Consider the following 57021-nt stretch of genomic DNA (forward strand, 5'->3'; position numbering starts at 1 on the left):
CGGCGGTTCTCGCAGCGCCATCGGTCTCGTCCGTTCATGCGGCGACCTATGGCGGCGCCTCGGCGGCCGAAGCGTTGACGGTAGCGCCGGCCTCGGAGCCTTCGGTCGCTCCCGACGGTGCGCTGCCAGCCACCGGCCCCATTCCCGATGACAAGCCGCCTGTCCAATGAGCGCGGTCATGGCACTCTTTCAAAGGCAAGGCTCTTCGTATAGAAGCGGTCAAATCGATTGAATTTCAGAGGGAGGTCTCCTTTTATGGCCAGTGGCAAATGCCTTGCGTTGATTGCGCACGACCAGAAGAAGGATGACATGGCGGAATTCGCCCGCCGCAACCGCGAGACGCTGGCGGCGAACTGGACGATCGTTGCCACGGGAACGACCGGCGGACGCGTTCTGGACGCCGCACCCAACCTCGACGTCACGCGGCTGAAGAGTGGGCCGCTCGGCGGTGACCAGCAGATTGGCGCGCTGATTGCCACAGGCGAGGTGGATGCCCTGATCTTCTTCGTCGACCCTTTGACGCCGATGCCGCACGATGTGGACGTCAAGGCGCTGATGCGGCTGGCAATCGTCTATGATATTCCAATGGCGCTCAACGAAGCGACTGCGGACAAGCTTATCGGAAATCTTCACGCCTAACCGGCGCCGAAGGCGCATTTACGGAACCTGCCATGCACCAGCTCGATACCAGCGAAGCCTCCTTGCCCTATCCGATTCTGATCGGCGATATCGGCGGCACCAACGCCCGCTTCGCGATCATCGCGGACGCTACCGCTGAACAGATCAATTTTCCGAACGTCCGCACGGCCGATTTCGAGACCATCGACGACGCGATCCGTGCCGCCATTCTCGAAAAGAGTGCCATCACCCCGCGCTCGGCGATCCTGGCGGTCGCCGGACCGATCAGCGACGACGAAATCCCGCTGACAAATTGCGATTGGGTCGTCCGTCCGAAAACCATGATCGAAGGGCTAGGCCTGGAAGACGTTCTCGTCGTCAACGATTTCGAGGCGCAGGCGCTGGCAGTCTCCGACCTTTCCACCGAAAATCGGGAGCGTCTCGGTAGCGCGTCCGGCGACATGGTTGCTTCCCGCGTCGTCCTTGGTCCCGGCACCGGTCTTGGCGTCGGGGGCCTCATCCATGCGCGCAATGTCTGGATCCCAGTTCCGGGAGAGGGCGGACATGTCGATCTCGGGCCGCGCACCCAGCGGGATCTCGAGATTTTTCCGCATGTCGAAACCATCGAGGGCCGGATTTCGGCGGAGCAGATCCTCTGTGGACGCGGTATCGTCAATCTCTACCGTGCGATCTGTGCCGCCGACAGTGTCGAGCCGACCTACGCGGATCCGGCTGATATCACCTCGCACGCGCTTGCCGGAACCGACGCGGTCGCCGTCGAAACGATCGCGCTGTTTTCGACCTATCTCGGTCGCGTCGCCGGCGATATGGCGATGATTTTCATGGCTCGCGGCGGCGTCTTCCTGTCCGGCGGCATCTCGCAGAAGATTTTGCCGGCGCTGAGAAAGTCGGAGTTCCGGGCTGCTTTCGAGGACAAGGCACCCCATTCCGCCTTGCTCGCAACCATCCCGACCTACGTCGTCACGCATCCGCTCGCGGCACTGGCTGGCCTATCCTCCTACGCGCGCAAACCGGAAAGTTTCGGCGTTTCGACCGACGGGCGTCGCTGGCGACGATAGCCGACCCTAGCCAAACGGGCGTCAACTCTTTATAGAGCCGCTCGAACGCGAGCCGACGTTTCGGCTCGCATCGTCCGAGACAGGAAGCTTTTTTGACTTCATCCGACACCCAGCAGCGACCTGTTGACAGCGGCACGGTCACCGCCGTTCTGAAGCGCATCATTGCCGAGAATGGGCGCGAACACATCTGGGGTTATGCCGCGGCCATCGGTTGCCTCGTCATCGTGGCGCTATCGACGGCCTTCACCGCCTGGATCATGCGAGCGATCATCGACGAAGCCTTCGCCAATCGGCGTGCCGATGTCGTCTGGATCATCTGTCTTGCAATTTTCATCGCGTTCGTCATGCGTGGCTTTGCAAGCTATGGCCAGGCGGTGGCATTGTCCAAGATCGGCAACAATATCGTCGCCCGCTATCAGAGCCGTCTCTACGTGCATCTGATGACATTGTCGGTCGGCTATTTCAACGAAGCGCGTTCGGCGCGCATCGCGGCGCAGGTCAGCCAGAACGTCGGCGGCATCCGGGATGTTCTGAACCTGACGATCACGTCGACCGCGCGCGACCTGCTGACCTTCGTGGCGCTGATCGGCGTCATGATCTATCAGGATCCGTTGCTCAGCCTGGCTGTGCTGATCCTCGCCCCGCCCTTGCTGCTGGCGCTGCGCTATCTGTCCAAGCGCCTGCGCCAGGCGACAAAGGAGGCCATCCACCTCAACAGCCATGTGCTGGGTGCGATGCAGGAGACCATCCAGGGCATCTCCATCGTCAAGGCTTTCACAATGGAGAAGCAGCTCGAGCAGAAGATCAACAAGATCATCGTCGCCGCCGAGGAACGCGGAAACAAGATCGCTAAACTGTCGGAGCGCAATGCGCCGATGACCGAAACCTTCGCGGGCTTTGCGGTCGCAAGCGTGCTGGCCTACGCGGCATATCGGTCGATCTATTTCAACGCGCCCCCGGGCGCCTTCTTCTCGTTTGTGACCGCACTGCTTCTTGCATACGATCCGGCGCGGCGCCTTGCCAAGTTGCAGGTTCAGTTGGAGCGTGCGGCCGTCAACGCCCGGATGATCTACGAGCTTCTCGACATGGAGCCGCGCCAGCGCGATTTACCGGACGCCAAGCCGCTCGTGGTGACCAAGGCCCGTATCGAGTTTCGCAACGTCGCTTTCGCCTACGGCAACGATGCTGTTCTCAACGGTGTGAATTTCGTGGTCGAGGGTGGCAGGACAACCGCTCTCGTTGGTCCTTCCGGCGCCGGAAAGTCCACGATCATCAATCTCATTCCCCGCTTCTACGACCCGTCGTCCGGCGATATTCTGATCGACGGCCAGGATATAGCCCACGTCACGAAGCTGTCGCTACGCGAACAACTGGCCTACGTCTCTCAGCAGCCCTACCTCTTCGAGGGCTCCATCCGCGACAACATCCGCTATGGCCGGCCCGAAGCGACGGATGCCGAGGTTGAGGATGCCGCCCGCCTGGCCTATGCACATGATTTTATCCTTGCCCAGCCCCAGGGCTACGGCACCCCCGTCGGCGAAAACGGCGTGACGCTCTCCGGCGGTCAGCGCCAGCGTCTGTCGATCGCGCGCGCACTTGTGCGCAATGCGCCGATCCTGCTGCTCGACGAAGCCACCTCGGCTCTTGACACGGAATCGGAAGCGGCCGTTCAGAAGGCACTGGATGAAGCGATGACCGGCCGCACCGTCGTCGTCATCGCCCACCGGCTGTCGACCGTGGTCCGCGCCGACAAGATCGTCGTCATGCAGCAGGGCCGCGTGGTCGAGGAGGGCAGTCACGAGACGCTTGCGAAGCGCAGCGACGGACTTTACGCTCGCCTCAACAATCTTCAGAGGCCCGCGGCCTCGGATTCATACTGATCGAAGGGGCGATAGCCGGACATGAACGATGCTGCGATGAAGCTGGTGGTGGTTGGGGCAGCAGGTCGCATGGGCCAGACGCTCATTCGGCTCCTCCATGCCATCGAGGGCGTCACGCTGCATGCGGCGGTAGCGCGCCCCGGCTCGCCCTTTATCGGCAAGGATGTCGGCGAGATCGCAGGCCTTGGCCCGAACGGCGTCATCATCAGCGACGACCCGCTGGCAGCCTTCCTGCATGCCGATGGAGTGCTCGATTTTACCACGCCGGCAACGACCAACGAGTTTGCCGTGCTCGCAGCGCAGGCGCGCATTGTCCACGTCATCGGCACCACAGGCTGTTTGCCTGAGGACGAGGCAAAGATCGCGGCTGCGGCCCGCCACGCCCGCATCGTCAAATCAGGCAATATGGGCCTCGGCGTCAATCTCCTCAGCGTTCTTGTCGAGCAGGCAGCCAGCGTGCTCGATCCCGCCGGCTGGGACATCGAAGTTCTCGAAATGCACCACAAGCGCAAGGTCGATGCCCCCTCCGGCACCGCGTTGTTGCTGGGCGAGGCAGCCGCCAAGGGTCGCGGTGTCGATCTTGCCAGCCATTCGGTCCGCGTTCGCGACGGCCACACAGGTCCCCGCGAAGCCGGCAGCATAGGTTTTGCCACGCTGCGCGGCGGCTCCGTCATCGGTGAGCACTCTGTCATCTTCGCCGGCGAAGGCGAGTTGGTCACCATGTCGCACAGCGCCGGCGATCGTTCCATCTTTGCGCGCGGCGCCATCAAGGCGGCACTCTGGGCCCGCGACAAGAAGCCGGGTCTTTATTCCATGCTCGACGTACTCGGGCTTTCCCAAAACTGATCTTTTTCGGAGGCATTTTTCATGAGCGGCACCCTCGTCCTCGTTCGCCACGGCCAGAGCGACTGGAACCTGAAGAACCTTTTCACCGGCTGGAAAGACCCTGAGCTGACCGAGCTCGGCGTTCAGGAAGCCAATACGGGCGGCAAGGCGCTGGCCGACTACGGAATCAAGTTCGACATCGCCTTCACCTCAGACCTGAAGCGCGCCCAGGACACACTGACGATCATTCTCGGCAATGTCGGACAGCCCGGTCTCGAAACGATCCGCGACCAGGCGCTGAACGAGCGCGACTACGGCGATCTCTCCGGCCTCAACAAGGATGACGCGCGCGCCAAGTGGGGCGAGGAGCAGGTCCACATCTGGCGCCGATCCTATGACGTCCCGCCTCCCGGCGGCGAAAGCCTGCGCGACACCGGCGCCCGCGTCTGGCCATACTACCTGACGGAAATCCTTCCGCGCGTCCTGCGCGGCGAAAAGGTCCTCGTCGCCGCACACGGCAATTCGCTCCGCTCGCTGGTGATGGTGCTCGACCGCCTGACCAAGGAACAGATCCTTGGCGTCAACCTCGCGACCGGCGTTCCGATGGTCTACAAGCTGAGCGCCGACTCGACCGTCGCTTCCAAGGAAGTGCTCGGCGACATGTCCGGCGCGCATTGAGACGACAGCAGATAGAATCGAAAGGCGCAGCCCTCACACGGCCGCGCCCTTTGCTGGCCCGGAATCGATTGAAATAGGTAGGACGTGGTGCCACCTTTTGCGCAACGATCGAGCGTGTGTTCAAAACGGCGTGGTTCGCCAGGGCAGCCGGGAAGGCACGCGTTCCCATGTGGATTTATGTCGGGCTATCCGGCAGGTCTCACTCGGACAGGTCGACGACCTGGGCGGCGGCGAATTTATGAAGCGCCTAAATGACAATATCCTTTAAGGCGGTCCATTCGTCGGTTGAAGCCCTTTTCAAAGTCGGCGCCATGAACAAGGCAACCTTGTGCAGCTTCGATGAAGCATGTCTGAGCGCGTCGGAATTCCTGCCAAGGGATATATCAAGGCGCTGCGCGAGCGAAATCATGTGAGCCAGCCTGTCTTCGCCTGTTACCTTAACACCGGCCAGTCGACGGTGCAGAAATGGGAGAGCGGCGCCAAGCGTCCGAGTGGACTGGCACTGAAGCTGCTGGCCGTCGTTGAAAAGCATGGGGCTCGACGTCCTGGCATAGTACAGCGGCCAATCCCCCAGCCTCCATTCCAGCCGATCTCAGTTCTCGATCGTGAACTGCACCCGGTCCGCCGAGAAACGGCTGATCGAATACTGTACCGGCACGCCGTCCAGATCCGTGTTCATCGCCTTGGTGATCAGAACGATTGCGCCTGGTGTTAGCTCGAGCGCTGCGATATCGCCGGCATCGGCATGGGTGGCAGTGATCTCCGTCGTCGCGCGAACGTAGTCGGAAAGGCCGAGTTCGGCGAAGGCCTGCGTGATCGATTCCGTCTTTTCGTAGGCCGCAGGCATGCCGCCAAAGCGTTCGGCGGGAAACCATGTCGTGGCGCATGAGACCGGGCGGCCATCGGCCTTGCGCACGGTTTCCATGCGAATAACAGGAGCTTCCGGCCGCAGCTTTAGCCAGCGCGCGATCTCGGCATCCGCTCTCTCCTCGCCATAGGCCAGCAGCAGCCCCCTCATCTCGCGCGCCTGCTCGCCGATCCCTGTCGTAAACCGTGTCCGCTTGGTGATCGGGAAGTTCAGCCGTTCCTTGCGCTCGATCAGCGTGCCGCGGCCCTGCACGGCGCGCACGATCCCCTCCTGGGCAAGGGCGGCAAGAGCGCTGCGCACCGTATGGCGGTTGACGCCGAACTGCAGCGCCAGGACCGTCTCCGGCGGCACCATGCCGGTCTCGTCATAGGCCCCGGCGCCGATCGCCTGCCGGATGCGATCTGCGATCTGGCGCCACAGCGCCACGCCTGTCTGTCTTTGTACCTGCCCTGCCATTTTATCCCTCGGATGTCACACGCTTGTCACGTCGGCCATTTAAGCGTAACCATATCTTGTATAGTTGTCTATATCAATAGACATTTAAAGGATGTGTTGATGAGCTTAGCGGAAAAGAACCAAACGGCAGGGCAGGCTGAAAGTGGACACAAACGAACCGCCGACCTGCTGGCGCGTGCCGGACGAAAGGAGCTGGAAGCGGCCTGGGCGGCGCTGGCTGAAAAGCCTGCCAGCCAGCCGGTGCGCGGCCCCGAAACAGGCCTTGTCATGGTCCGCGGCCGCATGGGCGGCGGCGGCGCACCGTTCAATCTCGGTGAAGTCACGGTGACGCGCGCGACCGTTCGCCTCGCCTCCGGCACGGTCGGCCACGGCCAGGCGCTCGGCACGGATCGCGAAAAGGCCAGGCTCTCGGCAATCTTCGATGCGCTCTGGCAGGAAGCCGAAACGCAGTCCTTCGTCGAGCAGACCTTGCTCACGCCGATCGCCGCTCGCATCGCCGGGGCCGACCGCCTCAACGCGGACGAGACCGCGGCAACGCGCGTCGATTTCTTCACAATGGTTCGCGGAGACGACTGATGAGCCTCAAGACCGAAGCCTTGACCGGCGGCTTTGGGGAGCCGGTGTTCCACGCCCAGAGCGTTTTCAAGCTGATGATGGATGCCATGGCCCGCCCGGGTACCGTCCAGACCGTCTCCCCGGACGCCGCTCCGCCAATCCCTCTCGGCATTGCCGCCGGCGCGATCGCTCTGACGCTTTGCGATCACGACACGCCGGTCTGGCTGTCTGCAGGTCTTGTGAAGTCGGCTGTCCCGCAATGGTTGGGCTTCCACACTGGTGCCCCGGTCACATCGGAAAAGGCGGAAGCGCGTTTTGCGGTTGTCGAAAGCGGCGCCTCGCTCTCCTCGTTTGGCCTGTTTGCGGCAGGCACCCAGGAGTATCCCGATCGCTCCACGACGCTGATCATCCAACTTGCCGATCTGGAAGGTGGCCGCAGGCTTGCGCTGATGGGTCCGGGCATCAAGAGCGTCACCGACGTGGCGCCCCTCGGCCTTCCGGATTCCTTCCTGCGCCTCTGGACGGAAAACCTCGCGCTCTTCCCGCGCGGCATCGACATCGTCTTGACCTCGGGCAGCCGGTTCCTCTGCCTGCCGCGCACCACCAAAATCACCGCAACGGAGATGTGACCCATGTATGTTGCTGTTAAAGGGGGCGAGGCCGCGATTGCCAACGCCCACCGACTGTTGGCCGACCGCCGCCGAGGCGATCGCTCGCTGCCCGCCATCGGCATCGACCAGATCGTCGCGCAGCTCGCGCTCGCCGTCGACCGCGTAATGGCGGAAGCCTCGCTCTACGATCGCACGCTGGCGGCTCTTGCCGTACGACAGTCGCGTGGCGATATGATCGAAGCGATCTTCCTGCTGCGCGCCTACCGCACGACGCTGCCGCGCTTCGGCTACGCCCTGCCGATCGATACATCAGCGATGAAGATCGAGCGCCGCGTCTCGGCCACCTACAAGGACTTGCCCGGCGGCCAGCTGCTCGGCCCGACCTTCGACTATAGCCACCGCCTGCTCGATCCATCGCTTTTGACCGACCAAGCGGTCGACGAGCCGGCGCTGCGCGACGCCGAAAGCGGCCGTGTCATGCGGGTTTCCGAGATCCTCGCCGAGGAATGCCTGATCGAGGGCGACGGCGAAATGCCGGAGGATCACGAGATCGGCGACCTGACGCGCGAGCCGATGGAGTTCCCGATGACCCGCGACCTGCGCCTGCAGGCGCTTGCCCGCGGCGACGAAGGTTTCCTGCTGGCGCTCGGCTATTCCACCCAGCGCGGCTACGGTCGCAACCACCCCTTCACCGGCGAAATCCGCATCGGCGAGGTCGAGGTGGAGTTCGATGTTCCCGAACTCGGCTTTGCCGTCTCGCTCGGCACCGTCCAGGTCACGGAATGCCAGATGGTCAACCAGTTCAAGGGCTCGTCCAAGGCGCCGCCGCAGTTCACCCGCGGCTACGGCCTGGTCTTCGGCCAGAGCGAACGCAAGGCGATGTCCATGTCGCTGGTCGATCGTGCCCTTCGCGCCGGAGAGCTCGGCGAAGACATCACAGCACCTGCGCAGGACGAGGAATTCGTCGTCTCGCACGCCGACAACGTCCAGTCGACTGGTTTCGTGGAGCATCTGAAGCTGCCGCACTACGTCGACTTCCAGGCCGAACTCGATCTCGTCCGCCGCATGCGCAACGAATTCGAAGCCGCCCGCAGTGGCAGTGACGAGAGCATAAAGGAGGCAGCCGAATGACTGATCTCGCCACCTACAACTTCGCCTATCTGGACGAACAGACCAAGCGGATGATTCGGCGCGCCATCCTGAAGGCGATCGCCATCCCCGGCTATCAGGTTCCCTTCGCATCGCGCGAAATGCCGATGCCCTATGGCTGGGGTACCGGCGGCGTGCAGGTCACCGCCTCGATCATCGGCCCGGACGATATCTTGAAGGTCATCGACCAGGGCGCCGACGACACCACCAATGCCGTCTCGATCCGCGCCTTCTTCCAGAAGGTCGCCAACGTCGCGGTTACCACGCATACTATGGAGGCGACGATTATCCAGACGCGCCACCGCATCCCGGAGGCAAAGCTCGGGCCCAATCAGGTGCTCGTCTACCAGGTGCCGATCCCCGAGCCGCTGCGCTTCCTCGAGCCCCGCGAGACCGAAACCCGCAAGATGCACGCGCTGGAAGAATACGGCCTCATGCATGTGAAGCTCTACGAGGATATCGCCCACAACGGCCGCATCTCCAAGACCTACGCCTACCCCGTCAAGGTTGCCGGCCGCTATGTCATGGACCCGTCGCCGACGCCAAAGTTCGACAATCCGAAGATGCACATGTCGGATTCCCTCCAGCTCTTCGGTGCCGGCCGCGAAAAGCGCATCTATGCGGTCCCACCGTATACCGAGGTCGTCAGCCTCGATTTCGAGGACTACCCCTTCGAGATCCAGCGTTTCGGCAAGCCCTGCGCGCTCTGCGGCGCCGAAGAGGTTTATCTCGACGAGGTCATCCTCGACGACAGGGGTGGCCGCATGTTCGTTTGCTCCGACACCGACCATTGCGAAGATCGCCGCGCCGATGGGCACGCTGGCGACATGTTGGCACCCACCAAGGAGGCGGCGGAATGATGCCCGCTCGTTGCAAAAAAACCTCTCCAACCCCTCCCCAAAGAGGGGAGGGGATTAACCCGCCGCGCCTGGGTGCGAGCTCGCCACGAGTTCTCTTCCCCCTTGTGGTGGGGTCCGCAGGACGGTGCGAGACCGTCGGCTCGCCCCTGCGAGCCGGCAGGCGAGAGCGGGTTTTCAGCTACAGATCGAAATGGAAGGCACAGCCATGACCGACACGCCGCTTCTCAAAGTCAACGACGTCTCGAAGTTCTACGGCAATCGCATCGGTTGCCGGAACGTCGCTTTCGAACTCTGGCCGGGTGAAGTGCTTGCCATCGTCGGCGAATCCGGCTCGGGAAAGACCACGCTCCTCAACTGCATCTCGACCCGGATGATGCCGACCACCGGCAGCGTCGAGTATCATATGCGCGACGGTGCATATCGCGATCTCTATCGCATGAGCGAAGCGGAACGCCGTTTCCTCATGCGCACCGACTGGGGGTTCGTGCATCAGAATCCGGCTGATGGTCTGCGCATGACGGTGTCGGCCGGCGCCAATGTCGGCGAGCGACTGATGGCGATCGGCGACCGGCACTACGGCAATATCCGCTCGACCGCGGTCGACTGGCTGGAACGCGTGGAAATCGACGCGGACCGCATCGACGACCAGCCGCGGGCTTTCTCCGGCGGAATGCGCCAGCGCCTGCAGATCGCCCGAAATCTGGTGACCGGCCCGCGCCTGGTGTTCATGGACGAGCCGACCGGAGGTCTCGATGTGTCGGTTCAGGCACGCCTGCTCGATCTCGTCCGCGGTCTTGTCAACGATCTCGGCCTTGCCGCGATCGTGGTCACCCACGACCTTGCGGTCGCCCGCCTGCTATCGCATCGCATGATGGTGATGAAGGACGGCTACGTTATCGAACAGGGGCTGACCGACCGGGTGCTGGACGACCCGCGCGAACCCTATACACAGCTTCTCGTCTCCTCGATCCTACAGGTCTGATCGCTAAACCTGTTCGGAAGCCGGCTATTCTGCTTGGAACCCGGTCCGCGAAAACTAAGGAAAAGAAATCATGGCAACGCCTCTCGTTGTTTCCGAAGTCGCCAAGAGCTTCACCATGCACCTGCGCGACGGCATCAAGCTGCCCGTCGTATCAGACGTCTCCTTCTCGGTCGCGTCAGGCGAATGCGTCGTCCTCGGCGGCCCTTCGGGCATCGGCAAAAGCTCGCTCCTGAAGATGATATACGGCAATTATGCCGTCGACACCGGCCAGATCCTCGTCAAGCATCAGGAACGCGTCATCGATCTTGCGACGGCCGATCCGCGCACGGTGATCGACGTCCGCCGCCGGACGCTCGGCTATGTCAGCCAGTTTCTGCGCACTGTCCCGCGCGTTGCGGCGATCGATGTCGTCGCCGAGCCGCTCGTCGCGCGCGGTGCAGAGGCCGAGGTGGCGCGGGAAAGGGCCGCGGAACTGCTCGCCAAGCTGAATCTGCCCGAAGCGCTATGGCAACTGCCGCCGGCCACCTTCTCCGGTGGAGAGCAGCAGCGCGTCAACATCGCCCGCGGCTTCATCACCGAGCACACGATCCTGCTCCTCGACGAACCGACCGCTTCCCTTGACGCGAAGAACCGTGCGGTCGTCGTCGGCATGATCGAGGAAAAAAAGAAGGTGGGGGTCGCCCTTCTAGGCATCTTCCACGACGAGGAGGTCCGCGAAGCGGTTGCCGATCGCATCCTCGACGTCCAGGCATTCTCGCCGCGCAAGGCGATCGCCGCATGACCCGACAGCTTGGTGAAAAGCCATACATCCACGAAACGGCCACCGTGAAAAACGCCAGCTTCGGCCGCTTCGTGGAGGTATCGGAACGCTGCCGCATCGACGAGGTCGCGTTCGGCGACTATTCCTATGTCATGCAGGACGGCGCCATCTGGTGCGCGACGATCGGCAAGTTCGTCAACATCGCAGCCTCCGTCCGCATCAACGCCACCAATCATCCGACCTGGCGTGCGACGCTTCACCACTTCACCTATCGCGCCGCCGACTACTGGCCGGACGCCGACATGGAAACGGATTTCTTCGCATGGCGGCGTTCGAACCGTGTCGTCATCGGGCATGATGTCTGGATCGGCCATGGCGTAACGATCCTGCCCGGCGTCACTATCGGCAACGGCGCCGTCATCGGTGCAGGCGCGGTCGTTTCCAAGGATGTCGCCCCTTATTCGATCGTGGGTGGCGTCCCGGCCAAGCTCATCCGCGAGCGATTTCCCAAGGAAATCGGCGAGCGCATGGACAGGCTCGCCTGGTGGGACTGGGATCACGACCGCCTGCGGGTTGCACTGCAGGATTTCCGGAACATGAGCGCTGGGGATTTCCTGGCGCGGTATGAGGGATGAATGAGGAGCCCCCTGAGCATGCTCAGGGCTCTTGTCTGGCACGCAACTGGGCATCGTCGATGTCTCGGAGCACCAGGTAATTTGCGGAAAAAACGGACGCTTTGAAAGCGCGAGAGCCGCAGCGTTCAAATGGTGGTCAACCGGGCGCCCTACGAGATGGCAATGATCTCGAGCTCATGACCGCCCATTTCGACGGCATCCCCGAGGGCTTTGCCAATCAGTAGCCTTGCCACCGGCGATACGAAGGAAATCGAGCCGGCTTTGGGATCGGCTTCGTCCTCCCCCACGATACGATAGGTCTGCACGCGCCCATCGTCACGGCTGAAGGTCACCGTGCTCCCAAAGGCAACTGTGTCGATTGACGTGGGATCCGGGACAAGCTGCGCCGTACGAACCCTTGCCGCAAAGTAGCGAGTATCGCGCAGGGGGGTAGCCGCCCGCCGCCGCCGTTCATTCACGTCCTCGATGGCGCTTGTGGCACCGTAGGCATCGCGAGCGTGTCGGAGCTGCAACTCAAGGGTCTTCAATCCCGATTCCGTAACAAGATTCGGATGAGGCGAAATCGCGCGGTCGGGCATCAGTGTTTCCGAAGCCGTTTCGGAACTCTCTTCCTTGGTGAAGGCAACGCTCAATCTCGAACTCCGTTTCTGAGGCGCATGGGTGCAGACGGTTGTCACGGCCACATCATACGTCAAGACGAGACGAACCGCCAATCTTGCGATCGGATCGACAGCCGCCATGTTCTGGCTCTGACAAGCGACCCTAGAGCAATTCCAGCAAACCTGCGTAGCGGTTTTGTGTCCGGAATTGCGTGAAGACAAAGGATAGAGCGTTTTCGCGGTTCGAAGAAATGCGGAAATGCTTGTCTTATGACTTTTGCTGCCGAACAGGCGAAGAATGAACCGCTGCGAGAGGGTTGCCGCCCTCCCTCAGCGGCGAGGGTCGGATCGTTGAAAAGCAGACCGCTTGACGGGTCGAGCTAGAGTCGGATCGCCCTCGTCTTTCTCTTTGGTCCTGACGGATACCCGGAGTTCGGCTTCGGATGACAAGCAGAGGACAAGCGAAAGATGACGAAGGATACCATTCCGGATGAGCGACGGCGCGATCCGTCGCTTCACCAACGACACTGTCGGCCACAGAGCTTTCATGGGTTGGCTCGGTCAAATCGAGACCGCCCATGACGTGCGTGTCGTCTACGAACCGACAGGCCCCTATCACCGGGCCTTCGAGCGCCGGCTGGACGTGGCGGGCGCAGCACTCGTCAAGGTCAATCCGCGCCAGGCACGGCGCTTTGCGGAAGCCACGGGCAAACTGGCCAAGACCGACCGGATGGACGCCGCGATGCTGGCGCGCATGGGAGCCCTCCTCGAACTCGAAGCACGGCCGGTACGAAGCCTTCTCAACGATCTCAAGGATTTGCACATGGCCCGCGAAGCGCTGGTCAAGAACCGGACTGCGGCCAGAAACAGGGTAAAGAACCTGACCTTGGCCGTGCTCAAGCGACACAACACCGAGCAGCTCAGGCAGATCGAGCGTCAGATGATCGCGATCGAAAAGGCGATCATGCTGCTCATCAAGCACAATCCCGATCTCGCAGGACGCTTCGACATCCTTGTCTCGATCCCGGTCGTGTCTGCAGTCACCGCCTTCGCGCTCCTGATCGACATGCCGGAACTCGGCACGCTCGATCAAGGGCAGGCAGCCTCGCTCGCGGCCGGGCCAATGTCCGGCAGGCCCTATACATGCCCGCACTCGTCGCCATGCAATTCAATCCCGATCTCAAGGCAAAATACGACCAGCTAAAAGCCGCCGGAAAGCCACCCAAGTTGCCATCACAGCAATCATGCGAAAACTTATTGTCCTGGCAAATACGCTGCTCAGGCAGGGCAGAAAATGGGTGCCATCCCTTACTTGACCAACACGGATACTCTAGTCTGCCACAGACTCGTCCAGAATATTCTGCGCCAGTTCGCTGATCGCGACCTCTGCTTCCTCAAGTGTCCAGCCAACTGCTTCGGCGCGTTTTGCGAGAGCGGAGATGACAGGCGAGAGCTTGCCGCCTGCAGCATCGACGATCTGGCTGGAAGGCACGCTGCGCGCGATTTCGCTAAAGGCGCCTTCAAGCGCTTCCTGGCAACCGATATCACGGTCTTTGTATGGAGCGTCGCTCAGAGGTCGGTTCAAGATTTGCATGTTGGCGTTCCGGCATGGTGATTGAGATGTGTCACAATCCCAATATCTTAAATTCCAAGGTTCCGCTAACCCGCAGATGATGTCATTGTCCGCCGCGAACCGGCAAGCAAGCCCTAAATGCTCTGCTGCCGATGTCCCAGGCGATGGCACGACGGAGATGAGACAGTGAACGAAACGCCGCACCCAACGGTGAGACTTTGACCGCAGACGCCGAAACGGCATTTCTTGAATCGCTGGGATGGTCGGCGTTCTTTTCCGATCAGTTGGAACCGGCCGAACTGGGTCTGGTGGCGCGGCGCATTGCCGAGGTTCATCGCAGCCGTCTCAGTGTCGCCTCGTTGAGCGGTCTGGTCAGGCTCGGCATTTCGCATCAGGTCAATACCGGCGACTTTGCCGTCGGTGACTGGGTACTGGCTGACCCGCACGATCATTCGCTCGTTCGGCGGCTGGAGCGCAGGACATTGCTGCAGCGTCGAACCGAGGGCAGACATGACCGGCAGCTCGGCGCCGCCAATGTCGATACCCTGTTGATTGTCACCTCCTGCAACGCCGATTTCAATGTTGCCCGCCTGGAGCGCTACATCGCGCTCGCCAATCAGGCCGAGACGACCCCGGTGATCGTGCTCACCAAGGCGGACACGGTGCCCGATGCGGAGACCTACGAAGAGCAGGCAAAGGCGTTGCAGCGCGATCTTCCGGTGATCGTGCTGAACGCCAAGACGCAGGATGCGGTAGCCGCTCTCGCCCCCTGGTGCCAGTTCGGGCAGACCATCGCACTGATCGGCTCCTCCGGCGTGGGCAAGTCGACGCTGGTTAACACGCTGGCCGGATTGTCGGGTGAGAGCTCGCAGGAAACCGGCGGAATTCGCGAGCGCGATGCCAAGGGCCGCCACACCACAACGGCGCGCTCCCTCCACGCCATGGCCGGCGGCGGGTGGATCATCGACACCCCCGGAATGCGCACGCTGCATGTGAGCGATGTGGCCGAAGGCATCGACCTTGTGTTCTCCGAGATCACCGAGCTGGCACCGCTCTGCCGCTTTCGCGATTGCACCCATGACCACGAACCCGGTTGCGCCGTCCAGGCTGCCGTCGATGCAGGCACCCTGCCGGCCGAACGCCTGGCCCGCTGGCGGACACTTCTTGCGGAAAATCGCAAGAATACGCCGCAGCTGACCGGACCGCGCGGCAACAAGATCTTTCAGAAGAAGCGCTGACAGGCGAGCGGCCGTAAAGCGCGAGCCGGGAGGACGGGACGAATGCGGCACGGCTGGAGACGGTTAGCGCCAGCGGCCATCGCAAGGCGTCATTTTGCCGAGTTGCCTACCCCGCACCGGCGCCGGCGCGACGCTCGTTCAGTTACTCCGGGCATGCCGTTGAAACAAAACCACGAATTTCACGTACCGTCTGTTGCCCCTGCGTGCCAAGGGCCACGCGGGTTTGATGGCTGGCTAAACGAGCCGTCACATATGCATCCGGCGAAATCCCATTGTGACAGTCGTTACACAAAACTGACATTCGCCATTCACAAAGCCGGACTAATGCACTCCCTCATATCGCGTTTGGAATATGAGGAAGAGCATGATGTTCGAACTGAAGAATGTCACCCGCCGTTTCGGAAAGAAGACAGCTGTTGATGCTGTGACGCTCGACATTCCTCAGGGCCAGATGGTCGGCATCATCGGTCGCTCCGGCGCCGGCAAGTCGACGCTTCTGCGCATGATCAACCGCCTGCAGGAGCCGAGTTCCGGCTCGATCCATTTCGCCGGTTTCGAAGTATCCGGGCTGCGCGGCCAGGCGTTGCGCAACTGGCAGCGCGATTGCGCCATGATCTTCCAGCAGTTCAACCTCGTGCCGCGTCTGGACGTCCTGACAAACGTCATGCTCGGTCGTCTGAACCATCGCTCCACCACGATGAGCCTTCTTGGCATCTTCACTCGCGAAGAGCGCATTCATGCCATCGCGGCGCTGGAGCGCCTGGGCATCGAGCAGACCGCGCTGCAGATGGCCGGGACCCTCTCCGGCGGCCAACAGCAGCGCGTGGCGATCGCCCGCGCCTTGATGCAGAACCCGAAGATGCTGCTCGCCGATGAGCCGATCGCCTCGCTCGATCCGCTGAATGCCAAAATCGTCATGGACGCCCTGCGCGACATCAACGAACGCGAAGGCATCACCGTCATCACCAACCTGCATACGCTCGACACGGCTCGCAACTATTGCGAACGCATCGTCGGCATGGCTGCCGGCCGCGTGGTGTTCGACGGCAAACCGTCCGAACTGACGGCGGATGCAGTCAAGCAGATCTACGGCACCGACAAGGACGGCGCCGGTATCGACGAGACAATGACCTCGACCACGATCAACATTCCCGCGGCCGCCGCCGTGCAAAAATCCGCCGGCCTGCAACCGCTGGCGCTGGCCGGCCTCTGAGGAGGGGCGGCCTCGATCGCAAGCCCGCGTTATGGGCACAGTTCTTCGTAAAACAGAGATCGCCGGGGACACCGGTCAATCAGGAGAGAACCATGTTGAAGAAAGCACTTTTTGCCGCGACGGCGCTGTTTGCGCTGGCGGGCGCATCGCATGCTGCAGACCTCAAGGAATTCCGCATCGGCATCCTCGGTGGCGAAAACGAAAACGACCGCCTGCGCAATTACGCCTGCCTCGCCGATCACCTGAAGCAGGAGTTCGGCTTCGAGAAGGTTTCGCTCTTCCCGGCCGCCGATTATGACGGCGTTATCCAGGGTCTCCTCGGCGGCACGCTCGACTTTGCAGAACTCGGCGCTTCCGGCTACGCAGCGATCGCGATCAAGAACGAGAAGGCTGTAACGCCGATCCTGACGACGGTCCAGAAGGACGGCTCGACCGGCTACTACTCGATCGGTCTGGCTCTCAAGTCGTCCGGGATCAAGAATATTAAGGACGCCAAGGGCAAGAAGCTCGGCTACGCCGACCCGGATTCCACCTCGGGCTACCTCATTCCGCTGACGCAGATTCCGAAGGACACGGGCATGCCGAACGATCAGTATTTCGCGGCCACGCAGTTCAACGGCGGCCACGAGAACAACCTCCTCGCCGCCTATGACGGCAAGGTCGATATTGCTGTCGACGATAGTTCGGGCATCGGCGATTTCAAGGACGGCTACACCTCCGGCACATTCCGCAAGGGCGTCGACAAGGGCACGATCGATCCGAACAAGCTTGTCGAAGTCTGGCGCTCGCCGCTAATCCCGAACGGCCCGCTCGTCGTTCGCAACGAAATCGGTGCCGACTGGCAGGCAAAGCTCTCGGACTTCTTCATGAAGCTTCCGGAGAAGGACGCCAAATGCTTCGCGGCCATCGAGGGAGGTGACTACCACGGCTACACCATTGTCAAGCCGGACTTTTACAACGCCATCATCGACGCTCGCAAGGCTGCGATCGGCGGCTGATCAATCCCGATAGCTGGAGGGCGGCCGACAACGGCCGCCCTTTTTCCTGCGAACAATGCGGACACCGTTCATGACTTTTGCCGATCCCAACGCCCACGCGCCGGCCACGCAGCAGAGCGCCCGTGAAATTGGCAATGCCTGGAGCCGGATGGTGGCCCGCCGCCGTCTCTATACCAGCCTTGGTCTCGTGATCCTGTTTGCCGCCTTCGTCGCGTCGGTCCGCTTTGCCGACGAAAGCAATGCCGGCCACTTCTTCGACCGCCTGCCGCATCTCTTCGACTTCTTGAGCTGGCTCATTCCCAAGGATTGGAACGACGTCTGGCGCGCCTTGTTCGACATCGACACCCCGACGCACCGGACCGGCGAAGAATTCAATTTTGCGCAGGGACGGGTACCCGTCTGGGGCGGCTTCTATATTCCTGAATATTTCGAGCTGATGATAATCACGATCAATGTCGCGCTCGTCTCGACCATCGTCGGCTTCATCTTCGCCGTACCGCTGAGTTTCCTCGTCGCCCGCAACCTTGCACCGTCCAATCCGTTGCGCATTGTCGCCAAGCGCGTCACCGAATTCCTGCGCGCCTTCCCCGAGATCGTCATTGCCGGCCTGTTTTCGGCGATCCTGTCGATCGGCCCGGTCGCCGCCATCATCGCCGTCAGCCTTCACACCATCGGCGCACTCGGCAAACTGTTCTACGAGGTTGTCGAGAACATCGACATGAAGCCCGACGAGGGCATGAAGGCGGTCGGCGCCAGCTGGTCGGAGCGTGTGCGTTTCGCGGCCATGCCGCAGGTCATGCCGAACCTCGTGTCCTATGCGCTGCTGCGTCTCGAGATCAACGTCCGTGCCTCCACCATCATCGGTGCGGTTGGCGGCGGCGGTATTGGCGAGGAGCTGAAACTCTCCATCTCGCGCGGCTTCGGCGCCAAGACGGTGGCGCTGGTGCTCCTGCTCTTCATCACCATCGTTGCCGTCGACCAGTTTTCCGCATGGCTGCGCCGCCGCCTCGTCGGCGAGCACGCCTTCCTTTTGCAGCATTGAGGTTCGCCATGACGGTGATCGACGCCAACCGGATGCACGAGATCGAAGCGCGCTATCCCGAATATTTCAAACGTTCCTTCCGCCAGCGCTTCGGCGGCCTGATGGCGGTGATCGCGACGCTTGTCTATGCGCTTTACGCGACATGGTTCTTCGACCTGCCGAAGCTCCTTGCCGAAGCCCATTGGGAACGCGTCGGCCTCTATCTCGGCCAGTGGGTAAGCTACGATGTGCAGCCGGAATTCCGCATCGACGACAACGGCATCACGGTCAAGTATCCGCGCTTCTCGCCGCTCGGCGACAATCCGCACCCGGATTGGGTCGTCAACAATGCGGATGGCAGCGTCAGCGTTTCGATCAGAGGTGCAGGCCGCACCGTCACCGTTTCCAAGACGGAAACAACGGTCACCGCCCACGGCATCAGTGTGCCGGTAGAGGTGTCGAGCGGTGCACCGAAGGTCATCGGCCCGGTGCCGAGCTGGATGACCGTCTACGACGACAACGTCCTGGCCGACCTGGGCTTTGCCGGCGACGTCAGCATCTCCTTCGATCGCGTCAAGGTGCGAAAGCGCTTCCTCGGCTGGGCGAATTTCGTCTTCGACACCCAGTCGCCTTTCTTCGACAAGCCGGTGGGCGAAGTGATCAGTCTGATCGTCTCCGGCCCGGAACTGAAACCCGGCCAGTCCAACCTGTCGCTTGCCTTCGACAACGTCTGGAACAACAGCGCCTGGCAGCACGGCGACGTCTGGACCAAGCTGTTCCAGACGATCGTCATGGCCTTCCTCGGCACGTTGCTCGGCGCGCTCGTGGCTTTCCCGCTGGCATTCTTTGCCGCCCGCAACGTCACGCGGAACCGGCTGGTCAATCAGGTCCTGAAACGGCTATTCGATTTCCTGCGCTCGGTCGATATGCTGATCTGGGCGCTGTTCCTGACACGCGCCTTCGGTCCCGGCCCGCTCGCCGGCAGCGGCGCGATCTTCCTCACGGAGACGGGAACGCTCGGCAAGCTTTACTCAGAGGGACTGGAGAACGTCGACAACAAGCCGCGCGAGGGCGTCAAGTCGACCGGCGCCTCGACGGTGCTCAACCATCGCTACGGCATTATCCCGCAGATTGTTCCCGTCTTCGTCAGCCAGACGCTCTATCAGTGGGAATCGAACGTCCGCGGCGCGACCATCATCGGCGCGGTCGGCGCCGGCGGCATTGGCCTCAAGCTCTGGGAAGCAATGCGGACAAACGCCAACTGGGAAAACGTCGCCTATATGGTCCTGTTGATCCTGATGGTTGTCTTCCTGTTCGACATGGCGTCGAATGCCCTGCGTCACCGGCTGATGGGAACGAAGGAGCGCTGAAAAAGCTCGGCATCGCCCCCAACCATCATCATTCTGTCACGGAAATCTTTTAGCCGGAAGCCAGCTTGCGGTGGGCGGTCAAATCACTGAAGACTGCCTTCCGCATTCCAAACGATTTCCAGGATATTGGCCTTGCGCTACGCACTCTATTTCACGCCGCCGAAGGACGATCCTTTGAATGGAACGGCCGCGGCCTGGCTCGGTCGCGACGCCTTCACCGGAGAAACTTATCCGGCTCCCGACCATCGCGAACTGCCGGCCGCCGAGCAGTTCGAACTGACCGCCGATCCGCGTCGCTATGCCTTCCATGCGACGATCAAGGCGCCTTTCGCCCTCGCCGCCTCAGTTGCCGAGAAAGACCTGGTTGATGTCGTCGAGGATTTCGCCGCCCGCACGCCGGTCTTCGAAATTCCGCAGCTCGTCTTGGGGCAGCTGGGCCGGTTCTTCGCGCTCGTGCCCGGTTCGCTGCATCCGCCGCTTCAGGATTTCGCAGCCAAGGTGGTAAAGTCCTTCGAACCGTTCCGCGCCACCCTGTCCGATGCCGACATCGCGCGCCGGAACCCGGAGAAGCTGAGCGAAAGCCAAAGAGCCAATTTGTTGCGTTGGGGCTACCCTTATGTGATGGATGACTTCGGCTTCCACATGACGCTGACCGGCCAGGTGCCGGAGGAGCGCGCGGGCGTGATGAAGACCATTCTGGAGGAGCGTTTTTACGCATTCACCAACCGACCGCTGTCGATCTCCGGCCTGGCGGTATTTGTGGAAGAGGCGCGCGGCGCGCCCTTCAAAGTTCATTCCTGGTGGCCGCTTGCCGACGCCAAAAGCTGAAAGACCTGATCCGATGACCAAAGAAACAGTCTTCTCCAACGCCCGCATCGTTCTCGAGGATGAAATTGTGGAAGGATCGGTGCTCGTCCGCGACGGCAAGATCGCCGACATCTCGACCGGCAACACCGCGGTCGGCGAGGATTTAGAAGGCGATTACCTGATCCCGGGTCTGGTTGAGCTGCACACCGACCACCTGGAAGGCCACTATTCGCCGCGCCCTGGCCTTCGCTGGCACAAGACGGCGGCGATCCAAGCCCACGACGCGCAGATCGTCACCTCCGGAATTACCACCGTCTTCGACTGCCTGCGTATGGGCGCCGACGAGGACGGAGGCTTCGAGCATGGAGAGATGCGCGAGATGGCCGATGCGATCCAGAAGGCCGAGCAGGAAGGCCGCCTGCGCGCCGAGCACCTGATCCACCTGCGCTGCGAAGTCTCCGCCGACAACGTTCTGGAGCATTTCGCCGATTTCGAAAACGATCCCTATGTCCGTCTCGTCTCGCTGATGGACCATGCGCCAGGCCAGCGCCAGTTCCAGACCATGGACCAGTACATCTTCTACTACCAGAAGAAGCGCGGCCTCTCCGACGAGGTCTTCGCCCGTTTCATCGAAAAGCGTTTGGGCGAATCCGAACGCAATTCCACCCCGCACCGGACCGCCATCGCCAAGGTCTGCGCCGAACGTGGCATCACCGTCGCAAGCCACGACGACGCAACGATGGCGCATGTCGACGAGGCGATCGAGAATGGTGTGCGCCTGGCGGAGTTCCCGACCAGCTTCGATGCCGCCAAGGCATCGCACGAGCATGGCATGAGCGTTCTGATGGGCGCGCCGAACATCGTGCGCGGCAAGTCGCATTCCGGCAACATCGCTGCCCGCGATCTTGCCGAGCGCGGCGTGCTGGATGTGCTGTCGTCCGACTATGTGCCGCTCAGCCTGCTCTATGCGCCTTTCATCCTCTCGGACGACGTCGAGAGCATCTCGCTGCCGAAGGCAATCGCCATGGTCACCTCGACGCCGGCCCGCACCGTCAGCCTCGACGACCGCGGACGCATTGCGACGGGCCTGCGCGCCGATCTGGTTCGCGTCTACCGCGATCACGGCGTCCCGGTTACCCGCTCCGTCTGGCGCGAAGGGCGCCGCGTCGCATGATCCCTTCGCACGAACCTCATGTCGTTCCAGGCACCGAACGGGGCATCATGGTCGTCGTTGTCGGCCCGAGCGGCGCTGGCAAGGACACACTGATGGCGCTTGCCGCCCGGCATTTCCATGGCCGGCCTGACGTACACTTCGTCCGCCGCGTCATCACCCGTGATGGCGATGCCGGCGGCGAGCATCATCTCGCCGTCTCGAACCAGGGCTTCGCATCCATGGAACAGGCTGGAAGCTTCTCCGTCTGGTGGGAAGCGCATGGTTTGAAATACGGCATTCCGGCCGAGGTTTCGGTCTCGCTCGCCCACGGCAACCTGGTCGTCGCCAACGGCTCCCGGTCTGCGCTGCACAGGTTCCAGGCGGTGTTTCCGCGCCTCAAGGTCGTCAACGTCACGGCGCGTGCCGAGGTGCTTGCGACACGTCTCGAGGCCCGAGGTCGCGAAACCCACGAGGACATCATGGCACGCCTCGCCCGCGGCCCGCTCACCGTCCGCGGCGACTACGACGTCGTCGACCTCGACAACAGCGATTCTTTGGAAGAGGGCGAGCGCCGCATGCTCGAGGTGCTGACGGGTTTCCTGGCCGAAGTCGGCTAAGGTAAGTGGGCTTCCTGTCGCCGGCGGCCTATCCTGTTTCGTGCGCAATCTTATTGCGCGCGAAGAAATTTTAGCAATATTTTCAACGTGTTGTTTAAATGATCCTTCCCCATTCATCCCCGCAGCCGACCTTGCGTCTCTGCTGGCGTCATTGGACAGGGAACGGGGATGGCGAACCGACTGACAAAACGGGACGAAAGTCCGGCGTCCGCTGATGGTTGCGCGAAGGTGGATCGAAGGCCGTCCGGTCGACGCCGGAAGGGAAAGGCCGAGAGACGCTCCTGTCAGCCGGGAAGCTCCGGAAGCTCTTGATGCGATCGGGCAGGCGGTACAACCTGACATTCCAAATCCACCAACATCACCGCCCTGCCACAGCCGGTGCATACCGTCGCGGAGATTTCTCCGGCGCGGGCGCCTTGGTGTTGTCGGGGCCGACGGTCTCGTGAGGCAGCGGTCAACTCCACGCAGAAGGGAGTGGTGGCTCGATAGAGCCTCCCAGGAGGGACTTGCATTTCTTTCACTATAAAGCCGTAGTTGCGTGTTTTCTCTCTTGCCAGCGGGCGCATGTTGAAGCAGTTTGCTGATAGAAGGCCGTGCATCTTGAGATATCGTCCGCGCTTAGCATGTATTTCCCTGAAAATCGGAAGGAGATAGCTATGAGAAGTGAGATTATAGTCGGAGTGGCACTACTTTGTTCCGCGCTTGTTGCGCCTGAAGCTATGGCCCAGGCGAAATATGGTTCCGAGGCTGGCTGGGATATTCTGATCAAGGATGACATGGGTCCCGGATGTCTGATCACCAAAGCAAATGCAGATGGCACACAGATTCAGATGGGCATCGATGCAACGGGCAAGCTGCGCGGCTACATGGCGCTCTATACAAAGGCTGACGCCAACGTCGCCGCGGGCGAGAAACTTCCGGTTCTGTTTGATGTCGACGGCGAGCAGTTCAAAGGTGAAGCCAAGGGCCAGGTGATGGACGGCTATCGGGGAGCGTTCGTGTGGGTCAACAACGCTGACTTTATCTACGGCCTCGCCAAAAAGAAGGCAGTGACAATCACGCCCCAGGGAGGCACTCCTGTCGTCGTAAAGCTGACTGGCACTGATGCCGCCTTCAAGGCGCTAAGAGCCTGCCAGAACGCACGGTAATGCTGGTCGATTTGCCTTGTGAGCCTTGGGCTGGCAAGACAAACGGGCCACTGGTGGGAGCCGTACACGACAGACCTTGAAAAGTCCTTGACAGGGGTCGTATGCGGGGGCGCGCTTCAATGCGCCGCTGAGCGCAATCAATGTGTCATTTGTCACTTCTCCCCGGGAGGAGAAGTGACAGGTGGTCGTGTTGGGCGCAATGCCCAGCTGACGGACGTTGCTTGAAGGCGAGGCCTTGCCACGAATATCGTCGCACGGATGGCGGGGCCGTCCAGGTCAATCGCCGTCGCTTCGTCCGGACACGATCTCGCGCTTGCCGACATGGTTGGCCGGGCCGACGAGGCCTTCCTTCTCCATCCGCTCGACAAGTGAGGCAGCGCGGTTGTAGCCGATGCCGAGCCGGCGTTGGATGTAGGAGGTCGAGCACTTTTTGTCGCGCAGGACCACCTTGACCGCCTTGTCGTAAAGCTCGTTGCCGTCTTCCGATGCCATGTCGCCCTTGTCGAAGACTGCGCTGTCCTCCTCCTCGGTGTCGTCCTCTTCGTCAGCCGTGACCGTATCGAGATATTCCGGGCGCCCCTGCGTCTTCAGATGCGCGACCACCTTCTCGACTTCCGCGTCCGAAACGAACGGGCCGTGGACGCGGGAGATACGCCCGCCGCCCTGCATGTGCAGCATGTCGCCCTGGCCGAGCAGCTGCTCTGCGCCCTGCTCGCCAAGGATGGTGCGGCTGTCGATCTTTGAGGTAACCTGGAAGGAGATGCGGGTGGGGAAGTTTGCCTTGATCGTGCCGGTGATGACATCGACCGAAGGGCGCTGCGTCGCCATGATCAGGTGGATGCCGGCGGCGCGCGCCATCTGCGCCAGCCGCTGGATCGCGCCTTCGATCTCCTTGCCGGCGACCATCATCAGGTCGGCCATCTCATCGACGATGACGACGATGTAAGGCATCGGCGTCAGATCGAGCTCTTGCTGTTCTTCGACCGGTGCGCCGGTGCTTCTGTCGAAGCCGGTCTGCACCATGATGTGGATGGTCTCGCTCTTTTCGCGGGCCTGCGCCACGCGGCCGTTATAGCCGTCGATGTTGCGCACGCCGAGGCGCGACATCTTGCGATATCGCTCTTCCATCTCGCGCACCGCCCACTTCAGCGCCATCACGGCCTTTTTCGGGTCGGTGACGACAGGGGTCAAGAGGTGCGGAATGCCGTCGTAGACCGAGAGTTCCAGCATTTTCGGATCGACCATGATCAGGCGGCACTGTTCCGGCGACATACGGTAGAGCAGAGACAGGATCATTGTGTTGATGGCGACCGACTTGCCGGATCCGGTAGTGCCGGCGACCAGCAGATGCGGCATCTTCGCGAGTTCGGCGATGACAGGTTCGCCGCCGATCGTCTTGCCGAGGCCGAGCGCCAGCTTGAAGCCGCTCTTCTCGAAATCCTGGCTCTCGATCATCTCGCGAAAATAGACGGTCTCGCGCAAGACGTTCGGCAATTCGATGCCGATGACATTGCGGCCGGGAACGACCGCGACGCGGGCCGAAAGCGCTGACATCGAGCGAGCGATGTCGTCGGCAAGGCCGATGACCCGCGAGGACTTCACGCCAGGTGCAGGTTCGAATTCATAGAGGGTGACGACAGGGCCGGGTCGGACATGGATAATCTCGCCCTTGATGCCGAAATCCTCGAGCACGCTTTCCAGAAGCCCGGCATTCTGTTCCAGCGCCTCCTGCGACATGATCTCGCCGATCCGTTCCGGGGGCTCCTGCAGCAGAGAGTTGGAAGGGAATTCGTAGCCCGATGCATCGACCTTGGAAGGCACTATCCTCTGCGTGGTCATCCGTGGGGACGGCGCCAGTGGGGCAATAGGAGGCTGGGCGCGAACGGGCATCGGCGCGATCGGCTGGGCCTTCGGCTCTGCGGCAACGGGTCGGGGTGCTTGCACCGCGGACAGTGTCTGCCGGCCCGGTTTGCGGACGGAAGAAACCCCGATGGCTGCAGGTGCTGCCGCTACGGCAACGGTGACGGGCAGAGAGGCCACAACAGGTGGGGCGACAACCGGCTGCTTGCCCGGGCGCCATTCCATGATGCGGAAGCGGCTGACGATCGACTCCGGGCTCACTTCGGCGTTGGGCAGGACGGCCTGCGGCCGCTGGATCGGCCCGGCTTCCTCTGTTTCCTCGAAGGACATCACTTCCCAGAAGGCGAAATCCGAGATCGATGCCAGCTGCGACGAGGCGCGGAAATGTGTTTCCGCGGCCTCTTCAGGCGCTGCAATGGCAACGGCCGCCGGCTGCACTGCAACAGGCTCGGGCTGGTAGACGTCGAATGGTACGTTAACGACGACGGGCGTCCGCGGCTGCATCAATGCCTGCCGTGACGCATTGGCTTGCGGTGACGTCGCCACTTGCTGCGGTGCCACATTGACCGCCTGCGACTCCACCACCTGCTCGGGCTGCATCACCCGCTGCTGAGTCGGTTCGTTCTGCACCTTGCGTGGGTTGATCTGGCTCTCTGGCGTCCGCGTGAAGCGAACGTTGGGCGCCAGCGAAAAATTGTTCTGCCAGATCGGTGGGATTGGCTTTTCGCCTGCATGGTCCTGCAGCTGTTCACCGTCGACCTCGGTGGAAAGATCCCCGGCATCCGTCAGATTGGTTCTAGGAAAGCGCATACGACAGCTACTCACTCATGATTAGCAACTAATACCCGCTTCCGGCTTAGGAAATGAAGGTTAATAAGTTCCTTCCATGCGTGCCGTCGCGGCATGAGGAGAAAGCCAAAACGCTAGCCTGTTCAATGGCTTGAATGATATGGAAAATTTTAGTGAATTTTAGACGAAGGGCTCAGTGCGCTTCGTCCCAGTTCATCGCCGAACGGGCGTCCACCTTCAGCGGCACACGCATTTCCAGCGACGGCATCGTGGCGTTTTCCATGACGGAAACGATGATCGGCATAGCCTGATCGACGTCGCCGTCCTCGACCTCGAAGATCAATTCGTCGTGCACCTGCAACAGCATGCGAACGCGGTCGCCGAGACCGGCTTCTGCAAGCGCTGGCTCCATCTTGATCATCGCCCGACGGATGACGTCGGCCGCCGAGCCCTGGATCGGTGCGTTGATGGCGGCGCGTTCGTTGAAGGCGCGCACCGACGGGTTGGAGGAGCGGATCTCCGGGTAGTTGATTCGCCGTCCGAAGATGGTCTCGACATACCCCTTGTCGCGCGCCATCTGCTTGCGGCTGTCCATGTAGTCGCGAATGCCGGGGAAGCGCTCGAAATACCTCTTGATGTAGTCGCCCGCCTCTGAGCGCTCGATCGACAGCTGGTTGGCGAGGCCAAAGGCGGAAATGCCGTAGATGATGCCGAAATTGATCGCCTTGGCGCGGCGGCGCACATCCGACGGCATGCCCTCGACGGGAACGCCGAACATTTCGGACGCCGTCATCGCATGGATATCGATGCCCTCGGCGAATGCCTGCGTCAGCTGCGGGATCTCCGCGACATGGGCAAGCACGCGCAGCTCGATCTGGCTATAGTCGGCCGAGATCAGCTTGTGGCCGGGCGTGGAGATGAAAGCCGTACGGATCTTGCGGCCCTCTGCCGTGCGCACCGGGATGTTCTGCAGGTTCGGCTCGGACGACGAGAGACGCCCGGTCGTGGTCGATGCCAGCGAGTAGGAGGTGTGCACCCGCTTCGTCTGCGGGTGAACGTAGCCCGGCAGCGCGTCGGTATAGGTCGATTTCAGCTTCGTCAGCTGGCGCCAGTCGACGATCTTGCGCGGCAGCTCGTAGCCGGCTGCGGCAAGGTCTTCCAGCACGCTTGCCGAGGTGGACCACTGGCCGGTCTTCGTCTTGCTGCCGCCGGTCAGTCCCATCTTGCCGAAAAGGATGTCGCCCAGCTGCTTCGGCGAGCCGATCGTGAAGCGCTCGCCGGCCAGCTTGTAGATCTCGTCTTCCAGCGCTGCCGCACCCTGCGCCAATTCTCCGGAAAGCCGTGAGAGGATCTGGCGGTCGACCGTGATGCCGCGCGCCTCCATGTGCGCCAGAACGGGCAACAGCGGCCGTTCCAGCCGTTCGTAGATCGTGGTCAGCTTCTCGGCGGCCAGCCGCGGCTTCAGCACCATCCAAAGGCGCAGGGTAATCTCCGCGTCCTCGGCCGCATAATGCGTCGCGCGGTCGATATCGACCAGATCGAAGGTGATGTTGGACTTGCCGCTGCCGGCGACATCCTTGTACGCGATCGGCTTGTGGCCGAGGAATTTCTCCGACAGCGGATCCATCCCGTGTGTGCCCGTGCCGGCGTCGAGTACGTAGGAGATCAGCATGGTGTCGTCGAAGTTCTTCGTTTCGACGCCGAAGCGCTTCATCAGAAGGTAGTCGTATTTCAGATTCTGCGCGATCTTCAGGACGGCCTCGTCCTCCAGCAGCGCCTTCAGTCGCGGCAGGGCGTCGCGCATCGGGATCTGGTTTTCGGCCATGCCGCCGCCCAGCAGGTCGCCGACGCCGGTCTTGTGGGCTAGCGGAACGTAGGCCGCGCGGATGTTCGTGCCGGTCGGGTTCTGGCCGTTGTCGGCAATGGCAAACGAGACGCCGACAAGTTCCGCCTGCATAGCGTCGAGCGAGGTGGTCTCCGTGTCGAATGCGACGATCCCGGTGTCGCGGGCGGCCGCGATCCATGCATCGAGGGTTGCGACATCGCGAACGGTCACATAGCGCGAGTGGTCGAAGGGCAGGGTGGCGAACGCCTCGGCGCGCGCCTTGGCAAGGTTGCCGGGCAGGAAGGTTCCTTCGGCACCGTTGCTCTTGCCGTTCGCCTTTGCAGGCACCGGCACGGACGCTCCTTCGATATCGGGAATGCCGCCGGCCACGGGCTCGGGCTCTGCCGCATCGAGATCGGGACCGCGGGCGTTTGCGCCCCATTCGACCGGAACATCGACCGCGTCGATGGCACCCGCGTCGCATTCGCAGGCTTCGGCAACACGACGCGTCAGAGAGGTGAATTGCATCGCCTTCAGGAAGCCAATCAGCTTCGGGCCGTTCTGCGGCTCGAGGACGAGATTCTCGACGGCGAGCTCGATCGGCACGTCGGTGCGCAGGCGCACGAGTTCGCGTGAAAGGCGCGCCTTGTCGGCATTCTCGATAATCGTCTGGCGGCGTTTCTCCTGCTTGATCTCGGTCGCGCGTTCAAGCAGCGTATCGAGGTCGCCGTATTCGGCAAGCAGCTGTGCCGCGGTCTTGGGACCGATGCCGGGGATGCCCGGCACGTTGTCCACCGAGTCGCCGGTCATTGCCTGCAGGTCGATCATCTTTTCCGGCGGTACGCCCCATTTTTCGATGACGTCGGGAATGCCGATCTGCTTGTCCTTCATGCTGTCGTACATGTGGACGTTTGGACTCACCAGCTGCATCAGGTCCTTGTCGGAGGACACGATCGTCACATCAGCGCCGAGTGCTTCGGCCTGGCGGGCATAGGTGGCGATGATGTCGTCTGCCTCGAAGCCTTCGGTCTCGATGCACGGCAGATTGAAGGCGCGCGTCGCCCGGCGGATCAACCCGAACTGCGGAATGAGCTCTTCCGGCGGCGCTGATCTATTGGCCTTGTAGGCGTCGTACAGATCCTTGCGGAAGGTCTTCGAGGAGTAGTCGAAGATGACAGCGAGATGCGTCGGCGTCACCCCTACCGACGTATCGCGGGCATCGGTCAGCAGCTTCCACAGCATGTTGCAGAAGCCGGATACGGCGCCGACGGGCAACCCGTCGGATTTGCGCGTCAGAGGTGGAAGTGCGTGGAAGGCTCGAAAGATGAAACCGGAGCCGTCGACAAGGAAAAGATGATCGCCTTTTTTCATGGCGCATGGATAGCGCGGCGCCATTGCAAGGTCCAATATAAAGTTCCAGGTGAAAAGATTACGCCTCACCAAACTGTTACTAAAATGTAATAGTCAAATACTAAATCTCCCTTGAAAAGCCACATTCGGGATCACAAATGATAACCACCGACGCTGATCTTTGATCGCGTCGAGGGTCTGATAGCCGGCTCGTCCCCCGCCGCGTTAGACTTGGACAAAGGCCTAATCCCCTCTCCGGGCCTTTGTCCCCATTTTCAAGCCGCCATAGCCAACCTCCAGGCTATGGCGGCTTTGCTTTTCTGCTCTATCTCTAGCTGTATGAATGACGATGAACATTTTTTGATGCATCGCATGCGATTTGTTGCGTTGCTCGCGGCCGCGTTTTGCGCCTAACTCGGAAAAATGGGATCTGATCGAATGGACTCGGGAGCCTATCTTGCCAGCCAACTGGCCAAGGGCTTTGCTCGCTCACTGCAGCAGCGCGCGGCGAGGCTTGGTTTCTCACCCGGACAATTTCCGATTCTCCTCGAACTCTGGGCCGAGGACGGGCTGACGCAGAAGCAGTTGCTGGCGCGCGTCGACATCGAACAGGCAACGATGGCCAATACGCTTGCGCGCATGGAACGTGACGGTCTCATCGATCGTCGTCCCCACCCGTCCGACAAGCGCGCCCAGCTGGTTTTTCTCACCGGCAAAGCGAAGGGCATGCAAGACGATGCGATCGAAGCGGCGCGCGAGGCCGACCTGGCACTTTTCGAGGGCTTCAAGACCTTCGAGCGCGAGTTGACGCTCGAGTACATTCGCCGCCTTCTGGAGAATGCCAAGAAGCTTTAGTGTTGTCTGCATCGCCGTAGATGCAAATGGCCCAGGAGCTTTTCCCATCCCGCGCCGCCGACAAGCTGTCGCGGCACTTCGGCTCCCTCCCGCAAGCCTTTCGCCGATCGCGCCTCAGTCTCGTTTTTGACCTCGAAAGCGATGAGCCTTTGGTCTATCGTCCGGCCGAATTTCGAAAGGAGTCGGAAATGACGGAAATAGCGCCGGTGCTTGCGCGAGCGGACCAGAATTTGACATCGAGCCTCGACAAACTGTTCGAGCTTCTCCGGATCAAGTCGATTTCGACCGATCCCGCCTATAAGGCCGAGTGCCGCAAGGCGGCGGAATGGCTGGTCGCCCATCTCGAGACGTTGGGTTTCGACGCGTCGGTGCGTGATACGCCCGGCCATCCCATGGTGGTCGCGCATCATGCAGGGTCTGCAGCAGACGCGCCGCATGCACTTTTTTACGGACATTACGACGTTCAGCCGGTTGATCCGATCGAGCTGTGGGAAAACGACCCGTTCGAGCCGTCGATCAAGGATGTCGGCAACGGCCGCAAGGTGCTCACCGGCCGCGGGACGGCCGACGACAAGGGCCAGCTGATGACCTTCCTGGAGGCCTGCCGCGCCTACAAGGATGTGAAAGGTGCGCTCCCCTGCCGAATCACCATCCTCTTCGAAGGCGAGGAGGAATCCGGTTCGCCGTCGCTGAAGCCGTTCCTGGAGGCCAATGCGGAAGAACTGAAGGCGGACTACGCGCTGGTTTGCGATACCGGCATGTGGGATCGCGATACGCCTGCGATTGCCGCCGCTCTTCGCGGACTGGTGGGTGAAGAGGTGGTCATCACGGCTGCCGATCGCGACCTGCATTCCGGCCTGTTCGGCGGCGCTGCCGCAAATCCGATCCATATCCTGACGGCGGCGCTCGCCGGCCTGCATGACGAAACCGGCCGCATCACCCTGCAAGGTTTCTACGAAGGGGTCGAAGAAACCCCTTCGAACGTCAAGGCGTCATGGGAAGCGCTCGGCAAGACTGCCGAGACCTTTCTGGGCGAGGTCGGCCTCTCGATCCCCTCGGGCGAGAAGGGACGATCCGTGCTGGAGCTGACCTGGGCGCGCCCGACGGCTGAGGTCAACGGCATCTGGGGCGGCTATACCGGCGAAGGATTCAAGACGGTGATCGCGGCCAAGGCGTCGGCAAAGGTCTCCTTCCGATTGGTGGGGACGCAGGACCCCGATGCGGTTCGCGAGAGCTTCCGCACCTATATCAGGTCGAAGATTCCGGCCGATTGCTCCGTCGAGTTTCATCCGCACGGCGGCTCGCCGGCCATCCATCTCTCCTACGATTCGCCGGTGCTGACAAAAGCCAAGACCGCGCTTTCCGACGAATGGCCGAAGCCCGCGGTCGTGATCGGCATGGGTGGCTCCATCCCGATCGTCGGCGATTTCCAGAAGATGCTTGGCATGGAATCACTGCTCGTCGGCTTCGGCCTCAGCGACGACCGCATCCATTCGCCCAATGAAAAGTACGAGCTCGCGTCCTACCACAAGGGTATCCGCTCCTGGATCCGCGTCCTGGACGCACTGGCCGCTTGAGACAAAAAAGGCGCGCCGGTCTTCACCGGTGCGCCATGAAAACAAAAAGGCCGGGGTAAATCCGGCCTTTCGTCATTCGCTTCGCATCGATGCCAGTACATCCGTGGTCAAGGAGGAAGCGAATACTGCAGCTAGACTGACCCCGAAAGGTTAACGAATCGTTAACGCCCAGTCCGGATCTAGTTGTCGAAATCGGCAAACGCCAAGCGCGCACAGCATTTCGTCAGCTGCAATCTATGGACAGTATGTCGGTACGCCGGGGTCCGCGTTCAAGGCCCGGCGGAAAATTTCTCCATTCAAGCTGGGTTCATCGAATCATCCCTATAAGTCATTGAAAGACAAAGGCGAATGGTGGCCGTCGAAACGATTGACGGCAGGCGCTCATCTTTGTCCTAGCGGGCGGCCCGGACGTTTCGATGCGGCGCCTATGCCGCATCGGCAGGGAGTGAAAGAGTGAATACCAGATTGATGAAAATCGCCGCCGCAGCCGCACTTTTGCTGGCTCCGGCCATTGCCGAATCGGCGGACGGCTTTGCGACAGCCAACGTCAACATGCGGGCCGGGCCGAGCACCCAATATCCGGCCGTCACCGTCATTCCCGCGGGCGAATCGGTTGAGATCCACGGCTGCCTTGCGGATGTGCCATGGTGCGACGTCGAGTTCTACAGCGGACGCGGCTGGGTAGCCGGACGCTACGTGCAGGCTCTTTACCAGGAACGTCGCGTCTATGTCGGGCCGGAATACTATCGTCCGCTGGGGATTCCGACCGTTGTCTTCAGCATCGGCAACTATTGGGACCGCTACTATCGCAACCGCGATTTCTACCGCGAGCGCGATCACTGGCGCCGCAATCCCGTCGCTGACCGCCCGGCCGTCGTGCGGCCTGATCGAGGTGCGGATTTCGATCGCCCCGGGCGTCCGCGCCCTGGCTTCAACCGCGGTCCCGGTCCTCAGCCGGACTTCGGGCGGGGCCCGGATCTCCGGCCGGATAACAACCGAAATCCTGACTGGCGTCCGGATTTCGACGGCCAGCCGGATCGTCGTCCAACCTTCGACCGCGGCCCGGATCGTCGGCCCGACAATCGTCCGCCTCAGTTCAATCGGGATCAGAACCTGCGCGATCAGGATCGTGAAAACGCCCAGCGGCCGCCGCGGCAGGATGACGGCGCCAATCAAGGTCGTCGCGACGACCATCGCAGGCCGCCCGCGTGCCAGCCCGGGGATCCCTCATGCGATCAAAACAGGCAATAGGACAACCGGGGCGGTCGCAAGATCGCCCCTTCTTATTTCGCGCCTCTTCTTTCTCGCGACACAGAAAAGCCCGGCGCTCTGGGGAGACGCCGGGCCTAATTTCGATCGGCTCGTTTGAGGGGAGACGGCCAATCAATGACGAAACTTCGATGCTTCGCTCCACCTACAATTCATTCGCGCGCTGATGGTTCCCGCTCACCAGGCAGAAACAGATTTTTCTCGTCCGGCCATCAGGTCACGCATCTCCGCGACCGGGCCGTACAGCATCTTGAGGCGGCTCTCTTCCATCTTGGTCAGGCGATATCGGCGCGCAAACTCTTGAACGCTCCAGATTTCGCGTGGCCTGAATTCGTCGGTGTTTGCAGAATCAATGGTCATGGGTGCCTACATATTGCGCGTGTTGCGCTAATCTTAGGCGCAAGTCGGCTGGCTATATGTCAGATTTGTGACGGCCGCAACGAATGGCAGCCATGCTAAAATAGCGCGGCTCGATGCGGTCAACGAAAAGGCCCGGACTGCCGGGCCTCGTTGGTGTTTGTGGACGCCTGTGTTCAATGGCGGCGGTCAATAACGGTTATAGCCGTCTCGCATCCATGGGGGAGGGCGGCGACCCCATGATCGGTCGTCGTCCCAGCCGCGGCGTGGCGGCGGGCGGCTACCCCATCCGTAGGAGCGCTCGTAACGCCAGCCATAGCGCGGCGGCGGTGGCTGCCTCCAATTCGGGCGGCAATTGCCCCACGGTGTCAGGTGATAACCGCGCCCGCAGGCATAATCGACGAGCACGGCTTTCTTGGTAGCGCCGCTTTCGATTGGCGCGACCGGCATTGCCTCTGCGATGGAAACGCCAAATCCAGTCATTGCAATCGCCAAGGCGATCGTTGTCATGCGCATCTCTGCACCTCTGTTCTGCAAGTCCCTTGCTTCGCGATTAGAGGGCTCGGCAGGTGAATGGAGGCTGAACCAAACTGGGCATTATTGCGGCGGAAATATGCGCCGTTGGCCATCTAGAGGGGGCCTGAATCTAACAGCCGTGGTGCGCGCCTAACGAGTTCTTAACCACCCCTTAAATCGCCTCATTTAAAGTTCAACCGGGTAGTGAACCGTCCGGCGAGGACGGACGCCGCAAATATCCGGTTTGCATGGCAAAAATGGAGTTCGACCGGTCCGCGATGGCAGTCAGAGGCAGATCACGCAATAGAATCGAACCGTCCTTCAGTGGCCGCGACAGCCGCGATGACGACGACGATTTCGCGCTTGACGCCGACGACCGAGTGGCCGGCGGGCGGGCCGTAAAACGGCCGGCATCGAAATCGCCTCGTTCCCGCCAGCCAGAGCGGCGCAAGCGCCGGCCGTCGCCTGAGCGCGAAGGTGGCGGCTTCTTCGGCTTTATCCGCAGGATCGTCTACTGGTGCATCGTGCTCGGCATCTGGGCCGGCATCGGCGTGACCGGCCTCGTCGTCTATTACGGCTCGCGCATGCCAAGCGCCAGCACCTGGGCCATCCCCGATCGCCCCCCGAACGTGAAGATCACCGCCGTCGATGGCAGCGTGATCGCCAATCGCGGCACGACAGGCGGTGAGGCGCTCGCGCTGGAGGATATGTCCCCCTACATTCCGGAAGCGATCGTCGCGATCGAAGACCGGCGCTTCTATTCGCATTTCGGTGTCGACCCCCTCGGACTGGCCCGCGCTTTTGTGACAAATGTCACCACCGGCCACATGGTTCAGGGGGGCTCGACGCTGACCCAGCAGCTTGCCAAGAACCTTTTCCTGTCGCCGGAGCGCACTCTGGAGCGCAAAGTGCAGGAGGTGCTGCTGGCGCTGTGGCTCGAGCAGAAATACACCAAGGATCAGATCCTTGCGATGTATCTCAACCGCGTCTTTTTCGGTTCTAACGCCTATGGCGTCGAGGCGGCGTCGCGTCGTTATTTCAACAAGTCGGCACGTGACGTGAACCTGGGCGAGGCAGCGCTGCTTGCCGGTCTCGTCAAGGCGCCGTCGCGCCTTTCGCCCGCGCGCGATCCGGAAGCGGCCAACGCCCGCGCGCAAGTGGTGCTCCAGGCCATGCTCGACCAGGGCTACATATCGGGCGACGAGGTCAAGACGGCGATGTCGCAGACGCCGGCCAAGGCAAAGCGCTATTGGTCTGGCGCCGGCCACTATGTCGCCGATATGGTGATGGACGAGCTGCCCGGGCTGATCGGTGACGTCAAGGAGGACGTCGTCGTCGACACGACGATCGACAAGGGGTTGGAAAGGCGCGCGGAGCAATCCCTGGCCGATCTACTGAACAAGGACGGTGCGAAGCTCGACGCCTCGCAGGCAGCACTCGTTTCGCTCGACGGCACAGGCGCCATTCGCGCCCTCGTCGGCGGCCGAGACTATGCCGACAGCCAGTTCAACCGGGCAGTCAAGGCCAAGCGTCAGCCGGGCTCGTCGTTCAAGCCCTTCGTTTATGCTGCTGCTCTGGAAAAGGGCCTGACGCCATTTTCCGTCTTCAACGACGCTCCGATCCGGATCGGTGACTGGACGCCGGAAAACTATGAAAAGAAGTACAACGGCGAGGTGACTCTTGCCACGGCGCTGGCGAAATCGCTGAACACCGTCGCCGCCCAGCTGGTGATGTACGACGGCCCCGACCAGGTGATTAAGCTGGCGCATCGTCTCGGCATAGAGTCGGAATTGCAGCCCAATGCCTCTATCGCGCTTGGAACGTCGGAAGTATCCCTCATGGAACTGACCGGCGCCTATGCTGCCTTCATGAACGGCGGCTACAAGGCGACGCCGCACGTTATTCGTCGCGTCACGACTGCCGATGGCAGCAAGGTGCTTTACGAGAACACCTACGACAGCCCGCCGCGCGTCCTTTCCGAGACGATCGCCGCCAACATGAACGCGATGATGATGGGCGTCATCGACCAGGGCACAGGCAGGAGCGCCAAGCTGCCGGGCTGGCAGGCGGCTGGCAAGACCGGCACCACCCAGAACTCGCGCGACGCGCTGTTCGTCGGCTTCACCAGCAATCTGACCACCGGCGTCTGGTTCGGCAATGACGACGGCAAGCCGATGAAGAAGGTGACGGGCGGCGGCCTGCCGGCCAGGGCTTGGCAGGAATTCATGATTGCTGCCCACAAGGGGCTGTCGCCGGCCCCGCTCTTCGGCAGCGGCCAGTTCATGAGCGATCCGGGCACGTTGAACGGAAGCGGCCAGCCGATGGCTTCGGCCGAACCCGGGATGCAGGAGCCTGCCCAGGAACCGACCACCATCGGCAATATCATTTCCGGCGTTTTCGGCGGGTCCGAAAGCCAGTATCCGCAGGCGCCGTCTCGTCCCGGGCGGCAGCCGCTTGCCCCGGTCGGCGGCGGTCCGGTTCCGCCCGCCGATGTCGCGCAGGACGGTCGCTATGGCTATGGCGACGCGGTTCCTCCAGGCGATGTCGGCAGCGCTGAACAGGCTCCTTCGGGTCGTCCTCGCCGCACGACGCTTCTCGACCTGATCATGGGCCAGTAGCGGTGCAACCGCGAAAGAAAAAATGCGCCGATCCCGCAGCTGTGAAAATTAATTGTCGAAGGCTCGTTTTGCCGGTTTTCAGCCTATTTCCCGCCTTGCAGTCGCGAAAACCGCTCCTTATATACGCCGCATCACCGCAATCACGATTGCGTTAATCTTAAAGACCAATCCCGTAAGGGGCTGTCAGTGAAATGCCTTCTCGGGGTTCCGACAGCTTGCTTCAAGGAGAGAATGACATGGCAAAAGTAATTGGTATCGACCTTGGAACGACGAATTCCTGCGTCGCGGTCATGGACGGCAAGGACGCGAAGGTCATTGAGAACGCCGAAGGTGCACGCACGACGCCTTCGATGGTGGCATTTTCCGATGATGGCGAACGCCTCGTCGGCCAGCCGGCAAAGCGCCAGGCAGTCACCAACCCGACGAACACGCTCTTCGCTGTCAAGCGCCTGATCGGCCGCCGCTACGAAGATCCGACCGTCGAAAAGGACAAGGGCCTTGTCCCCTTCAATATCGTCAAGGGCGACAACGGCGATGCCTGGGTCGAAGCTCAGGGCAAGGGTTACTCGCCCGCGCAGATTTCCGCGATGATCCTTCAGAAGATGAAGGAAACCGCCGAATCCTATCTCGGTGAAAAGGTCGAAAAGGCCGTCATCACCGTTCCCGCATATTTCAACGACGCACAGCGCCAGGCAACCAAGGATGCAGGCAGGATCGCCGGTCTTGAAGTTCTCCGCATCATTAACGAGCCCACGGCGGCAGCGCTTGCCTACGGTCTCGACAAGAAGGACGGCAAGACGATCGCCGTTTACGACCTTGGCGGTGGTACCTTCGATATCTCGATCCTCGAAATCGGTGACGGCGTCTTCGAAGTGAAGTCCACCAACGGCGACACTTTTCTTGGCGGTGAAGATTTCGACATGCGTCTCGTCGAATATCTCGTTGGCGAGTTCAAGAAGGACAACGGCATCGACCTCAAGGGCGACAAGCTTGCCCTGCAGCGCCTCAAGGAAGCTGCTGAAAAGGCGAAGATCGAACTGTCGTCTGCCCAGCAGACGGAAATCAACCTGCCGTTCATCACGGCGGATGCGACCGGTCCGAAGCACCTGACGCTTAAGTTGACGCGCGCCAAGCTCGAGAGCCTGGTCGACGATCTGGTCCAGCGCACGATCGCACCCTGCAAGGCGGCTCTGAAGGATGCTGGCGTTACGCCGGCTGAAATCGATGAAGTCGTTCTCGTCGGCGGCATGAGCCGCATGCCGAAGGTCCAGGAAGTCGTCAAGCAATTGTTCGGCAAGGAGCCGCACAAGGGCGTCAACCCAGATGAAGTGGTTGCGCTTGGCGCCGCCATTCAGGCCGGCGTTCTGCAGGGCGACGTCAAGGACGTTCTGCTTCTCGACGTAACGCCGCTGTCTCTCGGCATCGAAACGCTGGGCGGCGTCTTTACGCGTCTGATCGAGCGTAACACCACGATCCCGACGAAGAAGTCGCAGACCTTCTCGACCGCAGACGACAACCAGCAGGCAGTCACCATCCGCGTTTCGCAGGGCGAGCGCGAAATGGCTGCAGACAACAAGCTGCTCGGTCAGTTCGACCTCGTCGGTCTGCCGCCTGCACCGCGCGGCATGCCGCAGATCGAAGTCACCTTCGATATTGATGCAAACGGCATCGTGCAGGTGTCTGCCAAGGACAAGGGCACCGGCAAGGAACAGCAGATCCGCATCCAGGCTTCCGGTGGTCTCTCCGACGCTGACATCGAAAAGATGGTCAAGGACGCCGAAGCCAATGCCGAATCTGACAAGAAGCGTCGCGAAGGCGTGGAAGCCAAGAACCAGGCCGAAAGCCTTGTCCACTCCAGTGAGAAGTCGCTGAAGGACTACGGCGACAAGGTCTCCGAAGCCGATCGCACCGCGATCTCCGATGCGATCGCAGCGCTGAAGTCCGCTACTGAAGCAACCGACCCGGATGCTGAAGACATCAAGGCGAAGACCCAGACCCTCATGGAAGTATCCATGAAGCTCGGTCAGGCAATCTATGAAGCCCAGCAGGCCGAAGGCGGCTCGGCAGATGCCTCCGCGGAAGGTGGCGACGACAATGTCGTTGATGCCGACTACGAAGAAGTCAAGGACGACGACCGCAAGAAGTCCGCATAAGCGACCAAACGGTCAAGCTTGAAACTGACATTCCGGCTGCTCACCATGGCAGCCGGATATCCATTTCCGGGGTCTGATCCTTAATGGCAAAAGCCGATTTTTATGAAACGCTGGGTGTCGCCAAGACGGCGGACGAAAAAGAGCTGAAAAGCGCTTTCCGCAAGCTGGCCATGAAGTACCATCCGGACAAGAATCCGGACGACCACAGCGCCGAGCACAAGTTCAAGGAAATCAACGAAGCCTACGAAACGCTGAAGGACCCGCAGAAGCGGGCGGCCTACGACCGATACGGTCACGCAGCATTCGAACATGGCGGCGTGGGCGGCGGCGGCGGTTTCGCCGGAGGCGGCTTCTCCGACATCTTCGAGGACATCTTCGGCGAGATGATGGGTGGTGGCCGGCAGCGGCAACGCTCGGCTGGCGGACGCGAACGCGGCGCCGACCTTCGCTACAACATGGAAATTTCGCTGGAGGAAGCTTTCGCCGGCAAGACCGCTCAGATCCGCGTCCCGACGTCGATCACCTGCGACATCTGTTCCGGGTCCGGCGCGAAGCCGGGCACGCAGCCGAAGACCTGCGGCACCTGCCAGGGGTCCGGTCGAGTTCGCGCGGCGCAGGGTTTCTTCTCGATCGAGCGTACCTGCCCGACCTGCCACGGCCGCGGCCAGATCATTCCCGATCCCTGCACAAAGTGTCACGGTCAGGGCCGTGTTACGGAAGAGCGTTCGCTCTCCGTCAATATTCCGTCGGGCATCGAGGACGGAACGCGTATCCGCCTGCAGGGCGAAGGCGAAGCCGGCACACGCGGCGGGCCGGCGGGCGATCTCTACATCTTCCTGTCCGTCAAGCCGCATGAGTTCTATCAGCGTGACGGGGCCGACCTCTACTGCGCCATCCCGATCTCGATGACGACCGCGGCGCTTGGTGGCACGTTCGACGTGGCGACCCTCGACGGCACCAAGTCGCGCGTGACCGTGCCGGAAGGCACGCAGGCCGGCAAGCAGTTCCGCCTCAAGGCCAAGGGGATGCCGGTTCTGCGCTCGTCGCAGACGGGCGATCTCTACATCCAGATACAGATCGAGACGCCGCAGAAACTCACCAAGCGCCAGCGCGAGCTGCTGCAGGAGTTTGAAGAGCTGTCATCGAAGGAGAACAACCCGCAGTCGACCGGCTTCTTTGCCCGGATGAAGGAATTCTTCGAGAACTGATATCGACTGTCAACGTTCATTTTCAAGGCCCGGTTGTTTCAACCGGGCCTTTCTATTTCGTCGGTGCAACAAACGGATATCTTCTTGTCGAAGAGACTCGACTTTTGTATTTTTAAGCTCTCTATTAATTGAGCCTAAATCTATCGGTAATGGGTTATAATAGAATAGGCTTTCACCCGTGATTGTTCAGTCAGCGCCGAGGTCCACTTGGAACGCCGTCTTGCAGCTATTCTCGCAGCAGAGATCGTCGGTTACAGCCGGTTGATGACCACTGACGAACAGGCGACGCTGGATGCGGTGAAGCTCTGCCGAAGCGAGCTTGTCGATCCGAAGATTGCACATTGCCGTGGGCGTATCGTCAAGCTGACGGGCGACGGCATGCTGGTGGAGTTTTCCAGCATCGTCAACGCGGTTGCCTGCGCCAGCGAGATGCAGCAGGCCCTGGCCGAGCGCAACAAGACCGTCGCCGACGATCAACGCATCGAGTTTCGCATAGGCATCCATCTCGGCGACGTGATCGTCGAGGACGGCGACATCTTCGGCGATGGCGTCAACGTTGCCGCGCGCCTGGAAGCGATTGCCGACCCCGGTGGAATAGCGATTTCCGCGTCCGCCAGGGATCACGTCGGAACCAGGCTGAGCCTGTCGTTCGAGGACAGGGGCGAATACGCGCTGAAGAACATCGAAAAACCCGTCAGGGTCTATGCGATCTCTGCCAAGCGCGCCTTGCCTCTGAAGGTCAACGAGGCGGCTCTTGCTGCTGCCAAGGAGAAGCACAAGCAACTGGTCGCCGTATTGCCGTTTACCAACATGAGCGGGGATCCTGAGCAGGAGTATTTCTCCGACGGTATCACCGAAGACATCATCACCGACCTCTCGAAGATCTCGAACCTCTATGTGGTCGCGCGAAATACGGCGTTCACCTACAAGGGAAAGGCGGTGCAAGTGAAGCAGGCCGCGGCCGAGCTGGGTGTCAATTTCGTTTTGCAGGGCAGCGTGCGCAAGGCCGGCGAGCGCGTGCGCATCACCGGACAGCTGATCGACGCGAGAAATGGCACGCATATATGGGCCGACCGCTTTGACCGCGACCTGACTGACATTTTCGCCATTCAGGACGAGATTACCAATGCCATCGTCGACCAGCTCAAGATTAAGCTGTTGCCGGAAGAGAAGCAGGCGATTTCGACCGAGCCGACCCGCAACGTCGAAGCCTACACCTACTACCTGAGGGGCCGGCAATTTTCGCACACCTGGACCAGGCACTACTTGCTCATGGCACGCCGGATGTTCTCGACCGCCGTCGCGCTCGACCCGGATTATGCCCGCGCCTATGCCGGCATCGCCGATTGCGAATCCGCTCTGCGGGATTGGCACGCCGGCGACTATACGCTCGAAGGCATTCTGGAGCTCACCGCCAAGGCGCTGGCGCTTGATCCGAACCTGGCCGAGGCGCACGCCTCGCGTGGCCTGGCGCTACATCAGGACGGCCGCGACCAGCAAGCCCTGGTCGAGTTCGAGAAGGCCCTTGCGCTGGAACCTGATCTTTATGAGGCCAATTTCCACTACGGGCGTTTCCTGTTCATGCAGGGAAAATTCGAGAGTGCCATCGCGTTCTTCACGCGGGCGTCGCAGATACGCCCCGATGATTACCTGTCGCCCATCCATCTGATGAGCGCCTCCCGTTCGCTCGGCCTTCAGGAAGAGCGGCAGAAATGGGCGCACATCGGCATCGAGCGGGCAGAGCACGCCTTGGAGAACCATCCCGAGAATGCCGGTCCGGCGCACCGGGGCGCACTTGCGTTGGCGCATATGGGCGATCACGCGCGCGCCAAGGAGTGGGTAAAGCGTGCCCAGGCGATCGATCCGGACGATATCGTCGCCCAATATAATGTCGCGTGCGTCTACGCGCTGTTGAACGAGTGCGATACGGCGCTCGATATCCTCGAAGCGCTGCTGCCGCAGTCCTCGTGCTACCAGATACTCTGGTTCGAACACGATTCGGATCTCGATTCGATTCGCGACCATCCACGTTTCCAGAAGATGCTGGACGCAATAGAGGCCTGCACGTTCTCGCAGGACGGCTTCAGGGTGGCGTCCGAGTAGCGCGGGTTACCTCTTCGTTTCATTCTGAAGCAGGTTATGCCGGTCGTCTGTGTTGTGTTAACGCAGCTATCGGATCCCGCTTTGCAGCGGCATCGAATACCTTCACTGTGCCGGCAGGGGAAAAACAAACCAAGGGCAACTTCCATGACGGTAGCCGCCAGCATCTCTTCGCAGTCGGATGATGTCGATGTACTCGCCGGCGCACTCTACACTTGGTGCGCAGAGCGCAATATCAAACTTCGCAGCCAGCAGGGTCTGGCGATCGCCAGCATCGCTATCGACCTCTACCATGCCGGTCATCACACGCAGGATGACTTGCTCGTTGCGCTGCATGACCGTGATTTCCACTAATCAGTGTATCAGCCCGAGGTATGGCCGGAAGGCTCAGGCATAGACTTCGCCGCTGATCAGGTCGAGAATGGTCTTGACCGCTTCCTTGCCTGCTGTTGAGCGGAGCTTGTCGTAGCTGACCCCAAGTTCGTATGCCTCCGGGCTCAATCCCGGTCTGGCCGTCGTGTTGGCGCCTTCGAACAGTACCGATATGTCCACACCCAGGAACACGGCTATCTGGTGGAGCTTGCTCGCGGACACCCGGTTGGTGCCTTTTTCATATTTCTGGATTTGCTGGAATGTCAGTCCGAGCGCTTCACCCAGGTCCAGCTGCGAGATCCGCCGTTTCGCACGAAGCGTCCTGATGTTCTGGCCGACAATAATATCCACCGGATCTGGCACTTTAGTGTTCCCCTATGAAGCAATAAAATTGCGCTCTGTACTATGCCGAGGTTTCGCAATATCTCAACCCTGCAGTTGCAAAATTCAACCGGCTTCTTCTCCGGTTTTGAGATGAATTCTATTGTTAGAATAGATGAATATACTTTTACGTGCAGAAAACTCTACATTCTATCGAGTGGCGCATCCGTTTTTGTACTATATGCGCCTTCGTCGGGTTCCCACAGGTGTCCGATAGCAGCGGGCGGCTCTCGAGGCGCCGCGGCAGCGATGGCCTTGACCGCAATTTCGGCTCGCTCTATTTTAGAATAATTCTAAAACTGAGGAAGCCATGCCGAACCGTCTTTTCAGATCACCAAAACGTTCATTTGAGTCTCTGTCGGAGCAAGAAATCCTGGCGCTTGCGATCGGATCCGAAGAGGACGACGCCCGTATCTATCTGGCCTATGCCGACATGCTGAAGGCAGCCTACCCGGCCTCCGCCAAGGTCTTCGAAGAAATGGCCGAAGTCGAAAACACCCACCGCACGTCGTTGATCGCGATCTATCGCCAGCGCTTCGGCGAGCGCATCACGTTGATCCGCCGGGAGCATGTCCAGGGCTTCTACGAACGCAAGCCGGATTGGCTGCGGCGAAACCTGTCGCTAGAAAAGATTCGTGGTGAAGCCGAAGCCATGGAGCAGCAAGCCTATCGGTTCTACGTCGAGGCGGCCGGGCGCGTTGCCGATGCGCAGACGCGCCAGCTGCTCGGCGATCTGGCGCTCGCGGAGCAGGGCCACGAGGATATCACACGCATGCTCGGCGAGAAGCATGCTCCTGAAGCTGTAAGGCAGGAAGAGGACCAGGCGGTGCGGCGCCAGTTCGTGCTGACTTATGTGCAGCCCGGTCTGGCAGGCCTCATGGATGGCTCGGTCTCGACACTTGCCCCCATCTTCGCGGCGGCGTTCGCCACGCAGGACACCTGGCAGACCTTTCTTGTCGGCATGTCGGCATCCGTCGGCGCCGGTATCTCGATGGGCTTCACCGAAGCCGCTCACGACGACGGCAAAATCTCCGGACGTGGTTCGCCCATAAAGCGTGGCTTGGCCTGCGGCATCATGACGATGCTGGGCGGCCTCGGCCACACCTTGCCGTACTTGATCCCGGACTTCCTGACGGCAACGACGCTGGCCGTGGTCATCGCCGTCTTCGAACTCTGGGCGATCGCCTTTATACAGAACCGCTACATGGAAACGCCGTTCCTGCGTGCAGCATTTCAGGTCGTCGTCGGTGGCGGGCTCGTTCTCGGCGCCGGCATCTTGATTGGCAACAGTTGACGCACCAACGAAAAAGGCCGGCATGAACGCCGGCCTTTGTTCATCCAGACTTACGCTGCTACTTCAGTGCGCCGACCAGGACGTCGCGGCCATTCTCGATGGTGACCCAGCGGCCGGCATTGTAGCTCGATTGGCGCTTGATGAACGAATAGGGCGTTTCAAACCACGGCTTGACGCTGGAGGCGAGGTTGTCGAGGACAAAGTCGCCCTTCGTCGTGCGCAGCGTCAAAATCGCATGGCCCTCGCCGTCCGGCTTGCGAACGACGGTCATCAGGAGATTTGCCGGCGAAAAACCACGCTGAATGAGGATGCGGCGTTTCAGAAGCGCAAAATCCTCGCAGTCGCCGGCTGTCGTTGGATAGGCCCAGACTTCGTCCCTGCCGTAGATTTCCTTGTCCGTCATTGGCGTGATGCTGTTGTTGACCATGCTGTTGACGGAGCGGATGAGGCCCCATTTTTCGTTCGACATTTCCGCGGCGGCCGTGATGCGGTTCGCCCCGCACTCGTCGCGATGGGACTGGCAGAATTCATAGTGGCCGATTGGCTGCGATGTAGCGGCGCCGGTCACCATTGAGAGGGTGTTCGTCGAAGCCGGCGTTGCGGCTGTCGACATAGCAAACATGGCCATCATGGCCACCAGGAATCCCTTGATCCGCACGCCCACTGTCCCTTGCATCGCCCTTGTATTGTTAACAAAAAGTTAACGGTGAGACGCGCGGAGAGTCAATCGATACTTCTGATGGAGAGGTGAGAAGCGGTGGACATGGTTAAGATGCGTTAGGATTTTGCATCGACGGCCCTCGGGCTGCGTCAGCGAATGAGGCCCTTTACCGCCTGCAGCATGCGGTCGATGTCCTGCGGTCGCGACAGACGGTGGTCGCCGTCGCGAACGAAAGTCAGCACGACGTCGTCTGCGGGAAGGTGTTCCACGAGCTTCATTGCGTGTTGGTAGGGAACATCCGGATCCTTCATTCCTTGCAGGATGTGCACCGGGCAGCCGGTTTCGATGATGCCCGTCAGCACGCGGTTCTCGCGGCCGTCCTCGATCAGGCGCCGGGTGTAGATATTGGGTTCCACGCTGTAGGCCGAACGCTCCTCGAAAAAGCCGCGCTCCGCCAGCGACTTCTGCTCATTCTGGGTGAGGTTCGGTTCGACGAGCTCGGATGTGAAGTCCGGCGCGGGAGCGATCAGCACCATGCCGTCGAGCTTTGGTGCCCCCGCTTTCCCCGCAAGTTCCTGCGCGAAACGCAGTGCAATCCATCCTCCCATCGAAGACCCGACGAGAATGGCGCGGTCCGGGCCGACATGCAGAACGACCGCAAGCGCTTCCTCGAGCCAGCGCGAAATCGTGCCGTCGGAAACGTTCCCGCCGGAGAGCCCGTGGCCCGAGTAGTCGAGCCGAATGCAGGCGAGTCCGCTTTCCGCCGCCAGCCGGTCGAGCTCGACTGCCTTGGTACCGCTCATGTCCGATCGGTATCCGGACAGCCAGACAAGCGCGGGCCCGCCCGCAGCCATGGCGCCGGGGCGGACGATGTAGGCAATCTCGCGGGCGGCTTCGCCGTCTCCGACGGTCAGAAATCGGTGATCATGAGCAAGCTTTGCGTCAGACATGGCGGAACTCCGGTTGTTTTGACCTATAAAACAGATTCTTGACAGGCTGACAGCGGGTGATTTTTCCGCTAAAGCGTGCTAATGACTTCGTTGCAGCGACGGCGAAACTAGGTTTGCCCTTCCTGGTGGGGGGTACCTTGCTGCAGCGATCCGAAACAACGCGAGGAGAATACGACCATTCGCAGACCTTTTAAAACCGACGCGCCCGTTAAGGAAGGGCCGCGCTCGAATCGGGAAATTCGCATTCCCAAAATTCAGCTGATCGACGCTGAAGGACAGAATCTAGGCGTCGTGGCGACCGACCAGGCCCTGAGAATGGCTGAAGAAGCTGGTCTCGACCTGGTGGAAATTTCCCCAAATGCTGAACCGCCTGTGTGCAAGATCCTCGACCTGGGTAAGCTGAAATATGCAAACCAGAAGAAGGCCGCCGAGGCGCGCAAGAAGCAGAAAATCGTTGAAGTCAAAGAAATCAAGATGCGCCCGAACATCGACACTCATGACTATGAAGTGAAGATGAAGGCCATGGGCCGTTTCTTCGAAGAAGGCGACAAGGTCAAGGTGACGCTGAAGTTCCGTGGTCGTGAAATGGCCCACCAGGAACTCGGCATGAAGCTTCTGCAGCAGGTCAAGGCGGATACGCTCGAGTTTGCCAAGGTCGAAGCCGAGCCGAAGCTGGAAGGCCGCCAGATGATGATGGTGCTCGCGCCAAAGTAAGGCGCGTCGCCACCACTCGTATCAAAGCCGTCCGCAAGGGCGGCTTTTGTATTTTCGGCGATCGTCGGATCGCGGCAGGTAAGATTCCTTGGCACGCCCCGTTGCACTTTTATGACGCTGCGGTTATAAGCGCGCGTCCGAACTGACCGGCAGGGCATGCCGTGGCAGTGTCGAATGCTTGCGGAACGGTTCATCACCGGAGCCGCAGATCAACAACAAACGCTCCCGCACCTTGTTGCGACGACCGGAAAACCGGACATCGCGAGAAGGCTTCTTTGATGAAGCGCGCAGGGGGTACAGAAACGGAGTAGCAAAATGCCCAAGATGAAGACGAAGTCCTCTGCCAAGAAGCGGTTCAAGATCACCGCAACCGGCAAGGTCAAGGCCGCCGCTGCTGGCAAGCGCCATGGCATGATCAAGCGTAGCAACAAGTTCATTCGCGATGCACGTGGCACGATGGTTCTCGCAGAACCAGATGGCCGCAAGGTCGTGAAGAACTACCTGCCGAACGGTCTCTGAGACTATTCCGCGAACGTTGTAGATTAAGGAGATCATGAAATGGCACGTGTAAAAAGAGGCGTAACGTCTCACGCCAAGCACAAGAAGGTTCTGAAGCAGGCTAAAGGCTTCTACGGCCGCCGCAAGAACACCATCCGTACGGCAAAGGCAGCGGTCGATCGCTCCAAGCAGTACGCGTACCGCGACCGCAAGGTCAACAAGCGCAACTTCCGCGCTCTCTGGATCCAGCGTATCAACGCTGCTGTCCGCGAATTCGGCCTGACCTACGGCCGCTTCATCGACGGCCTGAACAAGGCTGGCATCGAAGTTGACCGTAAGGTTCTCTCCGATATGGCTATCCATGAGCCGGAAGCATTCGGCGCGCTCGTCGCAGCCTCCAAGAAGGCGCTCGAGTACCTCAAGGACGCCGGTACGAAGAACGAGTTCGAAGCAGCCGTCAACTAAGCCGGCGCTATTCGAACTTTCGTTTCGACGATTTGGAACCCGCGCTGGCAAGGCTTGCGCGGGTTCTTTCGTTTTCAACTGGATAAGGACGTCGGAAAGACGTGGCGACCGATTTCGAAAATCTGACAGCCGATCGGGGCTTGCTCGAAGAGGACGTTCCCGTCCTGCTCGCAGCGCTCATCAGCGGCGCCGGGCGGGTAGAGCGCGTCGCCCTGTCGAGCGGCCCGGTCTGGATCAAGCGCTACGGTACCGAGCGCGCCTCGCGATGGGTCACGTTGCAGTGGATGATCGCCAATTCTCTGCGTGCGCCGTTCCTGCGACCGTCGCCCGTCCTCGCCGACGAAGGCATGGCGGAGCGCGAAATCCGCCGCATCGCCCAGTTTTCCGAACGCGACGTTCCGACCGCGCGTGTGATCTATTCGTCCGGCGCTGCCATGGTCTTCAGTGATGCCGGACGCACGGTCGACCGGTACCTGCATGACATCGTCGACGTCGACGCCGCCGCGCACGACGACATGCTGGTCCATTGCGCGGCCGAGATCGGCCAGATGCATGCGAAAGGGCTGTGCCACGGTCGCCCTTATCCGCGCGACATGTTCCTGAAGGACGGCCGCATCGGCTTCATGGATTTCGAGGAAGAGCCCGCTACGGTCATGCCGCTGGAAGTCGCCCAGGCGCGCGATATCTGGCTGCTCTTTCTGCAGGTTGCGACACGCGCGCAACTGGGCCGGAAAACCCATGATCGGGCCTACAAGGCATGGGCAGATGTCGCACCCCCGCAGGCCGTTGCCGAACTGCGCAAGCTTACCGGCTTTCTGGGCGGCTTTTTATCGGCTGCCCGGTTGATTGGCCGCGTGCACATGGGTAGTGATCTGCGACGTTTCATCGTGGCGACGAGCTATCTGACGCATGTTTCGTGAATTATCGACAAGACTGACGCCCCCGTGAGGCAGGAAAAGATGACCGAACTCGACACTCTGGAAAAGCAACTTCTGTCTGATGTGGCAGCCGCTGCCGATGAGCCCGCGATCGAAGCGGTGCGCGTTGGCGCGCTCGGCAAGAAGGGCTCGGTGTCCGAGCTACTGAAGACGCTCGGCGCCATGTCGCCGGAAGAGCGGCAGACGCGCGGAGCCGCGATCAACGCGCTGAAGACCTCGGTGACGGACGCGATCAACGCCCGCAAGGCCGATCTCAAGAAGGCCGCGATCGACGCCCGCCTCAAGGCCGAGACCGTCGACGTCAGTCTCCCGGTGCGCTCTTCGCCAGCCGAGCGCGGCCGCATCCATCCGATCAGCCAGATCGTCGACGAGATCACCGCGATCTTCGGCGACATGGGCTTCTCGATCGCAGAAGGTCCCGATGTCGAGACCGACTACTACAATTTCACGGCGCTGAACTTCCCCGAGGGTCACCCCGCGCGCGAGATGCACGACACCTTCTTCTTCAATCCCGACGAGAACGGCGAGCGCAAGGTTCTGCGCACCCACACCTCGCCGGTGCAGGTGCGCACGATGGAGGCGCAGAAGCCGCCGATCCGCATCATCATCCCGGGCAAGACATACCGCCAGGATTCGGACGCCACCCATTCGCCGATGTTCCACCAGGTCGAAGGCCTCGTCATCGACAAGAAGGCGAACGTCGCCAACATCCGCTGGGTGCTCGAAGAGTTCTGCAAGACCTTCTTCGAAGTCGACAGCGTGACGATGCGCTTCCGCCCGTCCTTCTTCCCGTTCACCGAACCGTCCTTCGAAGTCGACATCCAGTGCGACCGCTCCGGCCCGATCGTCAAGTTCGGCGAAGGCACCGACTGGATGGAAATCCTCGGCTGCGGCATGGTCCATCCGAACGTGCTGCGCTATGGCGGGCTCGATCCGGACGAATATCAGGGCTTCGCCTGGGGCATGGGCCTCGACCGCATCGCCATGCTGAAATACGGCATGCCCGACCTGCGCGACTTCTTCAACGCCGACGTCCGCTGGATGACGCACTACGGCTTTCGCCCCCTCGACATGCCGACGCTGTTCGGCGGCCTGAGCGCGTAAGGAGGATTGAGATCATGAAATTCACACTCTCCTGGCTCAAGGATCATCTGGAAACGGATGCCACGCTCGATGAAATCTGCATCCGCCTGACCCAGATCGGGTTGGAGGTGGAGGACGTCGACGACAAGGCGGCGTTCAAGCCATTCGTCATCGCCAAGGTTCTCTCTGCCGAAAAGCACCCGCAGGCCGATCGCCTCAAGGTTCTGTCAGTCGATACGGGCGCGGGCAAGCCCGTCCAGGTCGTCTGCGGCGCACCGAACGCACGTGCCGGCCTGATCGGTGCCTTCGCGGCACCCGGCACCTATGTTCCAGGCATCGACGTGACGCTGGCCGTCGGCAACATCCGCGGCGTCGAAAGCCATGGCATGATGTGCTCCGAAAAGGAGCTGCAGATTTCCGACAGCCACGACGGCATCATCGATCTGCCTGAGGACGCGCCTGTCGGCACCAGCTACGCCGCATATGCCCATCTCGACGATCCCATGATCGAGATCAACCTGACGCCAAACCGTCCGGACTGCACCTCGATCTACGGCATTGCCCGCGATCTGGCCGCCTCCGGCCTCGGCACGCTCAAGACGCGGCCCGCCCCGTCTTTCGCCGTCGAAGGCGAAACGACCGTCAAGGTCACGCTCGATCTCGACGATAAAAAGCTCTGCCCCGGCTTTGTGCTCCGCCTCGTGCGAGGCGTCAGGAACGGTCCGAGCCCGAAGTGGATGCAGCAGCGTCTCCTCGCGATCGGTCTGCGCCCGATCAACGCGCTGGTCGATATCACCAACTACATGACCTTCGATCAGGGCCGGCCGATGCACGTCTTCGACGCTGCCAAGGTGACGGGCAATCTGACTGTTCGCCGGGCAAAAGATGGTGAAACCGTACTGGCGCTCGACCAGCGCGAATACAAGCTCAGCCCGAATAATGTCGTCATCTCGGATGAGAACGGCATCGAGTCGATCGGCGGCATCATGGGCGGCGAGCAGTCCGGCTGTGATGAGAACACCACGGAGGTGCTGATCGAATCCGCCCTCTGGGACCCGATGAATATCGCCAAGTCTGGCCGCGGTCTCGGCATCATCACCGACGCCCGCTACCGCTTCGAACGCGGCGTCGATCCGGAATACATGGTTCCGGGTATCGAGCGCACGACGGAGCTCGTTCTCGAACTCTGCGGCGGCGTGGCCGCCAAGGCCGATGTCGTCGGTTACAAGGGGTATGAGCCGAAGATCGTCGATTTCCCGTTCTCCGAGGTCAAGCGCCTCACCGGTCTGGACGTCTCGATCGAGGAGAGCGTGCAGATCCTGACGCGTCTCGGCTTCAAGGTGTCGGGTTCCGGCGAGCGCGTTTCGGTCGCCGTCCCCTCCTGGCGCCCTGACGTCGACGGAAAGGCCGATCTCGTCGAAGAGGTTATGCGCATCCACGGCGTCGACAACATCAAGCCGGCGCCGCTGGAAAGCCACGCGGCCATCAACGGCAAGATCCTGACGACGCTGCAGATCCGCACCCGCACGGCCAAGCGCGCGCTTGCCTCGCGCGGCATGCTGGAGGCCGTCACATGGTCGTTCATCCCCGAAGATCAGGCAAAGCTCTTCGGCGGCGGCTCGGCGGCCCTCAAGCTCGCCAATCCGATCGCGGCCGAAATGTCGGACATGCGCCCTTCGCTGTTGCCGGGTCTTTTGACGGCAGCGCAGCGCAATGCGGACAAGGGCTATGGCGACGTCGCGATCTTCGAAGTCTCCGGCACCTATGAAAACGACAGGCCGGAAGGCCAGCGCCGCGTCGCCGGCGGCATTCGTCGCGGCACGGCCTCGATGTCGGGCTCGGGGCGTATGTGGTCCAATGCTGCCAAGGGCGGCGGCAAGCCGGTCGACGTGTTCGACGCCAAGGCCGATGCGCTGGCGGTGATCGAAGCCTGCGGGCTGCCTATGGGCAATATCCAGATCGATCAGGGCGGTCCAGAGTGGTACCATCCAGGCCGCTCCGGCACGATCAAGATGGGCCCGAAGGTCGTTCTCGGCTATTTTGGCGAATTCCATCCCTCGACCCTCGAAGCGCTCGACGTGTCAGGCGCGCTCTGCGGCTTCGAAGTCTATGTCGATGCCATGCCCGAGCCGAAGAGGAAGGCCACACGCACCAAACCGGCGCTGGAGCTTTCGCAGTTTCAGGCCGTCAAGCGCGATTTCGCTTTCGTCGTGGACAAGTCTGTTGAAGCCGGCGCGATCATCAAGGCTGCCTCGAGCGCTGACCGCAAGTTGGTGTCGGGCGTCAACGTCTTCGATGTCTTCGAAGGCGCTTCCGTCGGCGAGGGCAAGAAGTCGGTCGCGATCGAAGTGCAGATCCAGCCGGTCGACCGCACGTTGACCGACGAGGATTTCGAGGATCTGACCCAAAAGATCGTCGCCAGCGTGACGAAGTTCACCGGCGGCGTGCTGAGAGGCTGAGGGCCACGCATGTGGTGAAGCCAGGGGTCGGCGAGATCATCGCCGGCCCGGTTTGGCAAAGCCTTCGAGCTGCGACGGTCACCGCACAGAGGCCCCAATCCCCCATCCTCGCCCTTGTGGCGGGGGCGAGCGTCCTCGAGTCCTTGAGCGCAGAAGAGCCTTTTCACCGCGCGGACGGGCCGTGGCTGGGTTCCTGTGACGAGCACGGGAATGAGGCTGCGGAGAATAACGCGCAAAGCGCGCGCGTCTCTAAGCATCATTGCCAGCCCTCTATGTGTGCAGATAGTAGAGCTTGTTGACGATCGTCCAGCGGCCCTCGATCTTCAGCATCGACAGATAGTCGGTGAACAGCATCCCGGCAAAATTGTCGCTGACTTTGACAGAAGCCGCATCACCGACGATGTCGAGCATCTGGATATCCATGTGCGGCTGCGTGCCGGGAGGTGCAGCACCCTCGGCGACGATCGCGGCAATGAACTCGTCGCGGGTCAGCCACTCCACTGCATTCTCATAGTGTCCGATGACCGCGCATTGCGGATGAAACGCCTTTCGCAACGCGGCTTCGTTGGCGAAGGTCATGCCCTCGACGTAGAGATGTACAACCGCTTCGACTGCCTGCTGATCCGACATGTCTCGCCTCCCGGGCTCATATCCTAAAGCATAGTGCGATGAGACAGTGCGGCAAGATCGGCGCGTCGGTTTCGGCAGCCCGTACGTGCAGGCCGGGCCGCCGATCGGTCAAAGGTTGGTCATCGCCAGCGAGGCATCGGAGTAGCGCTTGCCGGCGATCAGATCGGGTGGGATCACCGCGCCCAGCTGTTCCAGTTCGGCAGCGCTGAGTGTGATACTGGCCGCTGCGGCGTTCTGTTCCAGGTGATTGGTCTTTCTGGCGCCGGGGATGGGGACGATGCTGTCACCCTGATGCAATACCCAGGCAAGCGCCAGCTGCGCCGCCGTCACGCCCCTTTCGCTTGCGAGCGCTTCGAGTTTTGCGACGAGTGCGGCATTGGCATCGAAATTCTCCGATTGAAAGCGGGGAAGCTGACGGCGGAAATCATCGACGCCGAGATCGTCCGCCTTGCGGATCGCGCCAGTCAGAAATCCGCGGCCGAGCGGGCTATAGGGCACGAAGCCTATTCCGAGCTCGCGGCAGGTGTCGAGAATGTCGCCTTCAGGGTCGCGCGACCAGAGCGAGTATTCGCTCTGCAACGCCGCGATCGGATGAACGGCGTGAGCCCTGCGAATCGTCGTGCTGCTCGCCTCCGACAGACCGATTGCTCGCACCTTGCCCTGCTTCACCAGCTCCGCCATGGCGCCGACGGTATCTTCGATCGGCACATCAGGATCGACGCGGTGCTGGTAGAACAGGTCGATAGTCTCGATGCCGAGGCGTTTCAGCGAGGCTTCCGCTACCTCCTTGACGTGCTGGGGCCTACTATCGACGCCGGTGAGGGCGGCAACGCCTTGCTTTGTCGGATCGAGTTTAAAGCCGAACTTGGTGGCGATCACCACGCGGTCGCGCACGTTCTTCAAGGCTTTGCCTAGAAGCACCTCGTTGGTGTAGGGCCCATAAATTTCTGCCGTATCAAAAAAGGTGATCCCGAGATCGACGGCGCGGTGGAGCGTCCTGATCGCCTCGTTTTCGTCGCTTGCTCCATAGGCGAAGCTCATTCCCATGCAGCCCAGGCCGACGGCCGAGACGGTCAGATCATTTCCGAGTTTGCGGGTTTTCATGTGGAGTGCTCCTTGCTGAGCTGAATGCGCTATTGCAGGGAAAACGTAGCGCTCCCTCACTCTTCAAAGAAGGCGTGCAATTTGTAACAGCTTGTTCTATCTGTTAGATCAATGAACCGGACTCAACTCGCCCAGCTTGCCGTTCTCGCCGCGGTCTCGGAGCATCGAAGCTTCCGCGCCGCCGCCAAGGAACTGTTGATCGCTCCTTCCGCCGTCAGCCACGCCATATCCAGCCTGGAGGAGAGCCTGGGCGTCCGGCTGCTGGCACGTACCACCCGCAGCGTTGCCCCGACGGAAGAGGGCAGGCTCCTGCTGCAGCGGCTGAAGCCCGCCCTGGAGGAGATCGGCGTAGCGCTGGAAGCCGTCCGGGACGCGCGCCAGACGCCGGCCGGCAATCTGCGCATCACCGCCCCCCGCTTCGCGTCCGATATCCTGCTTGCGCCGCGGCTCGGCGAATTCCTGGGCCGCTATCCCGACATCACTCTCGAAATCGCCAACGAAGACGGATTCACTGACATCGTCAAGGAGGGTTTCGACGCCGGCATCAGGCTGGAAGAGAGCCTGGAGGCAGACATGATCGCCGTCAGGGCTTCGCCCAATCTGACGACCGTCATAGCCGCGTCTCCCGAATATTTCGAAAAGCATCCCAAGCCGCAGCATCCGCGCGATCTCGTCCGCCACCGCTGCATCAAGCGGCGCTTCACCAACGGCACGATCTACCGCTGGGAGTTTGAAAAGGACGGGCAGGAACTGGTCGTGGCGGTCGATGGGCCGCTGATCGTCAGCGAGGACAGGCTCGCCCTTATCGCAGCTCTGAATGGTGCAGGCCTCGCCTATCTCTTCGATCTGCGCGTTGAGACCGAGCTGGCGGGCGGAAAACTCGTCCGGGTGCTGGAGGATTGGTGCGCGCCCTATTCCGGCCCGTTCATCTACTACCCCAGCAGGCGCCAGATGCGGCCGGCATTGCGTGCCTTCATCGATTTCTTCAAGTACAGCGGCTGACGCGGGAACGGCCGCGACGGCGTGCTCCTGCGATGCCGATCAGTCAGGCCGCGGCCGTCTGGTTCGCTGCGGAGGTGGCGAGTTACGACGGGGCCTTGTCGGCCGCGGCGTCTTCCTGCAGCGTCTTGTCGAGAAGGCTGGCAACGTCTCTCTTGCCGAGCGTCATTGCGCAGGTCTTCAGCGTCCCGTAGCGGGTGCTCCAGGGCACTGTGCCCGACGAGATGACGCCCTGGATCGCTTCACAGGCCTTGCCCTGAGCGCGCTTGCCGATCAGCTCGAAGACATGCAGACGATCGACATTCCCTCGGTCTGGCCCGGTGTATTTCGAAACCAGCCTTAAGTTCGGGGGACTGCGCGGCTCTGGCCATTTTCGGCGGCGCGGAGAAACTGCTTCTCGGCAAAGTAGATGTCTTTCAGCGTATTGTAGAACAGATCGTCGAGTGTCTTTTTCTCTTTTCTTGGCTTTCTGGGGAAGCTGCGAACGTGCCTCCCTTATGACAAGCGAACCGGCGCGAATTGTTCCGATGATTTCGGGTGGCGCCACGGATGAAAACGGGCAAAGTGGTACGCGGATCTCAGAGGAGGGCGCCGATGAAGAAGCCGGGATCGATGAAAGGGCTGGAGGATCTGGGCCGGGCGCGGCTGTCTAGGAGCTTCTTTCTGCGCGATTTCCTGCATTCGGAGATCGCCGATTTCTACCGCATTCCGAATATCCCCGACGATCCGGAGCTCGCGATCGAAGCCGGCAGGCGGCTCTGCGAGGACCTGTTGGAGCCGCTTCAGGCGACGTTCGGCCGCCTGCATATCCGCTCCGGATATCGCTCCGCGGAGGTCAACCAGTTCGGAAACAGGAACAAGCTCAATTGTTCTTCAAACGCCGCAACAGCTGCCGATCACATTTGGGACCGGCGCGATATCGACGGCTGCATGGGGGCGACCGCCTGCGTCGTCGTGCCGTGGATGGTCGATACCTACGGCAACGAGGAGGACTGGCAGAAGCTGGCGTGGTGGATTCACGATCACCTGCCTTACGCCGCGCTCTGCTTTTTTCCCAAGCTCTGGGCCTTCAACATTCAATGGCACGAGCGCCCGCGGCGCGTGATCCAGAGCTATGTCAGGCCGCGCGGCATTCTCACCAAGCCGGGTATGGTAAATTGGGAAGGCGATCACGCCGCATCCTACGAAGGTTTTCCGCGGTTCAAAAATTGATCCGATAGCGGATGTGGCCGTCGCTTTGGACGTAGCTGTCGTAGAGCGCCCGGGCCGTCTCGTTCTGTTCGCTGGTATGCCAGTAAAGCCGCGACCAGCCGTTTTTCTTGCAGAGCGCGACGAGGTCGTCCATCAGCGCGCGCCCGGCACCCCCGCCGCGGGCCACGGGATCGACGAAGAGATCCTCGAGATAGCAGTCCTTGCCACTGATCCACGTGCCCTCATGCGTGAGGTAGAGCGCGAAGCCCATGACGTCGCCGTCGATTTCTGCAACGCGCATGGCGATCGCCGACGCCGGATCGAAGACCCGGCGCCAAGTTAAATCGGTTACAGCGGCATCGACCGACACGTCGTAGAACGCGAGATATCCGGCCCAGAGCTCGCGCCACCTGGCTTCGTCATTCGTCCTTGCGTCGCGGACCGTAACGGGCATGCCTGGGCTCCCGGTCAGGCGGCGCCTGCCTTGTCGAGCAGCGCCAATGCATCGTCAGAAAGCTTGAGCGTCGCCGATTTGACCAGGCTCTGAAGCTGCGAAAGACTGGTAGCACTGGCAATCGGCGCCGTCACGCCCTTCTTTGCGAGCAGCCAGGCGAGCGCGATTTCCGCCGGCTTTGCGCCGGTCTCGGCCGCGACCTTGTCGAGCGCGGCGAGAATCCGGAATCCCTTGTCGTTGAGATACTCGGAAACGCGGCCCTCGCGCGCCCGTCCTGACGCATCGGCCTTCGTGCGGTACTTCCCGGAGAGGAAGCCCGCCGCGAGGCTGAAATAGGTGATGACGCCGATGTCTTCCATGCTGCAGAGATCGGCAAGCGGGCCCTCGAAGCTGTTTCGCGCGTATAGATTGTATTCCGGTTGGAGCACGTCATAACGCGGCAACCCGGCCTCTTCGGCGGCATCGAAGGATGCCTTGAGCTGGCTGGCGTCGAGGTTCGAGCAGCCGATAGCTCGGATTTTCCCCTGCTGTTTCAGTTTGGCGAAGGCGCCGAGCGTTTCTTCGTAAGGCGTGTTCTCGTCGGGCCAGTGCGAGAGGTAGAGGTCGATGTAGTCCGTCTGCAGCCGCTTGAGCGAATCCTCGACGGCCTTCAGGATGT

Annotated in this window: 54 protein-coding genes and 2 pseudogenes (2 of these 56 only partly in view); 41 read left to right on the top strand and 15 right to left on the bottom strand. The window is 61.3% G+C overall.

Features of this window, described 5'->3' with window-relative positions:
- The 7 genes and pseudogenes from mepA to AC1D2R_RS00865 form a co-directional block, all read left to right on the top strand.
- Positions 1–170 carry the 3' portion of a penicillin-insensitive murein endopeptidase gene (mepA, locus tag AC1D2R_RS00835; protein ID WP_477963825.1) on the top strand. 904 nt of this gene lie to the left of the window's left edge, so the window shows 170 of its 1074 coding nt (coding positions 905–1074); its start codon lies off the left edge, out of view; its stop codon occupies positions 168–170.
- Between the two features lie 85 nt (positions 171–255).
- Positions 256–639: a methylglyoxal synthase gene (locus AC1D2R_RS00840; RefSeq protein ID WP_477963827.1), complete on the top strand. Its 384-nt coding sequence runs from the start codon at positions 256–258 to the stop codon at positions 637–639.
- 32 nt (positions 640–671) lie between these two features.
- Positions 672–1697: a glucokinase gene (locus AC1D2R_RS00845; RefSeq protein ID WP_477963829.1), complete on the top strand. Its 1026-nt coding sequence runs from the start codon at positions 672–674 to the stop codon at positions 1695–1697.
- Positions 1698–1789: 92 nt separating this feature from the next.
- Entirely contained in the window at positions 1790–3577 is a 1788-nt protein-coding gene (locus AC1D2R_RS00850; RefSeq protein WP_477963831.1) for an ABC transporter ATP-binding protein, read from the top strand.
- 21 nt (positions 3578–3598) lie between these two features.
- On the top strand, positions 3599–4423 hold the full coding sequence (dapB, locus tag AC1D2R_RS00855) for a 4-hydroxy-tetrahydrodipicolinate reductase (RefSeq protein ID WP_477963833.1): 825 nt from the start codon (positions 3599–3601) through the stop codon (positions 4421–4423).
- A 21-nt stretch (positions 4424–4444) separates the two neighbouring features.
- Positions 4445–5080, top strand: coding sequence for a 2,3-bisphosphoglycerate-dependent phosphoglycerate mutase (locus AC1D2R_RS00860; RefSeq protein WP_477963835.1), 636 nt, complete (start codon positions 4445–4447; stop codon positions 5078–5080).
- Between the two features lie 251 nt (positions 5081–5331).
- A pseudogene (locus tag AC1D2R_RS00865) lies at positions 5332–5615 on the top strand (helix-turn-helix domain-containing protein); the annotation flags it as partial.
- A gap of 57 nt (positions 5616–5672) precedes the next feature.
- On the opposite strand, the gene phnF reads toward AC1D2R_RS00865, so the two are convergent.
- The gene (gene phnF / locus AC1D2R_RS00870; RefSeq protein WP_477963837.1) at positions 5673–6404 is read right to left on the bottom strand and encodes a phosphonate metabolism transcriptional regulator PhnF; all 732 of its coding nucleotides are present in this window, start codon (positions 6402–6404) and stop codon (positions 5673–5675) included.
- A 99-nt stretch (positions 6405–6503) separates the two neighbouring features.
- Between phnF and phnG the strand changes: the two genes are divergently transcribed.
- The 7 genes from phnG to AC1D2R_RS00905 all read left to right on the top strand — a co-directional run bounded on the left by phnG (position 6504) and on the right by AC1D2R_RS00905 (position 11956).
- Positions 6504–6980 carry a phosphonate C-P lyase system protein PhnG gene (phnG, locus tag AC1D2R_RS00875; RefSeq protein ID WP_477963839.1) on the top strand — a complete coding sequence of 159 codons (477 nt, stop codon included), beginning with the start codon at positions 6504–6506 and terminating at the stop codon, positions 6978–6980.
- On the top strand, positions 6980–7588 hold the full coding sequence (phnH, locus tag AC1D2R_RS00880; protein WP_477963841.1) for a phosphonate C-P lyase system protein PhnH: 609 nt from the start codon (positions 6980–6982) through the stop codon (positions 7586–7588). The genes phnG and phnH overlap by 1 nt, the downstream gene beginning before the upstream one ends.
- A 3-nt stretch (positions 7589–7591) precedes the next feature.
- On the top strand, positions 7592–8701 hold the full coding sequence (locus AC1D2R_RS00885; RefSeq protein ID WP_477963843.1) for a carbon-phosphorus lyase complex subunit: 1110 nt from the start codon (positions 7592–7594) through the stop codon (positions 8699–8701).
- On the top strand, positions 8698–9579 hold the full coding sequence (locus AC1D2R_RS00890) for an alpha-D-ribose 1-methylphosphonate 5-phosphate C-P-lyase PhnJ (protein WP_477963845.1): 882 nt from the start codon (positions 8698–8700) through the stop codon (positions 9577–9579). The genes AC1D2R_RS00885 and AC1D2R_RS00890 overlap by 4 nt, the downstream gene beginning before the upstream one ends.
- A 205-nt stretch (positions 9580–9784) precedes the next feature.
- Positions 9785–10561 (top strand): phosphonate C-P lyase system protein PhnK, encoded by a 777-nt coding sequence (gene phnK / locus AC1D2R_RS00895; RefSeq protein ID WP_477963847.1) that lies wholly within the window; start codon positions 9785–9787, stop codon positions 10559–10561.
- Positions 10562–10631: 70 nt separating this feature from the next.
- Positions 10632–11342 (top strand): phosphonate C-P lyase system protein PhnL, encoded by a 711-nt coding sequence (gene phnL / locus AC1D2R_RS00900; protein ID WP_477963849.1) that lies wholly within the window; start codon positions 10632–10634, stop codon positions 11340–11342.
- Positions 11339–11956, top strand: coding sequence for a DapH/DapD/GlmU-related protein (locus AC1D2R_RS00905; protein WP_477963851.1), 618 nt, complete (start codon positions 11339–11341; stop codon positions 11954–11956). The genes phnL and AC1D2R_RS00905 overlap by 4 nt, the downstream gene beginning before the upstream one ends.
- 149 nt (positions 11957–12105) lie before the next feature.
- Here the strand turns inward: AC1D2R_RS00905 and greA are convergent, their stop codons facing one another.
- Positions 12106–12588: a transcription elongation factor GreA gene (gene greA / locus AC1D2R_RS00910; RefSeq protein ID WP_477963853.1), complete on the bottom strand. Its 483-nt coding sequence runs from the start codon at positions 12586–12588 to the stop codon at positions 12106–12108.
- A gap of 457 nt (positions 12589–13045) precedes the next feature.
- On the opposite strand from greA, the gene AC1D2R_RS00915 reads away from it, so the two are divergent.
- Positions 13046–13759: an IS110 family transposase gene (locus AC1D2R_RS00915; protein WP_477963855.1), complete on the top strand. Its 714-nt coding sequence runs from the start codon at positions 13046–13048 to the stop codon at positions 13757–13759.
- Between the two features lie 126 nt (positions 13760–13885).
- Here AC1D2R_RS00915 and AC1D2R_RS00920 read toward each other — a convergent pair whose 3' ends face one another.
- Positions 13886–14149 (bottom strand): hypothetical protein, encoded by a 264-nt coding sequence (locus AC1D2R_RS00920; protein WP_477963857.1) that lies wholly within the window; start codon positions 14147–14149, stop codon positions 13886–13888.
- Between the two features lie 197 nt (positions 14150–14346).
- On the opposite strand from AC1D2R_RS00920, the gene rsgA reads away from it, so the two are divergent.
- The 9 genes from rsgA (at position 14347) to AC1D2R_RS00965 (ending at position 23693) form a co-directional block, all read left to right on the top strand.
- Complete coding sequence (gene rsgA, locus AC1D2R_RS00925; protein ID WP_477963859.1) at positions 14347–15366, top strand: ribosome small subunit-dependent GTPase A; 1020 nt, start codon at positions 14347–14349, stop codon at positions 15364–15366.
- A 367-nt stretch (positions 15367–15733) separates the two neighbouring features.
- On the top strand, positions 15734–16579 hold the full coding sequence (gene phnC, locus AC1D2R_RS00930) for a phosphonate ABC transporter ATP-binding protein (protein ID WP_477963861.1): 846 nt from the start codon (positions 15734–15736) through the stop codon (positions 16577–16579).
- 92 nt (positions 16580–16671) lie between these two features.
- Complete coding sequence (phnD, locus tag AC1D2R_RS00935; protein ID WP_477963863.1) at positions 16672–17577, top strand: phosphonate ABC transporter substrate-binding protein; 906 nt, start codon at positions 16672–16674, stop codon at positions 17575–17577.
- 70 nt (positions 17578–17647) lie between these two features.
- Complete coding sequence (gene phnE / locus AC1D2R_RS00940) at positions 17648–18619, top strand: phosphonate ABC transporter, permease protein PhnE (protein ID WP_477963865.1); 972 nt, start codon at positions 17648–17650, stop codon at positions 18617–18619.
- A gap of 8 nt (positions 18620–18627) precedes the next feature.
- Positions 18628–19968 carry a phosphonate ABC transporter, permease protein PhnE gene (gene phnE / locus AC1D2R_RS00945; protein WP_477963867.1) on the top strand — a complete coding sequence of 447 codons (1341 nt, stop codon included), beginning with the start codon at positions 18628–18630 and terminating at the stop codon, positions 19966–19968.
- 132 nt (positions 19969–20100) lie between these two features.
- Positions 20101–20796 (top strand): DUF1045 domain-containing protein, encoded by a 696-nt coding sequence (locus tag AC1D2R_RS00950; RefSeq protein WP_477963869.1) that lies wholly within the window; start codon positions 20101–20103, stop codon positions 20794–20796.
- A 13-nt stretch (positions 20797–20809) separates the two neighbouring features.
- Complete coding sequence (locus AC1D2R_RS00955; RefSeq protein ID WP_477963871.1) at positions 20810–21949, top strand: alpha-D-ribose 1-methylphosphonate 5-triphosphate diphosphatase; 1140 nt, start codon at positions 20810–20812, stop codon at positions 21947–21949.
- On the top strand, positions 21946–22545 hold the full coding sequence (phnN, locus tag AC1D2R_RS00960; protein WP_477963873.1) for a phosphonate metabolism protein/1,5-bisphosphokinase (PRPP-forming) PhnN: 600 nt from the start codon (positions 21946–21948) through the stop codon (positions 22543–22545). The genes AC1D2R_RS00955 and phnN overlap by 4 nt, the downstream gene beginning before the upstream one ends.
- A gap of 656 nt (positions 22546–23201) precedes the next feature.
- Positions 23202–23693 carry a hypothetical protein gene (locus AC1D2R_RS00965; RefSeq protein WP_477963875.1) on the top strand — a complete coding sequence of 164 codons (492 nt, stop codon included), beginning with the start codon at positions 23202–23204 and terminating at the stop codon, positions 23691–23693.
- Between the two features lie 276 nt (positions 23694–23969).
- On the opposite strand, the gene AC1D2R_RS00970 is transcribed toward AC1D2R_RS00965, so the two are convergent.
- On the bottom strand, positions 23970–26363 hold the full coding sequence (locus tag AC1D2R_RS00970; protein WP_477963877.1) for a DNA translocase FtsK: 2394 nt from the start codon (positions 26361–26363) through the stop codon (positions 23970–23972).
- Between the two features lie 172 nt (positions 26364–26535).
- A complete protein-coding gene (gene polA, locus AC1D2R_RS00975) occupies positions 26536–29538 on the bottom strand; it encodes a DNA polymerase I (protein ID WP_477963879.1) in 3003 nt (1000 codons plus the stop codon).
- Between the two features lie 417 nt (positions 29539–29955).
- On the opposite strand from polA, the gene AC1D2R_RS00980 reads away from it, so the two are divergent.
- The 3 genes from AC1D2R_RS00980 (at position 29956) to AC1D2R_RS00990 (ending at position 33200) form a co-directional block, all read left to right on the top strand.
- A complete protein-coding gene (locus AC1D2R_RS00980) occupies positions 29956–30372 on the top strand; it encodes a MarR family winged helix-turn-helix transcriptional regulator (protein WP_477963881.1) in 417 nt (138 codons plus the stop codon).
- 188 nt (positions 30373–30560) lie between these two features.
- A complete protein-coding gene (locus tag AC1D2R_RS00985) occupies positions 30561–31949 on the top strand; it encodes a M20/M25/M40 family metallo-hydrolase (protein WP_477963883.1) in 1389 nt (462 codons plus the stop codon).
- A 453-nt stretch (positions 31950–32402) separates the two neighbouring features.
- Entirely contained in the window at positions 32403–33200 is a 798-nt protein-coding gene (locus tag AC1D2R_RS00990) for an SH3 domain-containing protein (RefSeq protein ID WP_477963885.1), read from the top strand.
- A gap of 195 nt (positions 33201–33395) precedes the next feature.
- Here the strand turns inward: AC1D2R_RS00990 and AC1D2R_RS00995 are convergent, their stop codons facing one another.
- Both AC1D2R_RS00995 and AC1D2R_RS01000 read right to left on the bottom strand, forming a co-directional pair.
- On the bottom strand, positions 33396–33578 hold the full coding sequence (locus AC1D2R_RS00995) for a hypothetical protein (RefSeq protein ID WP_477963887.1): 183 nt from the start codon (positions 33576–33578) through the stop codon (positions 33396–33398).
- Positions 33579–33764: 186 nt separating this feature from the next.
- A complete protein-coding gene (locus AC1D2R_RS01000; protein WP_477963889.1) occupies positions 33765–34091 on the bottom strand; it encodes a GCG_CRPN prefix-to-repeats domain-containing protein in 327 nt (108 codons plus the stop codon).
- Between the two features lie 278 nt (positions 34092–34369).
- Between AC1D2R_RS01000 and AC1D2R_RS01005 the strand changes: the two genes are divergently transcribed.
- From AC1D2R_RS01005 to AC1D2R_RS01025, 5 genes are all read left to right on the top strand, one after another.
- Positions 34370–36709: a transglycosylase domain-containing protein gene (locus AC1D2R_RS01005; protein ID WP_477964611.1), complete on the top strand. Its 2340-nt coding sequence runs from the start codon at positions 34370–34372 to the stop codon at positions 36707–36709.
- Positions 36710–36945: 236 nt separating this feature from the next.
- Positions 36946–38862 carry a molecular chaperone DnaK gene (gene dnaK / locus AC1D2R_RS01010; protein ID WP_477963891.1) on the top strand — a complete coding sequence of 639 codons (1917 nt, stop codon included), beginning with the start codon at positions 36946–36948 and terminating at the stop codon, positions 38860–38862.
- Between the two features lie 83 nt (positions 38863–38945).
- A complete protein-coding gene (gene dnaJ, locus AC1D2R_RS01015) occupies positions 38946–40070 on the top strand; it encodes a molecular chaperone DnaJ (protein WP_477963893.1) in 1125 nt (374 codons plus the stop codon).
- Positions 40071–40277: 207 nt separating this feature from the next.
- Positions 40278–42173, top strand: coding sequence for a TPR end-of-group domain-containing protein (locus AC1D2R_RS01020; protein WP_477963895.1), 1896 nt, complete (start codon positions 40278–40280; stop codon positions 42171–42173).
- A 144-nt stretch (positions 42174–42317) separates the two neighbouring features.
- Positions 42318–42524: a hypothetical protein gene (locus AC1D2R_RS01025; RefSeq protein ID WP_477963897.1), complete on the top strand. Its 207-nt coding sequence runs from the start codon at positions 42318–42320 to the stop codon at positions 42522–42524.
- Between the two features lie 33 nt (positions 42525–42557).
- On the opposite strand, the gene AC1D2R_RS01030 is transcribed toward AC1D2R_RS01025, so the two are convergent.
- Complete coding sequence (locus AC1D2R_RS01030; RefSeq protein WP_477963899.1) at positions 42558–42905, bottom strand: helix-turn-helix domain-containing protein; 348 nt, start codon at positions 42903–42905, stop codon at positions 42558–42560.
- A gap of 328 nt (positions 42906–43233) precedes the next feature.
- Here AC1D2R_RS01030 and mbfA point away from each other — a divergent pair, with 328 nt between their 5' ends.
- Positions 43234–44217: an iron exporter MbfA gene (mbfA, locus tag AC1D2R_RS01035; protein WP_477963901.1), complete on the top strand. Its 984-nt coding sequence runs from the start codon at positions 43234–43236 to the stop codon at positions 44215–44217.
- A gap of 58 nt (positions 44218–44275) precedes the next feature.
- On the opposite strand, the gene AC1D2R_RS01040 is transcribed toward mbfA, so the two are convergent.
- Together AC1D2R_RS01040 and AC1D2R_RS01045 are read right to left on the bottom strand one after the other, a co-directional pair.
- On the bottom strand, positions 44276–44875 hold the full coding sequence (locus tag AC1D2R_RS01040) for a transglutaminase-like cysteine peptidase (protein WP_477963903.1): 600 nt from the start codon (positions 44873–44875) through the stop codon (positions 44276–44278).
- Positions 44876–45027: 152 nt separating this feature from the next.
- The gene (locus tag AC1D2R_RS01045; protein ID WP_477963905.1) at positions 45028–45828 is read right to left on the bottom strand and encodes an alpha/beta hydrolase; all 801 of its coding nucleotides are present in this window, start codon (positions 45826–45828) and stop codon (positions 45028–45030) included.
- A gap of 177 nt (positions 45829–46005) precedes the next feature.
- On the opposite strand from AC1D2R_RS01045, the gene infC reads away from it, so the two are divergent.
- The 6 genes from infC (at position 46006) to pheT (ending at position 51985) form a co-directional block, all read left to right on the top strand.
- A complete protein-coding gene (gene infC / locus AC1D2R_RS01050; protein ID WP_057472423.1) occupies positions 46006–46542 on the top strand; it encodes a translation initiation factor IF-3 in 537 nt (178 codons plus the stop codon).
- 315 nt (positions 46543–46857) lie between these two features.
- Positions 46858–47061 (top strand): 50S ribosomal protein L35, encoded by a 204-nt coding sequence (gene rpmI / locus AC1D2R_RS01055; RefSeq protein WP_007813308.1) that lies wholly within the window; start codon positions 46858–46860, stop codon positions 47059–47061.
- 39 nt (positions 47062–47100) lie between these two features.
- Entirely contained in the window at positions 47101–47505 is a 405-nt protein-coding gene (gene rplT, locus AC1D2R_RS01060; protein ID WP_037062676.1) for a 50S ribosomal protein L20, read from the top strand.
- Positions 47506–47606: 101 nt separating this feature from the next.
- On the top strand, positions 47607–48425 hold the full coding sequence (locus AC1D2R_RS01065) for a lipopolysaccharide kinase InaA family protein (protein WP_477963907.1): 819 nt from the start codon (positions 47607–47609) through the stop codon (positions 48423–48425).
- A gap of 39 nt (positions 48426–48464) precedes the next feature.
- Entirely contained in the window at positions 48465–49547 is a 1083-nt protein-coding gene (gene pheS / locus AC1D2R_RS01070; protein ID WP_477963909.1) for a phenylalanine--tRNA ligase subunit alpha, read from the top strand.
- Between the two features lie 14 nt (positions 49548–49561).
- On the top strand, positions 49562–51985 hold the full coding sequence (pheT, locus tag AC1D2R_RS01075) for a phenylalanine--tRNA ligase subunit beta (RefSeq protein WP_477963912.1): 2424 nt from the start codon (positions 49562–49564) through the stop codon (positions 51983–51985).
- A gap of 270 nt (positions 51986–52255) precedes the next feature.
- On the opposite strand, the gene AC1D2R_RS01080 is transcribed toward pheT, so the two are convergent.
- Both AC1D2R_RS01080 and AC1D2R_RS01085 read right to left on the bottom strand, forming a co-directional pair.
- Positions 52256–52615 (bottom strand): nuclear transport factor 2 family protein, encoded by a 360-nt coding sequence (locus AC1D2R_RS01080; protein ID WP_037062671.1) that lies wholly within the window; start codon positions 52613–52615, stop codon positions 52256–52258.
- Positions 52616–52723: 108 nt separating this feature from the next.
- On the bottom strand, positions 52724–53719 hold the full coding sequence (locus AC1D2R_RS01085) for an aldo/keto reductase (protein WP_477963914.1): 996 nt from the start codon (positions 53717–53719) through the stop codon (positions 52724–52726).
- Between the two features lie 111 nt (positions 53720–53830).
- Between AC1D2R_RS01085 and AC1D2R_RS01090 the strand changes: the two genes are divergently transcribed.
- Positions 53831–54721: a LysR family transcriptional regulator gene (locus AC1D2R_RS01090; protein WP_477963916.1), complete on the top strand. Its 891-nt coding sequence runs from the start codon at positions 53831–53833 to the stop codon at positions 54719–54721.
- Positions 54722–54803: 82 nt separating this feature from the next.
- Here AC1D2R_RS01090 and AC1D2R_RS01095 read toward each other — a convergent pair.
- Positions 54804–55153, bottom strand: a pseudogene (locus AC1D2R_RS01095) (YciE/YciF ferroxidase family protein).
- A 159-nt stretch (positions 55154–55312) separates the two neighbouring features.
- Between AC1D2R_RS01095 and AC1D2R_RS01100 the strand changes: the two are divergent.
- On the top strand, positions 55313–55930 hold the full coding sequence (locus AC1D2R_RS01100) for a hypothetical protein (protein WP_477963918.1): 618 nt from the start codon (positions 55313–55315) through the stop codon (positions 55928–55930).
- Here AC1D2R_RS01100 and AC1D2R_RS01105 read toward each other — a convergent pair.
- Positions 55920–56363 (bottom strand): N-acetyltransferase family protein, encoded by a 444-nt coding sequence (locus AC1D2R_RS01105; protein ID WP_477963920.1) that lies wholly within the window; start codon positions 56361–56363, stop codon positions 55920–55922. The two genes, AC1D2R_RS01100 and AC1D2R_RS01105, sit on opposite strands and share 11 nt — an antisense overlap.
- A gap of 14 nt (positions 56364–56377) precedes the next feature.
- A protein-coding gene (locus AC1D2R_RS01110) for an aldo/keto reductase (protein WP_477963922.1) crosses the window boundary here: on the bottom strand, positions 56378–57021 show its 3' portion. The gene runs 307 nt beyond the window's last position; 644 of the gene's 951 nt are visible here — the last part of the coding sequence; its start codon lies beyond the right edge, outside the window; its stop codon occupies positions 56378–56380.

The sequence above is a fragment of the Rhizobium sp. P1_C7 genome (genome assembly GCF_056406295.1).

Coding starts and splice junctions, on each gene's coding strand:
- AC1D2R_RS00840 (WP_477963827.1), top strand. CDS start 256: ATGGCCAGTGGCAAATGCCTTGCGTTGATTGCGCACGACCAGAAGAAG.
- AC1D2R_RS00845 (WP_477963829.1), top strand. CDS start 672: ATGCACCAGCTCGATACCAGCGAAGCCTCCTTGCCCTATCCGATTCTG.
- dapB (WP_477963833.1), top strand. CDS start 3,599: ATGAACGATGCTGCGATGAAGCTGGTGGTGGTTGGGGCAGCAGGTCGC.
- AC1D2R_RS00860 (WP_477963835.1), top strand. CDS start 4,445: ATGAGCGGCACCCTCGTCCTCGTTCGCCACGGCCAGAGCGACTGGAAC.
- phnF (WP_477963837.1), bottom strand. CDS start 6,404: ATGGCAGGGCAGGTACAAAGACAGACAGGCGTGGCGCTGTGGCGCCAG.
- phnG (WP_477963839.1), top strand. CDS start 6,504: ATGAGCTTAGCGGAAAAGAACCAAACGGCAGGGCAGGCTGAAAGTGGA.
- phnH (WP_477963841.1), top strand. CDS start 6,980: ATGAGCCTCAAGACCGAAGCCTTGACCGGCGGCTTTGGGGAGCCGGTG.
- AC1D2R_RS00885 (WP_477963843.1), top strand. CDS start 7,592: ATGTATGTTGCTGTTAAAGGGGGCGAGGCCGCGATTGCCAACGCCCAC.
- AC1D2R_RS00890 (WP_477963845.1), top strand. CDS start 8,698: ATGACTGATCTCGCCACCTACAACTTCGCCTATCTGGACGAACAGACC.
- phnK (WP_477963847.1), top strand. CDS start 9,785: ATGACCGACACGCCGCTTCTCAAAGTCAACGACGTCTCGAAGTTCTAC.
- phnL (WP_477963849.1), top strand. CDS start 10,632: ATGGCAACGCCTCTCGTTGTTTCCGAAGTCGCCAAGAGCTTCACCATG.
- AC1D2R_RS00905 (WP_477963851.1), top strand. CDS start 11,339: ATGACCCGACAGCTTGGTGAAAAGCCATACATCCACGAAACGGCCACC.
- AC1D2R_RS00915 (WP_477963855.1), top strand. CDS start 13,046: ATGAGCGACGGCGCGATCCGTCGCTTCACCAACGACACTGTCGGCCAC.
- AC1D2R_RS00920 (WP_477963857.1), bottom strand. CDS start 14,149: ATGCAAATCTTGAACCGACCTCTGAGCGACGCTCCATACAAAGACCGT.
- phnC (WP_477963861.1), top strand. CDS start 15,734: ATGTTCGAACTGAAGAATGTCACCCGCCGTTTCGGAAAGAAGACAGCT.
- phnD (WP_477963863.1), top strand. CDS start 16,672: ATGTTGAAGAAAGCACTTTTTGCCGCGACGGCGCTGTTTGCGCTGGCG.
- phnE (WP_477963865.1), top strand. CDS start 17,648: ATGACTTTTGCCGATCCCAACGCCCACGCGCCGGCCACGCAGCAGAGC.
- phnE (WP_477963867.1), top strand. CDS start 18,628: ATGACGGTGATCGACGCCAACCGGATGCACGAGATCGAAGCGCGCTAT.
- AC1D2R_RS00955 (WP_477963871.1), top strand. CDS start 20,810: ATGACCAAAGAAACAGTCTTCTCCAACGCCCGCATCGTTCTCGAGGAT.
- phnN (WP_477963873.1), top strand. CDS start 21,946: ATGATCCCTTCGCACGAACCTCATGTCGTTCCAGGCACCGAACGGGGC.
- AC1D2R_RS00965 (WP_477963875.1), top strand. CDS start 23,202: ATGAGAAGTGAGATTATAGTCGGAGTGGCACTACTTTGTTCCGCGCTT.
- AC1D2R_RS00970 (WP_477963877.1), bottom strand. CDS start 26,363: ATGCGCTTTCCTAGAACCAATCTGACGGATGCCGGGGATCTTTCCACC.
- polA (WP_477963879.1), bottom strand. CDS start 29,538: ATGAAAAAAGGCGATCATCTTTTCCTTGTCGACGGCTCCGGTTTCATC.
- AC1D2R_RS00980 (WP_477963881.1), top strand. CDS start 29,956: ATGGACTCGGGAGCCTATCTTGCCAGCCAACTGGCCAAGGGCTTTGCT.
- AC1D2R_RS00985 (WP_477963883.1), top strand. CDS start 30,561: ATGACGGAAATAGCGCCGGTGCTTGCGCGAGCGGACCAGAATTTGACA.
- AC1D2R_RS00995 (WP_477963887.1), bottom strand. CDS start 33,578: ATGACCATTGATTCTGCAAACACCGACGAATTCAGGCCACGCGAAATC.
- AC1D2R_RS01000 (WP_477963889.1), bottom strand. CDS start 34,091: ATGCGCATGACAACGATCGCCTTGGCGATTGCAATGACTGGATTTGGC.
- AC1D2R_RS01005 (WP_477964611.1), top strand. CDS start 34,370: ATGGCAGTCAGAGGCAGATCACGCAATAGAATCGAACCGTCCTTCAGT.
- dnaK (WP_477963891.1), top strand. CDS start 36,946: ATGGCAAAAGTAATTGGTATCGACCTTGGAACGACGAATTCCTGCGTC.
- dnaJ (WP_477963893.1), top strand. CDS start 38,946: ATGGCAAAAGCCGATTTTTATGAAACGCTGGGTGTCGCCAAGACGGCG.
- AC1D2R_RS01025 (WP_477963897.1), top strand. CDS start 42,318: ATGACGGTAGCCGCCAGCATCTCTTCGCAGTCGGATGATGTCGATGTA.
- mbfA (WP_477963901.1), top strand. CDS start 43,234: ATGCCGAACCGTCTTTTCAGATCACCAAAACGTTCATTTGAGTCTCTG.
- AC1D2R_RS01045 (WP_477963905.1), bottom strand. CDS start 45,828: ATGTCTGACGCAAAGCTTGCTCATGATCACCGATTTCTGACCGTCGGA.
- rpmI (WP_007813308.1), top strand. CDS start 46,858: ATGCCCAAGATGAAGACGAAGTCCTCTGCCAAGAAGCGGTTCAAGATC.
- rplT (WP_037062676.1), top strand. CDS start 47,101: ATGGCACGTGTAAAAAGAGGCGTAACGTCTCACGCCAAGCACAAGAAG.
- pheS (WP_477963909.1), top strand. CDS start 48,465: ATGACCGAACTCGACACTCTGGAAAAGCAACTTCTGTCTGATGTGGCA.
- pheT (WP_477963912.1), top strand. CDS start 49,562: ATGAAATTCACACTCTCCTGGCTCAAGGATCATCTGGAAACGGATGCC.
- AC1D2R_RS01080 (WP_037062671.1), bottom strand. CDS start 52,615: ATGTCGGATCAGCAGGCAGTCGAAGCGGTTGTACATCTCTACGTCGAG.
- AC1D2R_RS01085 (WP_477963914.1), bottom strand. CDS start 53,719: ATGAAAACCCGCAAACTCGGAAATGATCTGACCGTCTCGGCCGTCGGC.
- AC1D2R_RS01090 (WP_477963916.1), top strand. CDS start 53,831: ATGAACCGGACTCAACTCGCCCAGCTTGCCGTTCTCGCCGCGGTCTCG.
- AC1D2R_RS01100 (WP_477963918.1), top strand. CDS start 55,313: ATGAAGAAGCCGGGATCGATGAAAGGGCTGGAGGATCTGGGCCGGGCG.
- AC1D2R_RS01105 (WP_477963920.1), bottom strand. CDS start 56,363: ATGCCCGTTACGGTCCGCGACGCAAGGACGAATGACGAAGCCAGGTGG.